At 71.7% G+C, this 50,367-nt stretch carries 51 protein-coding genes and 1 pseudogene; 28 read left to right on the forward strand and 24 right to left on the reverse strand.

Annotated elements, in window-relative coordinates; genetic code table 11:
* Positions 1-59: 59 nt before the first annotated feature.
* A pseudogene (locus tag KHA85_RS08115) lies at positions 60-644 on the reverse strand (RtcB family protein); the annotation flags it as partial.
* Positions 645-714: 70 nt separating this feature from the next.
* Between KHA85_RS08115 and KHA85_RS08120 the strand changes: the two are divergent.
* A complete protein-coding gene (locus tag KHA85_RS08120) occupies positions 715-1,239 on the forward strand; it encodes a DUF309 domain-containing protein (RefSeq protein WP_213185432.1) in 525 nt (174 codons plus the stop codon).
* Positions 1,240-1,337: 98 nt separating this feature from the next.
* On the opposite strand, the gene KHA85_RS08125 is transcribed toward KHA85_RS08120, so the two are convergent.
* The 6 genes from KHA85_RS08125 to KHA85_RS08145 form a co-directional block, all read right to left on the reverse strand.
* Positions 1,338-1,829 (reverse strand): pyridoxamine 5'-phosphate oxidase family protein, encoded by a 492-nt coding sequence (locus KHA85_RS08125; RefSeq protein WP_213185414.1) that lies wholly within the window; start codon positions 1,827-1,829, stop codon positions 1,338-1,340.
* 360 nt (positions 1,830-2,189) lie between these two features.
* Positions 2,190-2,756, reverse strand: a complete 567-nt coding sequence (locus KHA85_RS08130) for a hypothetical protein (RefSeq protein WP_213185415.1) — start codon at positions 2,754-2,756, stop codon at positions 2,190-2,192.
* 16 nt (positions 2,757-2,772) lie between these two features.
* Positions 2,773-3,822, reverse strand: coding sequence for a zinc-binding dehydrogenase (locus tag KHA85_RS08135; RefSeq protein WP_438802049.1), 1,050 nt, complete (start codon positions 3,820-3,822; stop codon positions 2,773-2,775).
* Positions 3,819-4,562 carry an MBL fold metallo-hydrolase gene (locus tag KHA85_RS08140; protein ID WP_213185416.1) on the reverse strand — a complete coding sequence of 248 codons (744 nt, stop codon included), beginning with the start codon at positions 4,560-4,562 and terminating at the stop codon, positions 3,819-3,821. Before KHA85_RS08140 ends, KHA85_RS08135 begins: the two co-directional genes overlap by 4 nt.
* Complete coding sequence (locus KHA85_RS17960; protein WP_236885369.1) at positions 4,563-4,733, reverse strand: hypothetical protein; 171 nt, start codon at positions 4,731-4,733, stop codon at positions 4,563-4,565.
* Between the two features lie 2 nt (positions 4,734-4,735).
* Complete coding sequence (locus KHA85_RS08145) at positions 4,736-5,302, reverse strand: hemerythrin domain-containing protein (protein ID WP_236885370.1); 567 nt, start codon at positions 5,300-5,302, stop codon at positions 4,736-4,738.
* Between the two features lie 106 nt (positions 5,303-5,408).
* Between KHA85_RS08145 and KHA85_RS08150 the strand changes: the two genes are divergently transcribed.
* Genes KHA85_RS08150 through KHA85_RS18395 form a run of 3 tightly spaced genes read left to right on the forward strand, consistent with a single transcriptional unit; the run spans position 5,409 to position 8,116 of the window.
* Positions 5,409-6,893, forward strand: a complete 1,485-nt coding sequence (locus KHA85_RS08150; RefSeq protein ID WP_213185417.1) for an L-lactate permease — start codon at positions 5,409-5,411, stop codon at positions 6,891-6,893.
* 54 nt (positions 6,894-6,947) lie between these two features.
* A complete protein-coding gene (locus tag KHA85_RS08155) occupies positions 6,948-7,301 on the forward strand; it encodes a cupin domain-containing protein (RefSeq protein ID WP_213185418.1) in 354 nt (117 codons plus the stop codon).
* Positions 7,302-7,360: 59 nt separating this feature from the next.
* Positions 7,361-8,116 (forward strand): GNAT family N-acetyltransferase, encoded by a 756-nt coding sequence (locus KHA85_RS18395; RefSeq protein WP_306666427.1) that lies wholly within the window; start codon positions 7,361-7,363, stop codon positions 8,114-8,116.
* A gap of 33 nt (positions 8,117-8,149) precedes the next feature.
* Here the strand turns inward: KHA85_RS18395 and KHA85_RS08165 are convergent, their stop codons facing one another.
* Complete coding sequence (locus KHA85_RS08165) at positions 8,150-8,917, reverse strand: thioesterase family protein (RefSeq protein WP_213185419.1); 768 nt, start codon at positions 8,915-8,917, stop codon at positions 8,150-8,152.
* Between the two features lie 64 nt (positions 8,918-8,981).
* Between KHA85_RS08165 and KHA85_RS08170 the strand changes: the two genes are divergently transcribed.
* Positions 8,982-9,464 (forward strand): MaoC family dehydratase, encoded by a 483-nt coding sequence (locus KHA85_RS08170; RefSeq protein ID WP_070723000.1) that lies wholly within the window; start codon positions 8,982-8,984, stop codon positions 9,462-9,464.
* A gap of 72 nt (positions 9,465-9,536) precedes the next feature.
* Here KHA85_RS08170 and KHA85_RS08175 read toward each other — a convergent pair whose 3' ends face one another.
* Positions 9,537-10,016 (reverse strand): nitroreductase family deazaflavin-dependent oxidoreductase, encoded by a 480-nt coding sequence (locus KHA85_RS08175; RefSeq protein ID WP_213185420.1) that lies wholly within the window; start codon positions 10,014-10,016, stop codon positions 9,537-9,539.
* A gap of 45 nt (positions 10,017-10,061) precedes the next feature.
* Entirely contained in the window at positions 10,062-11,366 is a 1,305-nt protein-coding gene (locus KHA85_RS17970) for a class I SAM-dependent methyltransferase (protein WP_213185421.1), read from the reverse strand.
* Positions 11,367-11,619: 253 nt separating this feature from the next.
* On the opposite strand from KHA85_RS17970, the gene KHA85_RS08185 reads away from it, so the two are divergent.
* Positions 11,620-13,044: an NAD(P)/FAD-dependent oxidoreductase gene (locus KHA85_RS08185; protein ID WP_213185422.1), complete on the forward strand. Its 1,425-nt coding sequence runs from the start codon at positions 11,620-11,622 to the stop codon at positions 13,042-13,044.
* A gap of 128 nt (positions 13,045-13,172) precedes the next feature.
* Here KHA85_RS08185 and KHA85_RS08190 read toward each other — a convergent pair whose 3' ends face one another.
* Positions 13,173-13,589 (reverse strand): PaaI family thioesterase, encoded by a 417-nt coding sequence (locus KHA85_RS08190; protein WP_061229537.1) that lies wholly within the window; start codon positions 13,587-13,589, stop codon positions 13,173-13,175.
* 92 nt (positions 13,590-13,681) lie between these two features.
* Positions 13,682-14,446, reverse strand: a complete 765-nt coding sequence (locus KHA85_RS08195) for a hypothetical protein (RefSeq protein ID WP_213185423.1) — start codon at positions 14,444-14,446, stop codon at positions 13,682-13,684.
* 300 nt (positions 14,447-14,746) lie between these two features.
* On the opposite strand from KHA85_RS08195, the gene gnd reads away from it, so the two are divergent.
* The 3 genes from gnd to KHA85_RS08210 all read left to right on the forward strand — a co-directional run bounded on the left by gnd (position 14,747) and on the right by KHA85_RS08210 (position 18,509).
* The gene (gene gnd, locus KHA85_RS08200; RefSeq protein WP_061229539.1) at positions 14,747-16,219 is read left to right on the forward strand and encodes an NADP-dependent phosphogluconate dehydrogenase; all 1,473 of its coding nucleotides are present in this window, start codon (positions 14,747-14,749) and stop codon (positions 16,217-16,219) included.
* 71 nt (positions 16,220-16,290) lie between these two features.
* Entirely contained in the window at positions 16,291-17,580 is a 1,290-nt protein-coding gene (locus KHA85_RS08205; RefSeq protein ID WP_308936894.1) for a DEAD/DEAH box helicase, read from the forward strand.
* Positions 17,577-18,509: a hypothetical protein gene (locus tag KHA85_RS08210; RefSeq protein WP_308936895.1), complete on the forward strand. Its 933-nt coding sequence runs from the start codon at positions 17,577-17,579 to the stop codon at positions 18,507-18,509. The genes KHA85_RS08205 and KHA85_RS08210 overlap by 4 nt, the downstream gene beginning before the upstream one ends.
* A gap of 7 nt (positions 18,510-18,516) precedes the next feature.
* Here KHA85_RS08210 and KHA85_RS08215 read toward each other — a convergent pair whose 3' ends face one another.
* The gene (locus KHA85_RS08215) at positions 18,517-19,452 is read right to left on the reverse strand and encodes a hydrogen peroxide-inducible genes activator (protein WP_063973060.1); all 936 of its coding nucleotides are present in this window, start codon (positions 19,450-19,452) and stop codon (positions 18,517-18,519) included.
* Between the two features lie 153 nt (positions 19,453-19,605).
* On the opposite strand from KHA85_RS08215, the gene KHA85_RS08220 reads away from it, so the two are divergent.
* From KHA85_RS08220 to KHA85_RS08230, 3 genes are all read left to right on the forward strand, one after another.
* Positions 19,606-20,202, forward strand: a complete 597-nt coding sequence (locus KHA85_RS08220) for a peroxiredoxin (protein ID WP_063973061.1) — start codon at positions 19,606-19,608, stop codon at positions 20,200-20,202.
* On the forward strand, positions 20,199-20,723 hold the full coding sequence (gene ahpD, locus KHA85_RS08225) for an alkylhydroperoxidase, AhpD family (RefSeq protein ID WP_007628757.1): 525 nt from the start codon (positions 20,199-20,201) through the stop codon (positions 20,721-20,723). The genes KHA85_RS08220 and ahpD overlap by 4 nt, the downstream gene beginning before the upstream one ends.
* Before the next feature lie 501 nt (positions 20,724-21,224).
* Positions 21,225-21,851, forward strand: coding sequence for a DUF2189 domain-containing protein (locus KHA85_RS08230; RefSeq protein WP_236885381.1), 627 nt, complete (start codon positions 21,225-21,227; stop codon positions 21,849-21,851).
* 135 nt (positions 21,852-21,986) lie between these two features.
* On the opposite strand, the gene KHA85_RS08235 is transcribed toward KHA85_RS08230, so the two are convergent.
* The 4 genes from KHA85_RS08235 to dut form a co-directional block, all read right to left on the reverse strand.
* Positions 21,987-22,724, reverse strand: a complete 738-nt coding sequence (locus KHA85_RS08235) for a DUF3159 domain-containing protein (RefSeq protein ID WP_082904445.1) — start codon at positions 22,722-22,724, stop codon at positions 21,987-21,989.
* Positions 22,711-23,118 carry an OB-fold nucleic acid binding domain-containing protein gene (locus KHA85_RS08240; RefSeq protein ID WP_131886318.1) on the reverse strand — a complete coding sequence of 136 codons (408 nt, stop codon included), beginning with the start codon at positions 23,116-23,118 and terminating at the stop codon, positions 22,711-22,713. Before KHA85_RS08240 ends, KHA85_RS08235 begins: the two co-directional genes overlap by 14 nt.
* A 31-nt stretch (positions 23,119-23,149) precedes the next feature.
* Positions 23,150-24,073, reverse strand: coding sequence for a DUF3710 domain-containing protein (locus KHA85_RS08245; RefSeq protein ID WP_131886317.1), 924 nt, complete (start codon positions 24,071-24,073; stop codon positions 23,150-23,152).
* 160 nt (positions 24,074-24,233) lie between these two features.
* Positions 24,234-24,716, reverse strand: coding sequence for a dUTP diphosphatase (gene dut, locus KHA85_RS08250; RefSeq protein WP_061229548.1), 483 nt, complete (start codon positions 24,714-24,716; stop codon positions 24,234-24,236).
* A 51-nt stretch (positions 24,717-24,767) separates the two neighbouring features.
* Between dut and KHA85_RS08255 the strand changes: the two genes are divergently transcribed.
* The gene (locus KHA85_RS08255; RefSeq protein WP_061229549.1) at positions 24,768-25,274 is read left to right on the forward strand and encodes a DUF3093 domain-containing protein; all 507 of its coding nucleotides are present in this window, start codon (positions 24,768-24,770) and stop codon (positions 25,272-25,274) included.
* Positions 25,275-25,299: 25 nt separating this feature from the next.
* On the opposite strand, the gene KHA85_RS08260 is transcribed toward KHA85_RS08255, so the two are convergent.
* Positions 25,300-25,602, reverse strand: a complete 303-nt coding sequence (locus KHA85_RS08260) for a DUF4193 domain-containing protein (RefSeq protein WP_007628750.1) — start codon at positions 25,600-25,602, stop codon at positions 25,300-25,302.
* Between the two features lie 201 nt (positions 25,603-25,803).
* Here KHA85_RS08260 and cei point away from each other — a divergent pair, with 201 nt between their 5' ends.
* Positions 25,804-26,442 carry an envelope integrity protein Cei gene (gene cei / locus KHA85_RS08265; protein ID WP_007628749.1) on the forward strand — a complete coding sequence of 213 codons (639 nt, stop codon included), beginning with the start codon at positions 25,804-25,806 and terminating at the stop codon, positions 26,440-26,442.
* Here cei and KHA85_RS08270 read toward each other — a convergent pair.
* Entirely contained in the window at positions 26,432-27,367 is a 936-nt protein-coding gene (locus KHA85_RS08270) for an inositol monophosphatase family protein (protein WP_007628748.1), read from the reverse strand. The two genes, cei and KHA85_RS08270, sit on opposite strands and share 11 nt — an antisense overlap.
* Positions 27,368-27,562: 195 nt before the next feature.
* Here KHA85_RS08270 and ppgK point away from each other — a divergent pair, with 195 nt between their 5' ends.
* Together ppgK and KHA85_RS08280 are read left to right on the forward strand one after the other, a co-directional pair.
* On the forward strand, positions 27,563-28,408 hold the full coding sequence (gene ppgK, locus KHA85_RS08275; RefSeq protein ID WP_213185425.1) for a polyphosphate--glucose phosphotransferase: 846 nt from the start codon (positions 27,563-27,565) through the stop codon (positions 28,406-28,408).
* Between the two features lie 180 nt (positions 28,409-28,588).
* A complete protein-coding gene (locus KHA85_RS08280) occupies positions 28,589-29,941 on the forward strand; it encodes an RNA polymerase sigma factor (protein ID WP_308936896.1) in 1,353 nt (450 codons plus the stop codon).
* 146 nt (positions 29,942-30,087) lie between these two features.
* On the opposite strand, the gene KHA85_RS08285 is transcribed toward KHA85_RS08280, so the two are convergent.
* Positions 30,088-31,926, reverse strand: coding sequence for a DEAD/DEAH box helicase (locus KHA85_RS08285; RefSeq protein WP_109148734.1), 1,839 nt, complete (start codon positions 31,924-31,926; stop codon positions 30,088-30,090).
* Positions 31,919-32,164 (reverse strand): DUF3039 domain-containing protein, encoded by a 246-nt coding sequence (locus tag KHA85_RS08290; RefSeq protein WP_007628744.1) that lies wholly within the window; start codon positions 32,162-32,164, stop codon positions 31,919-31,921. Before KHA85_RS08290 ends, KHA85_RS08285 begins: the two co-directional genes overlap by 8 nt.
* Positions 32,165-32,222: 58 nt before the next feature.
* On the opposite strand from KHA85_RS08290, the gene KHA85_RS17975 reads away from it, so the two are divergent.
* The 4 genes from KHA85_RS17975 to KHA85_RS08310 all read left to right on the forward strand — a co-directional run bounded on the left by KHA85_RS17975 (position 32,223) and on the right by KHA85_RS08310 (position 35,985).
* Positions 32,223-32,807, forward strand: coding sequence for a DUF3099 domain-containing protein (locus KHA85_RS17975; protein ID WP_236885371.1), 585 nt, complete (start codon positions 32,223-32,225; stop codon positions 32,805-32,807).
* Positions 32,804-34,399, forward strand: coding sequence for a DUF7782 domain-containing protein (locus KHA85_RS08300; protein ID WP_213185427.1), 1,596 nt, complete (start codon positions 32,804-32,806; stop codon positions 34,397-34,399). The genes KHA85_RS17975 and KHA85_RS08300 overlap by 4 nt, the downstream gene beginning before the upstream one ends.
* On the forward strand, positions 34,396-34,833 hold the full coding sequence (gene dtd, locus KHA85_RS08305) for a D-aminoacyl-tRNA deacylase (protein WP_061228813.1): 438 nt from the start codon (positions 34,396-34,398) through the stop codon (positions 34,831-34,833). Before KHA85_RS08300 ends, dtd begins: the two co-directional genes overlap by 4 nt.
* Before the next feature lie 183 nt (positions 34,834-35,016).
* Positions 35,017-35,985 (forward strand): sigma-70 family RNA polymerase sigma factor, encoded by a 969-nt coding sequence (locus tag KHA85_RS08310; protein WP_061228814.1) that lies wholly within the window; start codon positions 35,017-35,019, stop codon positions 35,983-35,985.
* A gap of 124 nt (positions 35,986-36,109) precedes the next feature.
* Here KHA85_RS08310 and KHA85_RS08315 read toward each other — a convergent pair whose 3' ends face one another.
* Both KHA85_RS08315 and KHA85_RS08320 read right to left on the reverse strand, forming a co-directional pair.
* Complete coding sequence (locus KHA85_RS08315) at positions 36,110-38,878, reverse strand: bifunctional acetate--CoA ligase family protein/GNAT family N-acetyltransferase (protein ID WP_213185428.1); 2,769 nt, start codon at positions 38,876-38,878, stop codon at positions 36,110-36,112.
* A 46-nt stretch (positions 38,879-38,924) separates the two neighbouring features.
* Positions 38,925-40,157, reverse strand: coding sequence for an acetoin utilization protein AcuC (locus KHA85_RS08320; protein WP_043566431.1), 1,233 nt, complete (start codon positions 40,155-40,157; stop codon positions 38,925-38,927).
* A 223-nt stretch (positions 40,158-40,380) separates the two neighbouring features.
* Between KHA85_RS08320 and KHA85_RS08325 the strand changes: the two genes are divergently transcribed.
* The gene (locus tag KHA85_RS08325) at positions 40,381-41,070 is read left to right on the forward strand and encodes an iron-dependent transcriptional repressor DtxR (protein WP_007627547.1); all 690 of its coding nucleotides are present in this window, start codon (positions 40,381-40,383) and stop codon (positions 41,068-41,070) included.
* Positions 41,067-42,047, forward strand: a complete 981-nt coding sequence (gene galE, locus KHA85_RS08330) for a UDP-glucose 4-epimerase GalE (protein WP_007627545.1) — start codon at positions 41,067-41,069, stop codon at positions 42,045-42,047. Before KHA85_RS08325 ends, galE begins: the two co-directional genes overlap by 4 nt.
* A gap of 10 nt (positions 42,048-42,057) precedes the next feature.
* On the opposite strand, the gene KHA85_RS08335 is transcribed toward galE, so the two are convergent.
* Positions 42,058-43,383 (reverse strand): DUF4192 domain-containing protein, encoded by a 1,326-nt coding sequence (locus KHA85_RS08335; RefSeq protein ID WP_308936897.1) that lies wholly within the window; start codon positions 43,381-43,383, stop codon positions 42,058-42,060.
* A gap of 210 nt (positions 43,384-43,593) precedes the next feature.
* Between KHA85_RS08335 and KHA85_RS08340 the strand changes: the two genes are divergently transcribed.
* The 6 genes from KHA85_RS08340 to KHA85_RS08365 all read left to right on the forward strand — a co-directional run bounded on the left by KHA85_RS08340 (position 43,594) and on the right by KHA85_RS08365 (position 50,278).
* Positions 43,594-44,544 carry a proteasome assembly chaperone family protein gene (locus tag KHA85_RS08340; protein ID WP_213185429.1) on the forward strand — a complete coding sequence of 317 codons (951 nt, stop codon included), beginning with the start codon at positions 43,594-43,596 and terminating at the stop codon, positions 44,542-44,544.
* A 27-nt stretch (positions 44,545-44,571) separates the two neighbouring features.
* Positions 44,572-47,118 (forward strand): DEAD/DEAH box helicase, encoded by a 2,547-nt coding sequence (locus KHA85_RS08345; protein ID WP_213185430.1) that lies wholly within the window; start codon positions 44,572-44,574, stop codon positions 47,116-47,118.
* A gap of 84 nt (positions 47,119-47,202) precedes the next feature.
* A complete protein-coding gene (locus KHA85_RS08350; protein WP_109148739.1) occupies positions 47,203-47,661 on the forward strand; it encodes a DUF3817 domain-containing protein in 459 nt (152 codons plus the stop codon).
* On the forward strand, positions 47,658-48,314 hold the full coding sequence (locus KHA85_RS08355) for a TetR/AcrR family transcriptional regulator (protein ID WP_213185431.1): 657 nt from the start codon (positions 47,658-47,660) through the stop codon (positions 48,312-48,314). Before KHA85_RS08350 ends, KHA85_RS08355 begins: the two co-directional genes overlap by 4 nt.
* A 59-nt stretch (positions 48,315-48,373) precedes the next feature.
* Complete coding sequence (locus KHA85_RS08360) at positions 48,374-49,189, forward strand: NUDIX hydrolase (RefSeq protein WP_007629024.1); 816 nt, start codon at positions 48,374-48,376, stop codon at positions 49,187-49,189.
* Between the two features lie 87 nt (positions 49,190-49,276).
* Positions 49,277-50,278: a TY-Chap domain-containing protein gene (locus KHA85_RS08365; RefSeq protein ID WP_070722051.1), complete on the forward strand. Its 1,002-nt coding sequence runs from the start codon at positions 49,277-49,279 to the stop codon at positions 50,276-50,278.
* Positions 50,279-50,367: the final 89 nt, after the last annotated feature.

A 50,367-nucleotide genomic window follows, 5' to 3' on the forward strand; every position in this document is an offset into this window, starting at 1 on the left:
GAAATCGAAGTACCGGATCGCCGGACTAGGCGTACCCACTGGCCCTATCCGCCACCCCGCTCCGCGCACTGCTCTTGAGCGATCCTGATGTGCTTCTGGGCGATCTTGTTGCCCACCCCTCGGCTCCCGGAGTGCAGGAAGCACCACACCGCTCCGGACTCGTCCAGACACAGCTCGATGAAGTGGTTCCCGCCGCCCAGGCTCCCCAGTTGCTCGCGCCACTTCGGCGAATGGGACAGGTCGACGCCGCCGGAGTCGGCGAGCATCTCGAGTTCGCGGACCCGCTCCCGCGTGTGGTCGTTACGGACGGCCTTGTTGTAGTTGCCCGGCGACAGCGGTATCGCGCGCTCGAGCCGATCGCGCAACGTGCTCAGGTCGATGCGGTCGAGGGCGGACTCCGTGTACCGGGTACGCGCGGCCACCATTCCACAACCGATGTCGACCCCGACCGCGGCCGGGATGACCGCATCGACGGTCGGGATGACGGTGCCGACGGCGGACCCCTTGCCGGCGTGTGCGTCCGGCATCAGCGCGAGGTGTGGGTGGATGATCGGCAGCCGCGCGAGGGCCACCGCCTGGCCGATTGTCTTCTCGTCGATCGCCGACGCCCACGACAGCACATTCGGGGCGAGAGTGACTGGCATGGCTCCATTGTCCCGGTTCCCGACCGCCACGTGGTGGCACTCGGGCGACACCCGGTGGGACCATGGCGCCATGTCCACCTCTCCCCGTTCGGATCGTGACCGCGATGAGGAAGGTCGCGCGCGTAACGCCCGCCCTCGCGACGAGCTCGGTCGCCCGCTACCGCCGGGCAGCGTGGGGGTCGAGCGCATTCCCGAGGATCTCGACCTGCCGCCCGCCGAGTCCCTGGCGTGGGCACAGGACCTGCTGGACCGGGGTCGCGCGTTCCACGCCCACGAGGTCCTGGAGGGAGCGTGGAAGAGCGGTCCCGCCGACGAGCGACTCCTGTGGCAAGGTCTCGCCCAGTTGGCGGTCGGCATCACGCACATCCAGCGCGCCAACGCCAAGGGAGCCATGGCGCTGCTCGAGCGCGCGGCCGAGCGCCTCGCGCATGGCGACGGCCCGGCACCGCACGGGGTCGACGCGACGGGGCTCGTCGCCTACGCGCACGACCTCATGGCCGAGCTCCGACGGGGAGGCTCCCCCGCTCCCGATCGGTTGAGGCCGCGACTCGTCAGACGTCGCGTCCCCGACGACGGGGCGTCGGCGCAGGACTGAGCGTCACCGAGCAGTGAAGCCGAGGGCCCGGCCGGCCCTGCCGCCCCGGGAGCCCCCTGCGGCGCCGTCAGATCTCCCGCTCGACGGCGCCGCCGGACCTACAGTTCGACCGTGCCGCTGTCGCCCATGTCGGGAGCCCGATCGTCGCGGGACACCGCCGCGCGGACGAACGAGGCGATGTGGGCGATGCTCGAGCCGCTCGAATCCCAGTACTCGGCCGAGTCGGCGTGCACGAGGATCGAGGTGGCCTGCTCCGAACCGTCGGGGAACCAGGCGTCGTCGACCGCAGGGCTCCAGTTCTCGGCCACCGCGTTCCGGTCGTCGTCGACGGCCGCTCGCCCCGCCACCGAGACGAACCCGTCCGAAGACTGTACCGAGACGTTGACCTGCCTGTTGGTCGCGATCTCCGACACGAGGTCACCGTCTCTGGGGGCGAGCAGCCTCAGCGTGCCGTCGAAGTCGGAGTTCTGGCGGGTCATCGGGCGGCTCAGCAGACGACCGTCGGGGCCGATGGTGGTGATCATGCAGATCGGTGACTTCGCGATCAGGTCCGCGACGATCTGCTCGGGCGATCTGGTGTCGTCTGACATGGGACATGCCTTTCCACGATGGAATGTCGGTCCCCGTCCCACGTATGTGCCGGCGATCCCTGCGGGTCGTCACACAGCGCTGTCTTCCGGTGCCCACCTGGGGAAGTCACCAACCGTCCGACCGAACTCGGCTGACCGGACGCGGCGGTCCGAGCGAGGCGTGGACCACCGGAGCGGCAGGGCCCACGGCGGGCCGCCTGGCCGCGGCGCGAGCTGGCGGGGGACGTCCTGCACAAGGCGGTGTTCTCCGCCGCCACCGGGCTCATCGCCGAGCGGGCGCTGCGCCCGACCCTGGTGTCGCAGCGCGGCCGCCACGGTCACTGACAGCCAGCGGGCGCCACCTGCGCACGCTGCGGGTTCTCAGGCTTTGAGCGCCCGCAGCCCCGCGACCCCGCCCACCGCGGCACCCACCGCCAGCACCCACGGACCGCCGATCAGGATCGGATCCATCCACTGGTGGCGGACGTCGTAGCGTCCCCTGCCCAGACGTGACGAGAGCCCGCCGGCCGTGAACTCGGTGACGACGCCGGTCTCGGTGACAGGGTTGTCCGGCCTCAACGTGAGCAGCGATCGGACGTGGCTGCCCACCGCCTCCACCCGATCGGCACCCATCAGCATCAACCAGCGGGACGTCTTGTCCTCCCCCAGCTGGTAGGCCTTGCGACGGATCATCCCGGACACCCCGTGCAGCGGCTGGGCGGTCCCGAACACCGGGGTCAGGAAACGGTGCTCGATCGAACGCTCCCGGGGAGTCCGCTCGGGCTGGCGCTCGGGGAAGTCCCAGTGCGCGCCGGTCTCCAGGTCGCGCCGTAGCTTGGGGTACGAGGGGCGGACGGCGGGGTCGAGGTCCGCTCCCCACCCGGGGATCTGAGCGCGCAGTTCCTCGCTTGACCTGCGCGGGGGTCGATCATCAGCGGTGTACGGCATGTCGGCCTCCTGTGGTCTATCCGGCGTTCGGCAGCACGATCGGCTTGATGCAGTCGTCGAGCTTGCCGGAGAAGATGTGGTAGCCCTCCGCGATGTGCTCCAGGGGGATGCGGTGGGTGATGATCTCGTTGGGTGTGAGGTGCCCGTTCCGGACGTGCTCGAAGAGCCCGGGCCACTGCCGCTTCACCAGGCACTGGTTGCCCCTGATGGTCAGGCCCTTGTTCAACGCGTCGCCGAACTTGATCGCGCTCTGGACGGGACCGTAGGCACCCATCACCGAGATGGTCGCGCCCTTGCGCACCGAGTCGATCGCCCAGTTCAGCGCGATCGGCGAGCCGCCCTGGAGCTTGAACTTCGCCGAGGTCACGTGCTGGATGAAATGGCCGTCGGCCTCGGCGCCCACCGCGTCGATCGCCACGTCCGCGCCGAGGTGGTCGGTGGTGCGTTTCATCTCCACCACGATGTCGCGGTACTCGGTGAAGTTGTAGGTCTCCGCGTGGGCGGAGGTCCGCGCCTTCTCCAGTCGGTGGTCGAGGTGGTCGATCACTATCACGCGGCCCGCGCCCATCAGCCAGGCGGACTTGGCGGCGAAGAGCCCCACCGGGCCAGCACCGAACACGATCACCGTGTCACCCTCCACGATGCTGCCGAGTTGGGCGCCGAAGTACCCGGTGGCCACGGCGTCGGTGAGCAGGAGCGCGTCCTCCTCGTCCATCCACTCGGGGATGATCGTGGGCCCGACGTCGGCGAACGGCACGCGGACGAACTCGGCCTGCCCCCCGTCGTAACCGCCGCAGGTGTGGGAGTACCCGTAGATCGCCCCGGCCGCGGTCGCGCCGGCGTTGACGTTGTGGCAGTTGGAGTACAGCCCGCGGGCGCAGAAGTAGCAGGTGCCGCAGAAGATGTTGAACGGCACCATCACCCGGTCCCCGGGCTGGAGGTTCCGCACTGACGGTCCGACCTCGTGGACGGTGCCCACGAACTCGTGGCCGAAGGTGTGGCCGATCGGGTGCTCGATCGCGGGGATGTCCTTTGGGCGTCCTCTCGCTCTGCGTTCGGTGGTCAGTGTTCGCCGACGTCGCGGGCGTGGGAGACCGCCGAGGCGACGCCATCGGTCCACGGCTCGCCGTGTCCGGGCAGGACGGTCGCGGCGCCGGTGGCCTCGACCGGGCGCAGCGACTCCATGGCGCGGGCGGTGTCGGCGGTGGCCGCGGACGCCACGATCTGCGGGCCGGTGGCCCCCGTGTACGGGTCGAGCGTGACCAGCGCGTCGCCGCTGATCACCGTGTCCCGCTCGGGCAGGTGCAGGATGCAGTGACCACCGGTGTGCCCGGGGGCGAACATCGCCGTGGGCCGTCCCGGAACCTCGAGCGCGCTGTCGACCGCCAGTTCCTCGGTGTCCTCGATCCCCCGCACATTGAGCGCCCCGGCCATCGCCATCCGCCCGAGCACGGGCAGCGACCGGGGGTGCAGGAGCGGGTACAGCAGTCGGTTGCGTTGGGGCTTGTAGCTGTACGGGTGCGCGGCCAGGTGGTCGTCCTCCGGGTGCACCAGGACCGGGACGTTCAGCTCGACGCGGGCGCGGCGGGCGAAGCCGACGTGGTCGAAGTGACCGTGGGTGAGCACGAGCGCCCGCACGTCGCCGGGGCCGCGCCCCAGGCGGCGGAGGGTGTCGGTCAGCAGCCCCCACATGCTGGGCAGGCCGGCGTCGACGAGGGTCACTCCGTCGTCGTCGTCGATGACATAGCAGTTGACGTGGGCGTGGGCCAGGCGGTGGACGCGGTCGGCGACCTCGGTGGCGTGCATTCATTCTCCTCTCGACGTGCTGGGATCCTCGCCGCGCCGCATGATCGGCAGGTGTTCGATCGCGCCGGCGGCGCGCGCCAGCACCCCGCTGGCCGCGGTCAGCGCGGGGCCGACGGCGTCCGGCCCGCGGAGGGCCGCCGACTCGAGTACGTCACGCAGGCGGTCGGTCACGGTCAGCGGGAGCGCCGCCGCGACGTTGCCCGGGGGCCGGCGTGCGACCACCGGGTGGGGACGGGTGGGCGCGGTGCGCCGGACCGCCTCCCACGCCACGCCGAGGGCCCGGAGCCGGGCCACGCCACGCCGAGGGCCCGGAGCCGGGCTGGGCTCAGCTTCTCCTGCAGCCGCGGCAGCAGCTCGTCCTCCTCGTCCCGGACGTCGTCGCGCAGCACGGTGATGAGGCGACGCAGCACCTCGTCGCGCTCCGGGTGGGCGTCACCGAGGTTCTCCAGCAGGGTGACGAGCTCGTTGACCTCCTGGTGTTCCTGCTCCACGCGCAGCGTCAGCTCGTGCCCGTCGGGCAGCTCCGCCCGCATCACGGGCCACAGCACGGATTCCTCGGCGAAGGCGTGGGGGAACACGAGCCGATAGGTCTTGATCAGGGCCAGCTTCTGCTCCGCGCCGTCCGTCCGTTCCACCTCCCCGAGGAGCCGGTCGAGCTCCATGTGGTCGAGCTTCTGCCAGGCGAGGACGCTCCACCGGCCGCCCAGGTCATCGAGGTTCTGCTCTGACAGAGATCGCATGCGGTGTCCTCCCTACCGCGTAGGGTGCGCGCGGGCGGATCGGCCCGCAACCGGTCCACCGCGGGGCCCGGTGACCTCGGCCACCCGCGCGGGTAGGTTGAGAGCGATGAGCGAGCTCGTGTCGACCGGCGTCGCCGTCGCCCCGGTCGTCGTGGTCCTGGCACTGTTGGCTCTCCGGGTCCCCTCGCTGGTGGCGGGAACCGCGGGCCTCGTCGCCGCCCTGGCGGGGGCGGTCACCGTCTTCCGGCCCGACGACGACGAGGTCGCCACCGCGGCCGCCCAGCTGGGGCCGACGGTGCTCGAGGTCGCACTAATCCTCCTCGGCGGCGTCCTGTTGGCCACGGCCCTGTCGGCCACCGGGAGCAGGGACCACATCGCCGGGTGGCTGGAGCGGATCGGTTCGGGCGGTGACCGGGTGCCCGCGATCCTGCTGCTGGTGTTCGGTCTCACGCCGTTCATGGAGTCGGTCACCGGCTTCGGGCTGGGCGTGGTCATCACCGCGCCGCTGCTCGTGCGGATGGGTCTACCACCTGTGAAGGCGGTCGTCGTGGGCCTGCTCGGGCTGGTCCTGGTCCCGTGGGGCTCACTGGGCCCGGGCACCCTCGTCGCCGCCGAGCTCGGAGGCCTGGGCGTCGACGCCCTGGGATACTGGTCCGCCCTGCTCAGCCTCCCGGTCTTCGTAGTGAGCATGATGACCGTCCTCGTCGTCGTCACCGGCCGGACCCCTGCGACCACCGGGTCGCCGGACGCCCCACGGTGGCCAGCCCTCACCCGACCGCCCGCGCGCCACGTCGCGCTGGGCGCGGCCGTCGTGGTCACCCAGTGGGCCGTCCTCGTCGCGTCCAACGCGGTCGTCGGCGTGGCACCGTCGGGCATCATCGCCTCGGCGGCCGTCATCGCCGTGCTGCTGGCGGTGGCGCGGTTGCGTCACGGCGCGCTGCCGGCCGTGACCGGCGGACTCGTGCGCGCTCTCGTCCCGTTCGCCGTCCTGCTCGCGGGGATCCTCGGCACCACCGCCGCGCTGGCGGTCGCGGGCGCCCCGGCCGGCGCGGGGTGGCTCACCTCCCCCGCCCTGTGGGTCCTCGTCGCCGCCCTCGTCGCGCTGCGCGTGTACACCACACCCGGCTCGGGCATCGCGCGCCTGCTCCGGACGGCGCTGGCGACGTGGGTCCCGGTGGCCGGAAACGCCATCGTGTTCATGGCCATCGGCATCGTCCTGGCCACCGCCGGCGCGGCCGCCCACCTCGCCGGGCTCGCCACCGGACTCGGATCCGCGGCCGTGGCGTTGACCCCCGCGGTGGGTGCGCTCGGCGGCTACCTCACCGGCACCAACACCGGTGCCGCAGCCATGTTCTCCGCGGCCACCACCGCGACCGCCACCGGACTCGGCGCCGACGGGCTCGTCGCGCTCGCCGGCCAGAACGTCGGGGGCTCCTTCGCGATCATCGTCTCTCCCCCGCGCGTGGCCCTCGCCGTCGGCGTCGTGCTGGCCGGCCGCACCCGGCTCCCCGCCCGTGCCACCCGCACGCTGGCCACTGCGGTGGTCACGGCGACCGTCGTGCTCTGCGCGGTGGTCGCCGTCCTGACGTAGTGTTCGTGGAAAGAGACCCCGATGGCCGCGACACGAGAGGCAGTGAGTTCCACCATGAACCATGTGACCGAGACCGCCGACCGCATCCTCGATAAGGCCAAGGAGTCCAAGCACGGTCGCCACGCCGAGCTCCTCGTCCACGAGGGTCCGCTGCGTCAGGCGCTCCTCGCCCTCACCGAGGGCACCGAGCTGGATGAGCACAACTCTCCCCCGGCCGCGAGCCTCTACCTGCTCCAGGGCGCCGTCCGCGTGACCGGCGACGGCACCACCGACATCGCCGCCGGCGAGCTGCACACGCTCACCCACCGTCGGCACTCCGTCACCGCGCTCGCCGACTCCGTGTTCCTGCTGACGACGGTCACCAGCATCCCGGGTCAGGGAAGTTACGACACCGAACCCGTCGACTGACGGGCGCGCGCGGCGGTCGTGACCCTGACCGCGGCGACACGCTCGTCGTGGATTCCCCGATGGGACGCGTGAGCGTGCGCTTCCTACCCCGCAACGAGCTGGGCGTACTGGACCACGAGGTCACGCTCCCCGACGGGACCGTCACCTACAACCCGCTGCGGGTCGTGCCGCACCCCGAGGGTGCGGAGGTGGTCTTCACGCTGCGCGGGGTCGACGACGACGAGTTCGAGCGGGACGCCGCGATGGTGGCCGAGGACCTGGCGCGCCTCCGGGCCGCCTTCGAGGGCCCGCTCCCCGCCGGGGCGCCGCCGCGGACCGCCTCGGCCGTCGCCGACCCGGGTATACGCCTGGCCTCGCCGGCGGACGCGGGGTCGCTCGGTCGGATGCTGTACGAGTTCAACACCGAGTTCGAGTCCGCGACGCCCACCGCCGACGACGCCGCCCGGCGATTCGGAGACCTCCTCGTGCGCGACGACGTCCTCGCCGTCGTCGCCTCCCCCGGGAGCCCCGGCGACCCGGGCGTTCCCACCGACGTCGGCTTCGCCCTGGTCACCCTGCGCCCCACCCCCTACTCCGACCACCCTCTCGCGCAGCTCGAGGAGCTCTACGTCCGACCGGAGCTCCGGGGGCGCGGTGTCGGGACGGCGATCATCAGCCGCGTGCTGTCCGAGGTGGTCGCCAGGCGGTGCGAGGAGATGTTGATCAACGTCGACGCCGATGACCTGGGCGCGCGGCGCTTCTACGAACGCCACGAGTTCACCGACCGCGATCCGGACAGCGGATCGGGGATGCGCTGCTACCTGCGATTGTTGTAGAGCCGCGCCCGGGGTTCGTCGCGCGCCGGTCCTCTACGGCCGTACGGTCAGCGACTGGGACACGGTGCCGACAGGGCCGTCCTCGTCGTGGATCACGCTCGCGGTCAGCCCCAGGCCGCCGGGTCCGAAGGTGACGCGGGTGTCGAAACCCAGCCACTGCCCCGCGGGTGAGCGCACGAGGTGGGCGGTGAGGTCGATGTTGGGGAAGGTGACGACGGCCGGGTCCGCACGGATCGCCATCCCGTTGGCGATGTCGACGAGCGCCGTCATCCGCGCGAGCGGGCTGACCTCTTCCGCCGCGAGCAGAGGGACGTCGGTGCGCACCCAGTACCGGGCCCGGCCCGGCCCCCTCGAGTCCCGCCGCACCCGGGCGGAGGCGAGGTACCCGCCGCCCCACACGGAGGTGGGATCCCACGGCTCCATCTCCTGCGGCGGCGGCAGCGGGTCGAAGGCGTCGCCGGCGATCGCCGCGGTGTCGCGCGGCTGCTGCAACCACGCGCGGAGCCGGATGCCCGCCCGGTCGCCGTGGGAATAGGTCGCCTCCACCAGTTCGATCGTGCGCCCGGGTCGGATCACCTCCACCTCGACGTCCACCGCGTCCATGGGCACCACGCCCAGCAGCTCGTACGTCAGGCGCGAGAGGACCATCGGATCGTCGCGCCGTCCGGCCAGGTCGAGCTCCACGGCATGGACGAGCAGTCCCAGCGCGGGACCGATGTGCTGCGTGGACTCGTCCCAGGCGCCGCTCACATGATCGGTGGGCCGGAAGCTCCCCGGTCCGAGCCTCTCGAAGTACGCCATCCCCGTCCTCCAGTCGGTGAGTGGTGATTAACTGGGGAGCGTACACACAGCAGTGGGAGGCAGCATGACGGACGAGAAGTTCGACCAGTTCACCACCCCGATCGACGACCGGTACCTCGAGGACTACACCGAGGGTCACCGGTACCGCTTCGGCGAGGAGTCGGTCGACGCCGGGGAGATCATGGAGTTCGCCCGGCGCTACGACCCGCAGAGCATCCACACCGACCCGGACGCCGCGGCCGCCGGCCCGTTCGGCGGCCTCATCGCGAGCGGCTGGCAGACCGCCGCGCTCATGATGCGCCTTTTCGCGGACAACTACCTCACCAGCGTGGCGAGCCTCGCCTCGCCCGGGATCGACGAGCTGCGGTGGGTGCGGCCCCTGCGCCCCGGCGACCGGCTGACCCTGCTGTGCGAGACCACGGGTGTCCGCCCGTCGCGCACCAAGCCGGACCGCGGGGTGCTGACGACCGACGTGACCCTGATCAATCAGGACGGCGACCCGGTCCTCACCGCGACCGCGATGAACATGGTAGCCCGCCGGCCCTGACCCGCCCGGCCCGCCGCCGGCCATGACCCCGGGGCGCCGCCGTGCCGACCCGGTCGACGCCAGCGGGAACCGCTAGAGCCTCGGGGTCAGGTGGAAGACCGGCAGCGTCCGTGTGGTGCGGCGGGCGTAGATCTCGTAGTTCGGCCACACGCGTACCGCCGCGGCCCACGCCGACGCCCGCTCGTCGTCGGCCAGCTCGCGCACGTCCACGACGAGCCGCGCGCCGTAGACCGAGATCTCGACCTCCCCCTCGCCGGCCGCGCGCAGATTGTGGACCCAGGCCGGAGTCGTCTGACCGCCCCAGTTGGAGCCGACCACCACGAGGCCGTTGTTCCAGGAGGCGCACAGCAGGGGCGTGCTGCGAGGCTCCCCGCTCCTACGCCCGGGCACGTGGAGGGTGAGGGTGGGCAGCCCGGCCAGCCGGAGCAACGGGACGCGGCCGCGCGAGACCCGGCTCAGCCACCGGTCCAGCGTGACGACGAGGTGGGAGTTCTCGCGCGTCGCGTCCTGCCGACCGAACCAGATCGCGAGCGGGGTGAGGAGGTTTCCCATGGGACGACCTTAGGTCGTGACCCGTCCGTCGCGGTGCGACACCGCTCACTCCGCGGTCGCCAGCACCTGCACCGACTCGGTCCATCCCGCCCGCAGTCCAGCCTCCAGCACCGCGAGGTGGAACGCCCACATCCGTCGGTAGACGGCGTCGAAGCCCAGGGCGGCGGCGTCGCGACCACGCTGGGCGAAGGTCTCGGACCAGAGGCGGACCGTCTCCGCGTGGTGGGCGGTCGTCTCGACCCGCCCTCGCAGTGTCAGCCTCGGCGCCCGCTCGATCGCGTCGACGAGCTCCGACCACGCGACCGGGGGCCCCGCCTCCGAGACATACCTCGACTCCCACGCCGCGAGCTCCACCACCGCGGGGGTGGGGCGGCCCGGCGCGACGGTCGTGTGGACCACGAGCCGCCCGCCCGGACCGAGGAGCCGGTCGGCCACGCCGATCACCTCGTCGTGCCCGGCGCGGCCGGCGATCGTGCCCGGCTCGGCGGCGACGACGGCGTCGACCATCCCGGCGGCATCGGAGGGGGCCCCGAGGAACAGGGAGATCTCCTCGTCCAGCCCTGCCGCCGCGAACCTCGACCCCAGCGCCGACAATCTCTCGGTGGACGCCGTCATGGTGCGCACGTGGGCACCGCGCTCCGCGGCACGCATGGGCAGCTCGCCCCACCCGGGCGTCGCCACGAGCACGTGGGAGCCGTCCTGCACCCCCGCCAGCGTCAGCATCGTGTCGGCCGACCGACGCTGGGCGTCCCCCAGATCGCCCCGCCGGGGGGCCGGCGACGGCGCCTCCAGGTGGACCACGTCGGTCCCGTCCTCCAGGCGGGTCCGGGTCCGGGCACCGGACGCGAAGACGGCGCCCGAGGTCGACATCGTCTCGTCCGTGTACAACGAGGTCAGCGCGCCGGGAACGGAGTCCTCAAGCTCCACCGTGACGGGGCCGCCCCGCCGCCGCCCACCGCCGACGGGGCCGCGGCCGTCACGCCCGTATGCCCGCTCCCCCGGGTGGGCGCAGTCGGCGTTCGCGGCGACCCACGGGGCCAGCGTCGCGATGGCGGTGCACAGGTCGGGCGTGGTCCAGTCCCCGGCCATGAACGACTCGCCGAGCCCGACCACACCGCCCTCCGCCAGCCGCGCCCAGAAGTGCTCCGGCTCGCGCAGCACCACCCGGACCGGGGCGTCGTACTCCCCCGCCGCCGACGCGTCGGGGTAGTCGATCCGCAGGCCGAGCTCGCGCGCCGACCGGCGCAGCGCCTGGGCGATGAGGACCGGCGGTTGGCCCGACACCCCGGACGGCGGGGCGAGCGCGGGCCAGCGCTCGAGGTCGACGGCCTGGGGTTCGACTCTGACCACCGGTGTCCCTCCTTGTGGGGCTCGCGTCACAGGGACGCTACCGCCGCCCGGCCGTCCCCCGGCTGAGGCGCGGCGGCGACCGTGCCGCTCGGTCCGACGGGGGCCCGCGCACCCGCACGCCGCGCCTCTCCGTGTGCACGGTGTCGGACGGCGCACTATCCTGGGGACTCGTGCCCGGCGGTAGTTGCGCGGGCCCCGAGACCGACGAGGCCAACGAGCCCCTCACCACAGACCAGCCTCATCAGGAGCCGCCATGACCGAGCCCGCAACCGACCAGGTCACCGCCACCGCACCGGCCGGCCGCCGGCACCGCGTCGTCATCATCGGCTCCGGCTTCGGCGGCCTGTTCGCCGCCCAGCAGCTCGAGAAGGCCGACGTCGACGTCACGTTGGTCGCGAGGACGGGCCACCACCTGTTCCAGCCGCTGCTCTACCAGGTGGCCACCGGCATCCTCTCGGTCGGCGAGATCGCCCCGCCGACCCGCCTCATCCTGCGGGACCAGAAGAACGCCACGGTCGTCCTGGGCGACGTGGACACGATCGACGTGGCGGCCAAGAAGATCCACGCCTCGGCCGGCCACATCGACTTCGATCTCGAGTACGACAGCCTCATCGTCGCCGCGGGCGCCAACCAGTCCTACTTCGGTAACGACCACTTCGAGCGGTGGGCGCCCGGCATGAAGACGGTCGACGACGCGCTCGAGTTGCGTAGCCGCATCCTCGGCTGCTTCGAGCAGGCCGAGGTGATCGACGACGAGGAGGAGCGCCGTCGCCTGCTGACCTTCGTCATCGTCGGCGCCGGCCCCACCGGTGTCGAGATGGCCGGTCAGGTCGCCGAGCTCGCCCAGCACACGCTCCGGGACAGCTTCCGCCGTATCGACCCGGCCTCCGCCCGCGTCATCCTCCTCGACGCCGCGCCCGCGGTGCTGCCGCCGTTCGGCAACAACCTCGGCAACGCCGCGCGCGCCCGGCTGGAGAAGATGGGCGTGGAGATCCAGCTCAACGCGATGGTCACCAACGTCGACTACCAGGGCATCGAGGTCAAGGATCCGGACGGCTCCGTCCGTCGCATCGACGCCTCGTGCAAGATCTGGTCCGCCGGCGTCAAGGCCAGCCCCCTGGGCAAGCAGCTCGCCGACCAGACGGACGCGGAGATCGACCGCGCCGGACGCGTGCTGGTCAACAAGGACCTCTCACTGCCGGGCCACCCGGAGATCTTCGTGGTGGGCGACATGATGAGCCTCGACAACCTGTCCGGTGTCGCGCAGGTCGCCATCCAGGGTGGCAAGTACGCGGCCAAGCAGATCATCGCCGAGGTCGAGAAGGGCCGGACCCCGGCCGAGCGGAAGCCGTTCAAGTACTTCGACAAGGGCTCCATGGCCACGGTGTCGCGCTACAGCGCGGTGGTGAAGATGGGCCCGATCGAGATCTCGGGTTTCATCGCCTGGGTCATGTGGCTCGTCGTGCACCTCGCCTACCTGATCGGTTTCAAGAACCGCATCACGACGATGTTCTCGTGGGGGATGCACATGGGCGGCGATCACCGCTCGCAGCTGACCTCGACGAAGCAGTGGGTCTACGCGCGCCAGGCCCTCGAGCAGGTGGCCGCCGACGACGCCGCCCAGCGGTCCGCTGATCGGTCGCGGGAGGAACAGTCCGCCTCCGCGTCGGTCGACTGAGGGCCCGTAGATCTAGGCAGATCGACCGAGGCCCCATCGGTCCGGGGGTCGACGACGAGGAACGCGCCCGGCGGGCAGGTTGCCGTCGGGCGCGTCGCCGTCTCGCAGCCGGTCCCCGGCGCGGCCGGTTACTGTAGGTTCGCCAGCCGCACCTGACCCACCGCCGCGGTACGTCCGTGGTCATCGGCGATCTCGACCCGCCAGAGCTGTTGGGACCGGCCGCGGTGCACGGGGGTACCGGTCGCCGTGAGGGTGCCCTCGGTGACGGCGCGGAGGAAGTCGGTCGAGTTGTTCACCCCGACGACCTTGCCCTCGCCCCCGAGCCACACCGCGCCGGCCACGCTGGCGACCTCTTCGACGATCGCGCAGTAGACCCCGCCGTGGACGATTCCGTACGGCTGGTGGAGGTGCGGTTTCACGTCCACCGTCACGACCACCCTGTCGGGAGTGACCTCGGTGTACTCGATCCCGATGTTGCCGCCGAAGCCGATGCCGGAATGGGCACGGATACGCTCGATCACATCACTGTCAACCGTGTCGGACATCTGACCTCATCTCCCCGGCCCGGCCGGTCCGGACCACCGGGATCGAACGTTACCCGGGCCGTACTCGTGCGGGGTCACTCACGCCTCCCGGGTCAGCGGACGGAGCGCCACCCCCGGTCGCGCACGGGGATGGGCCCCGAGCCCGGGGTGCGCGGGAGCCGGCTACGCCGGCGGACGGCCAATCCGGAATCGTGAAGGGCCTGGAGCACCATCTGTCCGCGCCGGTATCCGGTCTCCGGGCTGGTGTCGGCGAACGTCGGCACGATCGTCGCGGCCCCCAGGACACATTCACCGGCCATCGACCAGAGCGTGTCGACACTGCAGTTGCTCACCTCGGCGAGGCCCTCGAACACCGCCGTCAGGGTCGAGCGGGACCGGCAGGCGAGCCACTGCGCGAGCGCCTGCTCGCACGGCAGGACGACGGTGCCGCGCGATCCCGCGGCGGGGTCGTCGGGCAGCACCCGAAGGGTGGTGTCCCGGACGCCGGCCCAGTCGAGGCCACCCTCGATGTCTGTGCGCACGGCCATGTTCTCGGCGCCGGTGTCCCAGACACGGCCGATGGTGACGAAGCTGGCGACCGCGCGACCGAGGACACCGTGGGTGAAGGCCTCCGCGACCAGGTACGTCGAGAAGCGGATGTCTCCGGATTCGGTGAAGTGGTCGCGGAACATCTGCTCCACACGGCCACTGTCCACGGCCCGCTCGAGCGGCACCCACCGGCGCCGCGACTGCGTCCCCAGGTCCGCGATCGAGTAGAACTTCGGATAGCCGGCCCGGAGGCCACCGAGCACCTCGACCGTGTCGTCGAACAGCGTGCGTGTCCCCGCCAACTGAGTGGGCAGCAATGAGCCGGTCATGTCTGGTCTTTCCCCTCGTAGAGTCCCCGAACCGGGTCCGGCGCGCCTCCGCGGAGACGTCCGGACCACGGCGATCCGTCCCCCGAATCGTTGTGGTCCAGGTCATCTGGCCCGACCATAAGTGTTACAACACATCGCCGGTTGTTACCAAGAGTTTTTCGGCCGATCGACGAATCCTTGCACTCAGTGCACGTCTGACCTATCAACCACTTCGCTGCCGCCACCCCGCCTCCGGCCCGGCCGATAGCTCGCATCGATGCAGGTCCGCTCGCTTCGCGGGCGTCGACTACGCTGAGGCCCATGAGTACTGAACGCGAGGACGCGCAGCCCGCCGCCGGCACTGTCGGCACCGCCGACATCGGAGTGACCGGCCTCGCCGTGATGGGCTCGAACATCGCCCGCAACTTCGCCCGGCACGGGTATACGGTGGCGGTCCACAACCGCTCTGCGGGAAAGACCGACGCCCTGCTCTCGGAGCACGGCGAGGACGGTGACTTCGTCCGCACCGAGACGATCGCCGAGTTCGCGGCCGCGCTGCGCTCGCCGCGGCGCGCACTCGTGATGGTGCAGGCGGGCGCGCCCACCGACGCGGTGATCGACGCGCTCGCCGACGCGTTCGACGAGGGCGACATCATCATCGACGGCGGCAACTCCCTCTACACGGACACCATCCGTCGCGAGAAGGCCATGGCCGAGCGTGGCATCCGGTTCATCGGTGCGGGCATCTCGGGCGGCGAGGAAGGCGCCCTGGAGGGGCCGTCCATCATGCCGGGCGGGCCCGCGTCCAGCTACGAGGTCGTCGGACCCATGCTCGAGGACATCTCGGCGAAGGTCGACGGCACGCCGTGCTGCACCCATGTCGGCGAGGACGGCTCGGGCCACTTCGTCAAGATGGTGCACAACGGCATCGAGTACTCGGACATGCAGCTGATCGGCGAGGCCTATCACCTCCTGCGCGGCGTGGCGGGCATCGAGCCGGCGGCCATGGCCGACGTCTTCCGTGAGTGGAACACCGGCGAGCTCGACTCGTACCTCATCGAGATCACGGCGGAGGTGCTCGCGCAGGTCGACGCCGAGACCGGCGCACCGCTGGTCGACGTGATCGTCGACCGCGCCGGCCAGAAGGGTACCGGTCGGTGGACCGTCAAGTCCGCCCTCGATCTGGGCGTCCCCGTCACGGGCATCGCCGAGGCCGTCTTCGCCCGCGCGCTGTCGAGCTCCGTCCCCCAGCGGGAGGCCGGGCGCACCCTGCCCGCCGGCTCGGTGTCGACCCCCGCGCAGACCGGTCCCGAGTTCGTCGAGGACGTCCGCCGGGCGCTCTACGCGTCCAAGGTCATCGCCTACGCGCAGGGGTTCGACCAGATCACGGCGGCGAGCGCGGAGTACGGATGGGACGTCGCCCGTGGCGATCTCGCCACCATCTGGCGCGGCGGCTGCATCATCCGCGCCACGTTCCTCGACCGGATCCGTGAGGCGTACGCCGCCGACCCGTCGCTGCCCTCCCTGCTCGCGGCGCCGTACTTCGCCGAGGCACTGGCGGACTGCGTGGACAGCTGGCGCCGCGTCGTCGCGACCGCGGTCACCGCTGGCATCCCCGCGCCGGGCTTCTCGGCCGCACTCGCGTACTACGACGGCCTGCGCACCGAACGTCTGCCCGCCGCGTTGATCCAGGGTCAGCGCGACTTCTTCGGCGCGCATACCTATCAGCGCACCGACCGTGAGGGTAGCTTCCACACTCTGTGGAGCGGCGATCGTTCGGAGGTCCGGGTCTGAGCGGTTCGCAGCCCGGTGGTCTGGGCCGGCTCCTCGAAGACCTCGGGGTGTCGGTCCCGATCAGGCATGCCGTGTCCGCGCTCGTCTCGGGCGAGCCGACACCGGTGCAAGCGGCCGCGCTCGCCGACGCCGTCGGCGGCGAGAGCCTGCTCGCGGTGGCACCGACCGGCTCCGGCAAGACGCTGGTGTTCGCGATCGGGGTGGTCCACCGCCTCGCGGGGTCACCGAGCCTGCCGGGTCGGCCCCGGGCGGTCGTGGTGGCACCCACCCGCGAACTCGCGGAGCAGAGCGCCGAGGTCCTCGCGGAGGTGGGGGCGGGCGCCGGGTTGCGGGTGGCCTCGTTCGTCGGCGGCCAGCCGATCAAGCGGGATCGTCGCGCCCTCGTCGCCCCGGTCGACGTGGCCGTGGGCACGCCGGGTCGCCTGGCCGACCTGGTCCGGTCCCGGGCCGTGTCGCTCACCGACGCGCGGGTGATGGTCCTCGACGAGGCCGACCAGCTCCTGGGGCCCTCGTTCGTCGAACAGACCGAGTCGCTTCTCGCCGCCTGCGCCGGTGCGGGACTCGTGGCGACCACGGCCACCGCCGACTCCGGCGTCGAGGCACGCCTGCGCGAGGCGCGCCCCGGCCTCCGGGTCCACCGCGTCGAGCGCGCGCCCGCGTCGGTACAGCAGGAACCCGGGCCCGGGGGGTCGCCGGCGGCCGAGACCGCGGCGGGGACGACGACGACAACGGGCGCGCCACGTCAGCTGGTCATCCTCTCCACCCCGGATCCTGACGGCGTGGCGGTCGCGCTGGCGGCCCGCTGCACGCGGGGGCTCTTCTTCGTCCCGCGCCGGGATGCCGTCGACGCGCTGCGTGCCGCCATCGCGGACACCGGCGTGCGCGTGGCCGGCGTGAAGGGGTCGGACTCCCCCACCCGGCGCTCGTCCGCGTTCTCCGAGCTGGCCTCGGGTGCCGTCCGCGTCCTGGTGACCACGGATCTCGCGGGCCGGGGGCTCGACATCGTCGACGTCGGCCACGTGGTCCACGTGGGGCCGCCGCACTCGATGGACGACCTCGTCCACCGTTCGGGTCGGACCGGTCGCGGCGATGCGCGGGCCGGCGTCGTCGCCGCCGTCCTCAGACCCTCCCAGGTCGACCGCGTCGCCGATCAGGCGCGGGAGTCGGGGATGTCGGTCGAGACCGTCGACGTCTCCCGGCCGGGCGCCGACGACGCGATCACGCGGGTGTTCGGCCCCGAGCTGATGACGCCGGCGGCCCGGAGAGCCCCCGCCCCACCGGCACGGTCGCGGCGGCCGTCCGAGCCCCCGCGACCCGCGACGTCGCGGGTCCACCGCCCCAAGCGGAAGAAGCGGTCGTGACGTCCGACGTACGCCCACCCGACCCGGTGGTGCTCCCGGAGGAGCTCTGGCGGCGCCGCGAGGAACGCCACCACGCTTGGGTCGACCATCTGACGGCCGAGCACCTGGAACGCCGTCGCCGCGGGGAGCCGCACCCCGTCGTCGACTTCCTTTTCACCTACTACCGCACGAGCGTCGCCACGGTGCGTCGCTGGCATCCTGGGCCCGGCGTGTTGTTGGAGAACGCGCACCGGTCGGAACGCCGCGAGTGGCGGCACTACCGCCGCGACACGATCGCCGGCCGGGACGGACTCGTCGTGGACGCCGACTCGGTCTGGCGTCGCTGCGGCGACCGGGTCTCCCGCGCCCGTGCGGTGGTCTCGGCCACGGCGGGACGCCGCGGGGCCACGGGGTGCTTCGGCCTGCACGAGTGGGCGATGCTCTATCGTTCCGGCCGCGACGGCGTGCGCCACGGGCAGGTACCCCTGCGACTGACCCACGAGCGGATCGACGAGATCGTCCGCGGCTCGCGTCTGCAGTGCACGCACTTCGACGCGTTCCGCTTCTTCACCGACGACGCCGTGCCCCTCAACCGGGAGCCCCTCACGCGGGACGGGCAGGTCCACGACGAGCAGCCGGCGTGCCTCCATGCCGGGATGGATGTCTACGCCCATACGGCTGCCCTCGAGGCCGGCGCACCGGGCGAGCTCCTCGTCGACGCCCTGCGAGCCGCGTTCGACGCCCGCGAGGTGGACATGCGCTCCTCGCCCTACGACCTCTCGGCCTGGGGCCTGACGCCGATACCGGTGGAGACCGCCGAGGGGCGCGCCGAGTTCGTCGCCTTCCAGAAGCAGTGGATCGCGCGCACCCAGGTGCTCCGTTCGCGGTTCCTGGCCGCGGTCGACCACGTCGAGCGACTCGCGGGACGGGTCCCCGTCGGCGCACGGTGACCGGCCGTCACACGGGTGTCGCGCCGAACTCCTGCGCGGCCACGTCGGCGACGACACGGCCGAACTCGGCGTAGGCGTCCGCCCCGGCGGTCGCGGTGCGCAGCACGAGACCGATCGTGCGACCGGGCACCGGGTCCGCGAACCGCGCCACGGCGATCCCGGGGTCGCGTGTCTCCGGACCCACCGCGGATTCGGGCACGATCGTCACTCCCAGTCCTCCGGCGACGCACCGCACCGCGGTGGTCAGGGACGCGGCGCGGGACTCGCCCCGCCCGAGCACGGGCGCGGAGACCCGGCGGCACAGCTCGACCGTCTGCTCGCGGAGGCAGTGGCCCTCGTCGAGCATCAGCAACGGCTGGTCGACGAGGATCTCCAGGGGCAGGCCCTCGCGCCCGGCGAGCTCGTGGGACGCCGGCACGAGCAGGGCGAACGGCTCGGAGTAGAGCGGCGTGGCGGCGACGCCCATCGCGTCGGTCGGGACCGCCATGATCGCGAGGTCGATGACGCCGCTGCGCAGCCCGTCCACCAGTCGGGACGTCTGGTCCTCCACCACCCGCGGCGTCAGGTCCGGGAACCGCTCCCCCAGCGCCGGGAGCAGGCCGGGCAGCAGGTACGGGGCGACGGTGGGGATCACGCCGATGCGCAACGACCCGAACAGCGGCCCGTCACTGCCCGCGGCGGCGTCGGCCACCGCGTCCATCGCGGTCACCGCCGCGCGGGCGTACGGCAGCAGGCGGTGCCCCGCGGGCGTGACGAGGACGGACCGCGTACTGCGCTCGACCAGGTGCAGACCCAGTCCGTCCTCGAGCGTCGCCAGCGCCTGGGACAGGGAGGGTTGACTCATGCCGAGCTCCTCGGCGGCACTGCGGAAATGCAGGCGCTCCGCCACGGCGAGGAAGACCCGGAGCTGCATGAGGCTCGGGACGAACCGCTGATCAGCCATGCCGATCAGTGTACGGCCGTCGATAACCAGAAGTCGATGATTATTCGCGCATGCCTATGAGTGATCTATGTCTCATCGACTTTACCTCTCACAGGGAGTGGGGCATAGTCGGGCCTGGCCGTCCGACTAACGCCAAACCCTCAGGAGGATCACATGGCTCTTCTCACCATCGGCGATCAGTTCCCCGACTTCGAACTCACCGCGCTGAAGGGTGGTGACCTCAAGGAGGTCAACGCGCAGCAGCCCGAGGATTACTTCGAGACGATCACCAACCAGTCCTACGAGGGCAAGTGGCGCGTGATCTTCTTCTACCCGAAGGACTTCACCTTCGTCTGCCCCACCGAGATCGCCGCCTTCGGCAAGCTCGACGAGGACTTCCAGGACCGCGACACCCAGATCCTGGGCGGCTCGATCGACAACGAGTTCGCGCACTTCAACTGGCGCGCGACCAATGACGAGCTGAAGACCGTGCCGTTCCCGCTCCTGTCGGACATCAAGCACGAGCTGATCCGCGCCCTCGGTGTCGAGAACGCCGACGGTGTCGCCGATCGCGCGACCTTCATCGTCGACCCGGACAACGTCATCCAGTTCGTCTCGGTCACCCCGGACGCCGTCGGCCGCAACGTCGACGAGGTCCTGCGTGTCCTCGACGCCCTGCAGTCGTCCGAGGTCTGTGCCTGCAACTGGCAGAAGAACGATCCCACCAAGAACATCAACAAGATGGACATGCTGCAGGAGGGCATCAAGTGAGCATCGAGAACCTGAAGTCCGGACTCCCCGAGTTCGCCAAGGATCTCAAGCTGAACCTGGGCTCGCTGGCGCGGTCCACCGAGCTCAACGAGCAGCAGCTCTGGGGCACGTTCCTCGCGACCGCCGCCGCGACCCGCTCGGCGACCGTCCTGTCGGAGATCGCCGACGAGGCCCGCCAGCACCTGTCGGACGAGGCGTTCAACGCCGCGCTCGGCGCCGCCTCGATCATGGCCATGAACAACGTGGCCTACCGCGCCAAGGAGTTCCTCGGCGACGACTACACCCAGGTCCGCATGGGCCTGCGGATGAACATCATCGCCAACCCCGGCGTGGAGAAGGCCGACTTCGAGCTGTGGTCGATGGCCGTGTCCACCATCAACGGCTGTGAGAACTGCACCGCCGCCCACGATGACGTCATCCGCAAGGAGGGCGTCACCAAGGAGCAGGCCTGGGAGGCCGTGAAGATCGCGGGCACCATCGCCGGTGTCGCGCAGGCCGTCGAGATCGACGCCAACATCTGACGCTCACCTCTCCGGTGACCGTAGGGCCCCGCTGACGAGAGTCAGCGGGGCCCGGTGTGTTTCCGCCGAATGCCTCATGGTCCGCGAGTTGGACCTCGTGCTCACGCCGCTGCGCAACTAGGTTCGGCAGGAGAGCCGTGGAAGAGTCCCGCGGCACCGAGCGATGGAGACGGCGATGACCACCGGAGGCACCCCACCCGGGGACGGGTACCCGAACGACCCCTACGGTTCCGGACCGGACCGGAACAGGGCCCCTACGGCGACGCGGGCTACGGCCAGCAGGCTTACCCGGGCCAGGGTGGCTACGAGCCGTACCCCGGGCAGGGCGGTGGCTACGATCCCTACCCCGGGCAGGGATACGGACAGCCGGGTCATGAGCAGCCGGGTTACGGCCAGCAGGGATACGGCCAACCGGCCTACGGACAGCAGCCCTACGGCGATCCGGCGTACGGCGGCTACGGCCAGCCGGGGCCGGGCGGGGCCCCGGCCATGGTCGGCCGGGTGTCCCCGACCGGCGCGGTCAGCGCCGGCTGGCAGATGTTCAAGAACAACCCGGTCCCCTGGCTGCTCATCACCCTGGCCAGCGGTGTGGTCAGCGGGATCATCAGTGCGTTCTCCACGGACGAGTCCGGGGCCGTGATGTTCATCGCCCAGGTCCTCTCGTTCGTGGTGAGCCTGCTGCTCCAGGCGTTCATCGTCCGCGGCGCCCTCCTCGAGGTCGACGGCCACAGGCCGTCGTTCGGCGACTTCTTCAAGCTGCACAACTTCGGATGGTTCGTGGTCGCCGCGATCCTCGTGGGCATCGCCACCTTCGTGGGTGTCTTCCTCCTCATCGTCGGCGCCTTCGTCGCCGCGTTCTTCCTCTACTGGACGCAGTACTTCGTCGTCGACCGCAACATGACGGCCACCGACGCCATCGTCTCGAGCTTCCGCGCGATCAAGTCGGACGCGGGCAACCTGCTCGCGCTGGCGCTGCTCAACGTCCTCATCATCATCGCGGGCACCCTGGCACTGCTGGTGGGTCTGTTCGTGGCCATCCCGGTCACCACGCTCGCGTCGGTGTACGCCTACCGGGTGATCACCGGCCCGAGCGAATTCTCCCGCGCCGCGACCGCCGCCGCCGCCTGATCCACCGCCGCCCGATACGCCACCGCCTGATCCGCGGTAACGGCGGCGACGTGCCCCTGAGATGACGACGCCCCGACGGCCGAGTGGCCGTCGGGGCGTCGTCATTCCCGGCGCGGTGTCATTCCCGGCGCGGTGTCATTCCCCGCGCTCGGCATCTCCCGGCGACTGCCCGGCGACGGGGTTCTCCGCGTCCTTCTCGTGGGCCATCGCGCGACGGACCGCCCACACGGTCCCGACGAACGCGACCAGCGCCAGTGGCCAGCCCATACCGATACGCGCGGCGCCCAACCAGTTGACCTCGTCGTTGAGGTACAGGACGTATTGCAGGACAGCCCGGATCGCGAACAACGCGGCCCAGAAGCCCGTCGCTACGGTGTACCACCGGCGGGCGGGCGGGATCCGACGCCAGGCCATCCCCTTGCCGTCGAGGAAACCCCAGATCACCCCGACGAGAGGCCACCCGGCTATCGCCGACAGCGCGAACGCCGACCCGTACACGGCCTGGGTGATGATGCCGTAGAGGAAGTACCCCTTGGCGTCTCCCGTCCGCCAGGCGATGAAGACACAGATCGCCACGCCGATGAACCCGGAGATCGCCGGCTGTGGGTTGTCCCGGCGTCCCAGGGACCAGGCGAGCATGGCGACCGCGACGCCGAGGGCGCCCCAGATGGCGGCGGTCAGGCCCCAGAACGCGTTGACGGGGACGAACGTGAGGACGGGGATCGACGAGAAGACGAGCCCCCGGACACCGCCCATCTGCTCGAGCACGGACGCGTCGGGATCCCCGAACGCGGTCTTCCGGCTCGCCACCGACTGCCGCCCGGTGCCAGCGCCGGTATCCGACTCCCCCGCTGCCTGCTCAGGCTCTGTCACGCGATTCCTCCCCGGTCCTGCACGGCTGCCCGTCGAGCAGCTCGTAGCGCGGGTTGTACATGATCCTGCGGCCGTCGCGGATGCCGACCCGGCCCGTCACACGGATGAAACGACCGGTGTCGATCCCGGGGATCGTGCGCCGTCCGAGCCAACACACCTCGATCGCGCCGGTCCCGTCGAACACCTCCGCGGTCATCCCCAGGAAATCCGATCCCCCGCAGGAGAGCACGGTCCGGATGCGCCCGGTCAACGTCACGCGGTCCCCTCGCGCGACATCCGCGACGTGGGTGCACCCCGTGCGCTGGACGCGCACGGCGAGATCCGCCGCGTCGAGGGCCTCGACGGGGTCGGTGAGTCGGGCGGTCAGGTCCCGCAGGACCCTGGGGAAAGGCATGGTCAGATCTCCCTCGGCCGACCGGTTCCGGTCACAGGTCGTCGTCCGCGCCGCGGAGCCGGTCCATCGCGCTCCCGTCCCTGCGGGGCGTCGCGGTGCCACCGGTCGACGACGCGGCCGTTGCGCCCGACGACGGGGTGGCCTGACCGCCGCTCTGCGGAGCCGCGGCGGCGCCGGCGGACGGCGCAGCCGCCTGTGGGTTCGCGGACGCCGCCTGCGGGTTCGCGGGCGCCGCCTGCGCCCCCGCCTGCGCCGCCTGGCCGGCCCGACCCTGCTGGCCGGCCGCCATCTGCTGCTGGTACGCCTGCGCCTGCTGCTGCGCCGCCTGCTGGGACCGCGCCTGGGTGAGCGCCTGCTGGATCTCGTCCGGGATGGTCAGTGGGAGCTGCTCCCGCACGGGCATCGGTCCGTCACCGCGGTTGATGAGGAGGTGCCGGAACACCTCCCGCCCCTCCTCCGCCGCCTGGTCCGCGAGCTCAGGCGTGGCCATGACCCGGACCTCGGCGGTCCACCGGTTGCCGTCGACCCCGATGGCGCGGAAGACCGCCCCGGGCAGCACGGCGACGAGTTCGCGCCCCCAGGGACCGTCGACCACCGAGACGTCGGCGCCCTGCTGTTCGAGCTGCTCACGCATCCCGGCCACCATCGTGCGCCACTGTCCTGCCGACTTCGGGGCGGCGAACGCCCGCGGGATGACACGTGAGACCTGGGTGACGACGTGGAACTCGGGCTGGCCGGCCGGGTCGAGGGCCACGTTCAGATCGCGGCCCTGCGGCACTCCGATGACGAGCGACCCCAGGTCGATATGGCCGTAGCCGAGGGCCGTGTAGTACGCGCGCACGTCTGGAACGGACGAGCGGTCGTGCGGCCCCGTCGACGAGGGTGCCTGCGACTCCGCCTCGGTGGACGCGGCGGCGTCGCGGGCCCCGGTCACCGGCTTCTTTCGTCCGAACATGGTGGAAATCCTCTCGGAGTGCGACCCGGCCCCGGACGGGACCGTCGCGGACGACGCTACCCAACGGCGTCGCCGCCGGTCAGGTCAGGCGCGATGGTGGTCTGTCTCCCTGGGTGTGAGGGCGGTGGTGGTCTGTCTCCCCGGGCGTGAGGGCGGCCGGTCAGCTCAGGCGGTGGTGGCCCCCGGTCGAGCCGTGGCCGCCGTCCCCGCGGTCGGTCTCGTCGAGATCATCGACCTCCACGACGTCCCACAACTCGACCCGCTGGACGAGGAGCTGTGCGATCCGGTCACCGCGCGCGATACGGACGGGTTCGGCCGGATCGAGGTTGATGAGGTTCACCTTGATCTCCCCCCGGTATCCCGCGTCGACGGTCCCGGGTGCGTTGACGATGGACAGTCCCGCCCGTGCCGCCAGGCCGGACCGTGGGTGCACGAGGCCCACGTACCCGACGGGCAACGCGATGGCGACTCCCGTCGGCATGAGGACACGGTGTCCGGGTGTCAGGTCGCAGTCCTCCGCGGCGTGGAGATCGATCCCGGCGTCCGCCGCGTGCGCCCGGACAGGCAGCGGGAGTCCACTGTCCAGCCGTCGTATCCGGAGCACCTCGCCGGTACCGCTCACCCCGGCCGATCCGCTCACCATGCCGCCGCCCTCCTGCCGGGCGTCGCCCGGTTGCTCGATAGTCTTGATGTCGTGTCCGACGAAGATCTCCGCCCCCCACCCGATCGCGCGCCGCGCCCCGTCCACTCCGAGACGCTGCGGGTCCCGGTGTGGTGGTGGCTCCTGCTCGCCGCGGTCACCGTCGTGGCGGTCGTCCTGGCCTTCACGGCCGGCGCACGCTGGTGGATGTGGCTACTCGTCATCGTGGTCCCCGCCCTGCTCGCCTGGCTGTTCGTCTCGCTCGGCCGCGAGAGGATCGAGGTCGAATCCGACGGTCAGGGCGGAGGGACACTGTACGCGGGCCGCGCGCGCCTGCCGTTCGACGCGATCGCCCGCAGCGCGGTCGTTCCCGCGACGGCGAAGCAGGCGGCGATGGGACGGCAGCTGGACCCGGAGGCGTTCGTCGTCCACCGCGGGTACATCCCGACCATGGTGATCGTGGTCCTCGACGACCCTCTGGACCCCACGCCGTACTGGCTCATCAGCACGCGCGACCCCGAGGGGCTCGCGGCGGCGCTGCCGGACAACCACTACAGCTGACCGGCGGCGCCGCCGCGCGCGGTGCTCAGCCCGCGCAGTCCACGCAGATGGCCATGCCGTCGCGCTCCTCGGCGAAGCGGCTGCGGTGGTGCACCAGGAAGCACTCGCCGCACGTGAACTCGTTGTCCTGCTCCGGCACAACCCGCACCGTGAGCTCCTCGCCGGACAGGTCGGCACCCGGCAGTTCGTAGGACTCGGCGGTGTCCGTCTCGTCGACGTCGACCTCGCCGGTGGCTCCCTCCGCGCGCCGTGCCTTGAGCTCCTCCAGCGAATCGCCGGTGAGCTCGTCTGCCTCGGTGCGGCGGGGAGCGTCGTAGTCGGTTGCCATGAGTCTCTTTTCTGGGTCTGTGTGGGGGGTGCCCGATTCGGCGGTGGACCGACCGGCGCACGCATAGTAACGGAATCTCCCGCCTTTTTCATCCAGCGGTCACGTCCGTGTTCCGGGCGGGATCGCCTGCGCCCGACGTTTACAGTGGAGGGCCGGGTCCCATCGGGGCCCGCAGCCCGTTCACCTGCAGGAAAGGCCCTCATGGTCGTCCATCTCAGCACCCAGGCGACACCGAGCCCGACCCCCGCGCGGGGGTTGACCCGCCTGCGCTCGCCCTACGTCCTGTTCGTGGTCGTGGTGCTCGTCCTCGGTGCGCTCGTCTGGGCCGCGGCACTGCGCGGAGACGACGCCGCCACCCAGGCCGTCGCCTGCCCGCTCCCGCCGGCGGCCGAGGAGGCGGGCCTCGAGGAGGAGTCCGTGGACGCCCTCGATCAGGTCGCGCCGGCGCTGCTCGCCGACACCCGCATCCGGGTGCTCAACGCGAACGGCCAGAGCGGGCAGGCCGGTGCGGTCGCCGCCGAGCTGGCCGAGCGCGGATTCCAACCGGCGGGCTCGGACGCGATCGGCAACGACCCGGTCTACGGGCAGGCCCTCGAGTGCCACGGTCAGATCCGCTACGGCGAGGCGGGCCGGGCCGCCGCCCGCTCGCTCTCCCTCGCCGCGCCGTGCATGCAGCTGGTGACCGACGGCCGCACCGACGGCACCGTCGACCTGGCGCTCGGCACGACGTTCTCCCGCCTGTCCGATTCCACCGCCGCCGTCGGCGCGCTCGACGAGCTCAAAGTGGGTCGCCAGCCCATCTCCTCCGAGCTCGACGCCGCGCGCGCCGTCAGCTGCTGAGCCGTCCGGTCGCGCCCGCGAGCGCGGAGAGGAACTCCGGCGCCACGCCGGGCGTGGCGCCGGTGGTGGGCACGGCGTCGTCCTCCGACACCGCCACCACTGCCCCGGCCTCGGCCGCGATCAGCGCGCCCGCCGCGTGGTCCCAGTATTTGAGCCCGCGCTCGTAGTAGGCGTCCAGCCGGCCGGTGGCCAACATGCACAGATCCAACGCCGCGGACCCGCACCGGCGGATGTCACGGACCCGCGGGAGCAACTCGGCCACCACGCGGCCCTGCTCCGCCCGGATCCCCGCGTCGTAGGCGAACCCGGTTCCGACCAGGGCGAGCGACAGGTCCGCGCAGTCCGACACGCGCAGCGCCGTCGTGGTGCCGTCCGCCTCCCTCAGGGCCGCGCCCCGGCCCGAGCCCCCGCTCCAGGTCTCCCGCGTGACGATATTGTGGACCGCCCCCGCGACCACGACGCCGTCCACCTCGGCGGCCACCGACACCGCCGTGAACGGGATCCCGTACAGCAGGTTGACCGTCCCGTCGACGGGGTCGACGACCCACCGGACCCGCGGCTCGCGCGCACCGGCGATGTCCCCGTCCGTCGGCACGCCCCCCGGATCGCCCGGGGTCTCGTGCGTGTCGTGCGCGACCTCCCCGCCCTCCTCGCCGAGGACCGTGCCGCCCGGGCGGGCGGCCGCGATCTCCCGCCGCAGGTGCTCCTCCACCGAGGTGTCGATGACGGTCACCGGATCGGTCTCCGACGACTTGGACCGCGAGCCCAGCCCCTGCGAACCCGGCCCCCGCGAGTCGAACTCGGCCAGCATCCGCCGGGCCACGTCACCGCCCGACACCGCCACCCTCTCGGCCAGCTCCCGTAACCCGTCGACGAACTCCGGGCCGGTCCGGCCGGCCTCCTCTGCTGCTCCGCTGGACGTCATGTGCCCCTCCTCGTCGTCGTACCCCTCCGGGGCCCGTACTCGGACCCGCCGGACGGGCGCGGCGGTGAACCCGCCCCGGGGCCCGCCGGACCGATACGCTGGCCCGCGGGCGCCCGACGCCCATCGTGCCCCGACGGCCCGGGCACCTGACAACCGACGCCGTGCCCCGCACGGTCCACCCCACGGGAGCCCCACATGTCCAGCCCCTCGCCCCTCTCCGCCGTCCCGCCGACGGAGACGCCGACCGGACTCGGCGTGGACGTCGGCGGCACCGGCGTCAAGGTGGGGCTCGTCGACCTCGCGCGCGGGGAACTCATCGGCGACCGGCTCGGCCGCCCCACGCCCCAGCCCGCCACCCCCGACGCCGTCGCCGCGCTCATCCGCGAGATGGTCGCCGAATTCGACTGGCGCGGCCCGGTGGGCGTCGCCCTCCCGAGCGTCATCCACGAGGACGTGGCGCGCATCGCGCACAACATCGACCACTCCTGGATCGGCTGCGACGTCGTCGACCTCTTCGACCGGCACCTACCGGGCCGCACCGTCCTCATGCTCAACGACGCCGACGCCGCCGGCCTCACCGAGGTCCACTACGGCGCCGGTGAGGGCGTCGACGGGCTGGTCATCCTGCTGACGTTCGGCACCGGCATCGGCTCAGCCCTCCTGCTGGACGGCAGGTTGCTACCCAACACCGAGTTCGGCCACCTGATGGTCGAGGACATCGCCGGGCGCGGTTTCGACGAGGCCGAGCACCTGGCCTCCGCCTCCGTCCGCGCCCGCGACGGACTGAGCTTCGAGGAATGGGCCCCGCACGTGTCCAACGTGCTGCGCGCCATCGAGGACCTCCTCTGGCCCCGCGCCTTCGTCCTCGGGGGAGGTGTCAGCGAGGCCGCCGGCCAGTGGTTCCCCCTGCTCGAGAACCGCACCCCCGTCCGCGCGGCCGTCAGGCTCAACGACGCCGGGATCATCGGCGCGGCGCTCTACGCCGCAGGTCACTCGGGGGTGCTCGACCTCGGCCGGGTCCTGCCCGACGTGGGCGTCTGACCCGGGCTAACCCCGCCGGATGCAACCCCCCGGACAGAATCTCGTTACAATGGCGCAGGCCGGGAACACGTACCGGCCGGGGACGGGCCCGGTACCGCAAGGCGGACGGCTCGCATGTCTGCAGACCAGGCGGCATCGATCCCCGATTCCCATCGAGTAACCGGTTGTGAAGGGGCGTTTGTGGCAGCCACGAAGACCACCAGTTCGGATTCCGCGGCGAGCGGCGATCCGTCGGGCACCGAGGTCACTGGCGAGGCCCCCGCCAAGAAGACCGCCGCGCGCAAGGCGCCCGCGAAGAAGACGGCGGCCAAGAAGACCGCCGCCAAGAAGGCCCCGGCGAAGAAGACCGCCGCCAAGAAGACCGCCTCCCCCGCGGGCGCCGACGTGGTCGAGGACGACCAGTTGGAGGACGCCGGGGATTCTATCGAGGTCGAGCCCGACACGTCCGAGCTCGAAGACGTCGAGGTGGATGTCGAGAGCGTCGAAGACGAGCAGGCCGACGAGGAGACCAAGGCGGAGCCCAGCGCCAAGGACAAGGCGTCGGGCGACTTCGTCTGGGACGAGGACGAGTCCGAGGCCCTCCGCCAGGCCCGCAAGGACGCCGAGCTCACCGCCTCCGCCGACTCCGTCCGCGCCTATCTCAAGCAGATCGGCAAGGTCGCCCTCCTCAACGCCGAGGAGGAGGTCGAGCTCGCCAAGCGCATCGAGGCCGGCCTATACGCCACCTGGTACATGGCACAGGTCATCGAGCGCGGCGAGAAGCTCACCACCGCGCAGCGCCGCGACTTCAAGTGGATCGAGCGGGACGGCGTGCGCGCCAAGAACCACCTCCTCGAGGCCAACCTCCGACTCGTCGTGTCGCTGGCCAAGCGCTACACAGGCCGCGGCATGGCGTTCCTGGACCTCATCCAGGAGGGCAACCTCGGCCTCATCCGCGCCGTCGAGAAGTTCGACTACACCAAGGGCTACAAGTTCTCCACGTACGCCACGTGGTGGATCCGTCAGGCCATCACCCGCGCGATGGCCGACCAGGCCCGCACCATCCGCATCCCGGTGCACATGGTCGAGGTCATCAACAAGCTCGGTCGCATCCAGCGCGAGCTGCTCCAGGACCTGGGCCGCGAGCCCACCCCGGAGGAGTTGGCCAAGGAGATGGACATCACCCCGGAGAAGGTGCTGGAGATCCAGCAGTACGCCCGGGAGCCCATCTCGCTGGACCAGACCATCGGCGACGAGGGCGACTCGCAGCTCGGCGACTTCATCGAGGACTCCGAGGCCGTGGTGGCCGTGGACGCCGTGAGCTTCACCCTGCTGCAGGACCAGCTCCGTTCCGTGCTCGACACCCTCTCCGAGCGTGAGGCGGGCGTGGTGCGACTGCGCTTCGGCCTTACCGACGGCCTGCCGCGCACCCTCGACGAGATCGGCCAGGTCTATGGGGTCACCCGTGAGCGCATCCGGCAGATCGAGTCCAAGACCATGTCCAAGCTGCGGCACCCGTCACGCTCGCAGGTTCTGCGGGACTACCTGGACTGACAAGACCGCTGCAGCGGGCCTTCGCCGGACGACCGGCGGGGGCCCGTTCTCGTCTGTGCGGACCGGCTCAGGTGTGCCTTCCGTGTACACCGCCCTCTGCCATCGCGCGTCCTCCGGCGCGGCACCCGACCCCGGAGTAGGGGCGTTCACCAGCTGCGGAGCAGGCTGATCCGTTCCCGGATCTGCTCGGCGGAGGCCATCGGCACGGGCGGGCCACCACACGCGTTGCGCAGCTGGGTGTGGATCGCGCCGTGCGACTTGCCCAGCCGGCCTGAGTACACCGACACGAGGGTGTTGAGCTGGCGTCGCAGGTCCTTGAGTTCGGCGGCGGAGGCCACCCGGTCCGCGGCGGCCCCGGCATGGGCACCGGGCCCGGCCGCGTTCCCGGGAAGCGTCGTGCCTGCCACCGACGGGTCGGAGCCCACGACGGCGACCGCGCCGGGTCCGGAGGAAGACTCCGCGGACGCCCGCTTGATCTGCTCCTTCTCCCGCTGCCGCAGGAGCGCCTTGACGTCGTCGGCTCCCAGCAGTCCGGGCAGGCCGATATAGTCGGCCTCCTCCTCGCTGCCGGCGAAGGTCGCGGTCCCGTAGGAGGACCCTTCGTACACGATCTGGTCGAGTTCCGCGTCGGCGCCGAGGGAGATGTAACCTCGGTCCTCCTCGTCCTCGGTGTTCTCGTCCTGCTGCTGGTTCGCCTGGGCGAGGAGCTGGTCCTCCAGCCCCTCCTCCCGGTGTGGCTTGCCCAGGACGTGGTCGCGCTGGGCCTCCATCTGCGAGGCCAGCTGCAGGAGTACAGGCACGGACGGCAGGAACACCGAGGCGGTCTCCCCCGGCCGGCGGGAGCGCACGAAACGGCCGATGGCCTGGGCGAAGTACAGGGGCGTGGAGGCGCTGGTGGCGTAGACGCCCACGCACAGCCGGGGGACGTCGACGCCCTCGGACACCATCCGCACGGCGACCATCCACTCGTCGGTCGAGTCGGAGAAGGTGCCGATCCGGCTGGAGGCCGTGGGGTCGTCGGACAGGACGAGCGTCGGCGGCGTGCCCGTGATCTCGGTGAGCAGCGCCGCGTAGTCGCGCGCGCGTTCCTGGTCGGTCGCGATCACCAGGCCGCCGGCGTCGGGCACCCCGCCCGCACGGATCTGCCGCAGGCGCGTGTGGGCGGCCTGCAGGACGGCCGGCATCCAGTCGCCGTGGGGGTCCAGCGCGACGCGCCAGGCGCGGGACATCTGGTCGGCGCTCAGGGGCTCGCCGAGGCGGGCCGAGAACTCCTCGCCGGCGTTGCTCCGCCAGCGGGCCTCGCCCGAGTAGGCGAGGAAGACGACCGGCCGGACGACGCCGTCGGCCAGGGCGTCGGCGTAGCCGTACGAGTGGTCGGCCTTGGAGCGCTGGTGCCCCTGCCCGTCGGGTTCGTAGGTGACGAACGGGATCGGGCTGTCGTCGGAACGGAAGGGGGTACCCGTCAGCGACAGGCGCCGCTCGGCGTCCTCGAACGCCTCGCGGATCGCGTCACCCCAGCTCTTCGCGTCGCCGCCGTGGTGGATCTCGTCGAGGATCACCAGTGTCCGCCTCGAGGCGGTGCGTTCGCGGTGTTTGAATGGGTGCGCGGCCACCTGGGCGTACGTCACCACCACCCCGTGGTACTCGGGAGCCAGGGCGCCCGAGGAGTTGGAGTACTCGGGGTCGAGCGCGATGCCGGATCGCGCGGCTGACGCAGCCCACTGGTACTTGAGGTGCTCGGTGGGGGCGACGACGGTGATGGCGTCGACTGTGCGGTCGGCGAGGAGCTCGGAGGCGACCCGCAGACCGAAGGTCGTCTTACCGGCGCCCGGCGTTGCCACGGCCAGGAAGTCCTTCGGCCGCGCCATGAGGTACTTGCGCAGAGCGGTCCGCTGCCAGGCGCGCAGCGAACCACCCCCGGCGGGGCGGGGGGCGGATTCTGCGGTCGTCTCGTCTGGGCCCGGGACCGCGCCGGGGTCACTCACCAGGCTTCAGAGTCTCGTAGACGCGCTTGCACTCCGGGCACACCGGCGAGCCGGGCTTGGCGGAGCGGGTGACCGGGAAGACCTCACCACACAGGGCGATCACGTAGGTGCCCATGACCGCGCTCTCCGCGATCTTGCTCTTGTCCACGTAGTGGAAGAACTTGGGCGCGTCGTCCTGCGTCTCCTCGGTCGTGGTGACCTCGGGGCGCTCGAGTGTCTTGGTCCGGGTGGTGCTCACCCCCTCATGATGCCGCACCCGGGCGTCGCCGCGCCAACGCCGGAGTACCTTGGGCCCCATGGCACCCGACTTCCGCCGTCAGCGATCCGGCGAACGGGACGACACCTCGAGACCCGTGCTCATCACGGGCGCGCGGGAGTCCTACCGGGACGAGCTCGCGGCCCGGAAGAAGCGCTACTTCGTGCTGATGAGCGTGCGGATCCCCGCGCTGCTCCTGGCCGCGGGGTCGCTCGCCCTCTGGAACAATCCGTGGATCGCGTTGGCGATCGTGGCGGGGTCCATCCCGATCCCGTGGATCGCGGTCATCGGGGCCAACGACCGGCCGCCCCTGCCCAAGGGGCAGGCCCGGACGTACACGGCCGGGAGCCTGCCCTCGAACGCCCCGTACGCGTTACCGTCCAGTCTCACCGGCGCCGCGAACGGCTCCCGTCCGGACGCCGACACCGGGGGCGGCCGGGCGATCGGGCCGCCGCCGGGTGCGGCCGGCCGCGGCGGCGACACCCGCGACCGGACCGACGGCGGGACCGACTCGCCCCGGGCCGACAGCGCCCCCCACGACCGGGCCGACAATGGGACGGACTCCCCCGGCTCCGGGTCTCCTTGCAGCCACCCCACCACCCACGAGAGCGACACCGACCAGTGACGAGCCCGACCCCGACCCTCGCCGATCTCGCGCCCGCGCTCGCGGACGCCTTCCGCCGACACGACTACACGGTCGAGGGCCTCGAGCGCAGGCTCCGGCCGGAGGCGGTCGCGGCGCTGGGCAGGTCGGACGCCGCGACGGTGCGCCGATACGCGTGCTCGGCAGGTCCGGCCGGGCTGCTGGTGCGCCTGTTCGCGCTGGGTGATCCGCTGCCGACGTCCGCGGTGACGGACGCGCTCCCCGGCGTCGAGCCGCGCGCAGGCGTGGACGCCGGCCTGTGGGAGCCGGCCGACGGCGGTGCGGCACTGCGCGCGGTGGTCGACCTGCGCCCGGTGGACACCGGCCACGGGACGCGGTGGGTGTTCGCGGATCCCGACGGGTCGATGGTGCGGACCGTCACCCGGCCGGACCACGTGCTGGGGGTCGGCCAGGCGACGCTCTCGCTGCTGCGGGTCACGCCCACCTCGCCGACCGGGTCGGTTCTGGACGTGGGCACCGGGTGCGGCATCCAGATGGTCCACGCGTTGGACACCGCCGGATCCGCCACCGGGACCGACATCACCCCGCGGTGCCTCGAACTGGCCGCCGCGACGCTGGCGATCAACGACCTGCGGGCCGAGCTACTGCGGGGCTCGTGGTTCGAGCCGGTGGCGGGCCGTCGATTCGACCGGATCGTCGCCAATCCCCCGTTCGTGGTGGGGCCGCCGGAGACCGGGCATTCGTACCGCGAGTCAGGCCTGGCGCTCGATGGTGCGAGTCGGACGGTGGTGTCCGGCGCCGCCGACCATCTGGCGGACGGCGGGACGGCCGTCATGTTGGCGTCCTGGGTGGAGCGCGAGGACACCGATTGGCGGAGCCGGGTGGCCTCGTGGGTGCCGTCCGAGGGCGTGGACGCCTGGATCCTCCGCCGGGACGTCTCCGAGCCGGGACTGTATGTGTGGACGTGGCTCACGGACGAGGGCATGGATCCGCGGGACGAGTCCACGTGGCGGGCGACGGACCGCTGGCTGGACCACTTCGAGGCCGAGGACGTCGCCGGGGTCGGGTTCGGCTACGTGTATCTCCGCCGCGTCGAGGGACCGTCGTCGGTGTTGTGCGAGGACCTCACCCATCCGTTCGGCGAAGGCCTCGGGGACGAGGCGGAGGCGTATTTCGCGCGCACCGCGTGGCTGCGCGCGGCCGCCGGGCGCCACGGCGGGCAGGACCGCGCTCTGGACGCGACCGTGTTCACGGTCTCGCCCGACGTCCACCTGCACGTCTCGGAATCCCTCGCACCGACCGACCCGGAGGGGGCGGGCGCGCCGGGCGCGTCGACCGTGGTGGTGGAGCGCGTGACCGGCGCCCGCTGGCGCCACGAGATCGACCCTCTCACCGCGGCGGTGCTGAAGGGCGCCCGGACGGGCGCGCTTCCGTTGGAGGACCTGGTGGTGCTCGCCGCGGCCGGCGCCGGTGAGGATCCGGACGAACTGGCCGCACCCGTCCGACGGGTGATCGCGGACCTGTTCGTGCACGGGTTCGTGGTGCCGGTCGGTGTGCCGGGCCTCCTGCCGCCGGGGGCCGTCGCCGCCGCGCCCGGGGGGCCGCGCGGGTGAGGGCGGTCATCTCGCGCGTCACCGAGGCGTCGGTGACCGTCGACGGAGAGCTCGTCGGGTCATTGTCGGCGCCCGGCCTCCTGGTATTGCTGGGGGTCTCGAACGACGACGACGAGGCGGACGTCGCGACGATGGTCCGCAAGATCTCGGAACTCCGGATCCTGCGGGAGGAGCGCAGCGTCGCGGAGGTGGGCGCCCCGGTGTTGGTCGTCAGTCAGTTCACGCTGATGGGCTCGACCGCCAAGGGCAGGCGACCGTCGTGGGCGAGGGCGGCTCCCGGGGACAGGGCCGAGCCCGTGGTCCGGGCGGTGGTGGCCGGTCTGCGTGAGCGGGGACTCGAGGTGTCCACGGGCGTGTTCGGCGCGATGATGCAGGTCCACTCCGTCAACGACGGCCCGTTCACGGTGTTGGTGGAGACGCCGGGCTCGGCCTGAGCCGCCGACGCGGCAGGGTGACGGCCTTTACGGCACGGTCCGTGACCGAAATCATCGGTCGGGGAACATTGCCGTCACCCCCGTCGTTGTAGGTGTACGTGACCGTGACCCGGGCACGCGCCTGATCCGTCCACCAGCAACCGAACGCCGGCCTCGTCACAAGGCCAGGCAGGAGGAGGAGACATGACGTCAGCCATCACCCGATCGGACCGTCGGACGGAGGCGGATCCGGAAGGCCAGAGCCCGAGCGCTGACCTGGTCCGTGTCTACCTCAACGGGATCGGCAAGACGGCTCTGCTGAACGCCGAGGACGAGGTGGAGCTGTCCAAGCGGATCGAGGCCGGTCTCTATGCCAAGCACCTGTTGGAGACCAAGAAGCGTCTCGGCCCGGTGAAGAAGGCGGATCTCAAGACGATCGTCGCCGAGGGCGAGGCCGCCCGCGCCCACCTCCTCGAGGCCAACCTGCGTCTGGTGGTCTCGCTGGCCAAGCGCTACACGGGCCGGGGGATGCCGCTGCTGGATCTCATCCAGGAGGGCAACCTGGGCCTGATCCGTGCGATGGAGAAGTTCGACTACGCCAAGGGCTTCAAGTTCTCGACCTACGCCACGTGGTGGATCCGCCAGGCCATCACGCGCGGCATGGCCGACCAGTCGCGCACGATCCGTCTCCCGGTCCACCTGGTCGAGCAGGTCAACAAGCTCGCGCGCATCAAGCGTGAGCTGCACCAGCAGCTGGGCCGCGAGGCCACACTCGAGGAACTGGCCGAGGAGTCGGGGATCCCCGCTCACAAGATCGAGGAGCTCCTCGACCACTCGCGCGACCCGGTGAGCCTGGACATGCCGGTCGGCGCGGACGAGGAGGCCCCGCTCGGCGATTTCATCGAGGACGCCGAGGCCACCAGCGCCGAGAACACGGTGGTGTCCAACGTCATGCACTCGGACGTGCGCGCCGTGCTGGCCACTCTCGAGGAGCGTGAGCAGCAGGTCATCACCCTGCGGTTCGGGCTCGACGACGGGCAGCCCCGCACCCTCGACCAGATCGGCAAGCGCTTCGGCCTGTCCCGTGAGCGCGTCCGCCAGATCGAGCGTGAGGTCATGGCCAAGCTCCGTGAGGGCCGTCGCGCCGACAAGCTGCGGTCCTACGCGGTCTGATCCTCCCCGACCCCGGTCACACTCCGGCGGCCCCGCCCACGAAGGGCGGGGCCGCCGCTCGTCTGTGCCGGTGCCCGCGTGGTCGTCGCCGCGGCCACCGGGCACCGGGCACCGGGCACCGGCGTCAGCGGAGCCTGCGGGGCCCCTCGTTCCCGCTGAAGCGGGGCGGCGGACCGAGCCGCACAGTGGCGTAGAGCACGGAGAGCCCGTCGGGTGCGGCCAGTCCGGGGTCGATCGCCAGGCGGCGCAGTTCGGGGACGTCCTCCACCAGACATGACACCCGCCCCATGAGTTCCACAAGTGCGTCGCGGTCGACCGGCGCGTCCCCCGCGTAGCCGTCGAGGATCGGCGCCGCCCGCGGTCTGCCGAGGAGCGCCGACGCCTCGGAGGGGGAGATGGGCAGTGTGCTGAACGCCCGGTCGGCGAGCAGGTCGGAGAGCATCCCGGACAGTCCGAACGAGATCAACGAGCCGAAGATCGGGTGGTCCGCGACGCGGATGGTCACCGCGACGCCCTTCGTGGCCATCTTCTGCACGTGCAGCGACCGCGACCCGGTCGTGGACTGGAGCAGCGCGAAGGCGTGCCGCACCGCCGCGGAGTCGGCGAGGTCGAGGCGGACCCCCGACTGGTCGCTGCGGGTGCGCCACCGGTCACTCATCGCCTTGACCGCTACCGGGTAGCCCAGCTCGTCGGCCGCCATCACGGCCTGATCGACGTCGGTAACGACGCGGTAGTCGACGATGTCGATCCCGTAGCACTCGAGCAGGGCCCGGACCTGGCCCTGCGTGAGCTCGAACGACTCGGTCCCGGCGTGGAGCTGGGACAGCGAGTCCACGAGCTCGCGGGCCCGAGCGCGGTCGATATCGGAGTATTCGGCGGGCTCCTCGGCCGGCCGGTCGAGCCACTCGGCGTACCGCCGGGCCCGCACGAGCGCCGACACCGCGCGTTCCGGGTAGGGGTAGGACGGGATCGAACCGCGGGCCGCCACGCCCGACTCGTCCGTCACGGTCAACCCCTCGGGCAGGCCCTCGCCGGCGAGGAACGTACTCACCACCGGCTTGGCGCTCTCCGCCGCCGCCGCGCGGATCGCCTCGGCATAGGAGTCCGGATCCGTGGCGACCGGCGGGACGAACACCGTGAGAACCGAGTCGACCTCGTCACGCGCGAGCGCGTCCGCGATGGCCTCACGGAACTGCTCCGGCGACGCCCCGGCACCCAGGTCCACGGCGTGGGAGACGGTGAACCCCTGCTGACGGGCGGAGTCCCCGCCGAGCCTGCCGACGGCCGACGAGTTGCCCACGATCCCCAGGCGGCCGCCGGTGGGCAGCGGCTGGTAGGCGAGCAGGGTTGCGGTGTCGAACATGTCGGTGATGGAGTCCACCTGGATGAGGCCGGAGTCGCGGAACAGTCCCCCGATCGCGTTGGCGGTGAGGCCCTCCACGCCGGACTCGAGGTCGTCGACGGCCCGACGCACGACCACGACAGGCTTGTTGCGGGCCACGCGCCGCGCGATCCGCGAGAACTTGCGGGCGTTACCGAAGCTCTCCAGGTAGAGCAGGACCACCTCGGTCGAGGTGTCCGTGTCCCAGTACTGCAGCAGGTCGTTACCGGACACGTCCGCGCGGTTACCGGCGGAGACGAACGTCGACAGCCCGAGCCCGCGCCGCGCCGCGGCGGCGAGGATCGCGATGCCGAGCGCACCGGACTGGCAGAAGAATCCGGCCCGGCCCGGGCCGGGGACGACCTCGGCCAGCGTGGCGTTGAGCTTGACGTCGGCGGAGGTGTTGATCACACCGAGCGCGTTGGGGCCGACGACGCGCATCCCGTGCGCCCTGGCCTCGCTGACCAGTCGTCGCTCCGAGACGACTCCCGCGCTCCCCACGTCGGAGAACCCGGCGGAGATGACGACGAGCGTCGACACCCCCTTGGACAGGCAGTCGTCGAGGACCTCCGACATCGAGGCGGCGGGCACGGCGACGACGGCGAGGTCGACGGGATCCGGGATGTGCCGGACGCTCGCGTACGCGCGGACCGACTGCACCGAGGTGGCGTCCGAGTTGACGGGGTAGACGGGGCCGGCGAACCCGTTGCCGATGAGGTTGCGCATGACGGTGTGGCCGATCTTGCCCACCTGGTCGGACGCGCCGATCACGGCGACCGATCCCGGGTTCAGCACCCGCGCCAGGCTCCGGGCCTCCGCCGCGGCCTCCCGCGAGTTCCGGACGTTCGTCAGCGCCTCGGTGGGATCGATGGCGAACTCGAGGTGCAGCGTGGAGCCGTCGAAGGACCGTGAGATCTCGTACCCGGCTCGGCGGAACACCTGGATCATCGACCGGTTCTCGGAGAGGACCTCAGCCTCGAAGTGGTCGATCCCGCACTCGGCCGCCGCGCCGGCCAGGTGCTCGAGGAAGATCGAGCCCAGCCCCCGGCCCTGGTGCTGATCGGAGATCGTGAAGGCGACCTCCGCGAACGTGGAGTCCGGCAGCCGTTCGTAGATCGCCATCCCGATGATCTCCGCGCCCAACTCGGCGACGAACGCCATCCGGTCGCGGTAGTCGACGTGGGTCATCCGCCGTAGTTCCCGATCGCTCAGGACGTCCCGGGATCCGAAGTAGCGCAGGTAACGGGTGCGTTCGGACAGGCTGGTGTGGAAGCGGGCGATCTTCTCGGCGTCGTTGGGCAGGATCGGGCGGATCCGCACCGCCCGGCCGTCCGAGCCGAGGACGTCCGCGGCCCACTCGTGCGGGTAGCCCTCGGGGTACTCGTCGACCGAGGTGTCGGTCGAGGCGTGCTCGGGCGGATCGACCGCGGGGGGCGGATCGCCCGGACGCCCGCCGGGTTCCGGGGTCTCGGTCGCGGTGGGGCCGGTCGCGGGGTCGCCGGGGTGCGCCATGGGGTCCTCCAATGCGAGGTCGTGCCGGACGGGGCTCGAGAAGCGGTCAGTCCCGGGGGTCGTCGGGATCGAGCCCCAGCAGGGGGTAGACCGTGCGACGGGTGTCGAGGATCGACTGGTCCAGCCGGGCCAGCGAGCGGTCCATCTCGACCCCGCGGTCGGCGCCCGCCGGCTCCCACGGTGCGAACGTCGGCATCTCGCCGTCGCCCATCACCTTCGGGACCCGATCGGGAACGGTGAGCCGACCGGCGGCGGACCGCCACCCCTCCGGGATCGCCGTGCCCGGGTCGACCGGCGCCCCGAGAACCGCCGCGATGAGGTGGGTCCACGAGCGCGGGACCACCCGCACCAGCTCGTAGCCACCGCCGCCGACCGCGATGAGGCGCCCCTCGCAGAGCTCGTCGGCCAGGGCGATGACGTCAAGGTATGAACGCCGGTGTCCGTCGACGGTCAACGACAGATCGGCGAGGGGGTCCTCGCGGTGCGAGTCGCACCCCGCCTGCAGGACGATGATCTGCGGTTCGAACGCGCGCAGGACGCCCGGGACCACGGCGTGGAAACCGCGGAGCCAGAGGTCGTCGGTGACCGCGGGCAGGAACGCGAGGTTGACGGCCGTGCCCTCCGCGCGGCCCACGCCGGCCTCGGACGCCCAGCCCGTCGACGGCCAGAGGGTCGCGGGGTGCTGGTGCAGTGAGACCGTGAGGACGCGGGGATCCTCGTAGAACGCGGTCTGGACGCCGTCGCCGTGGTGGACGTCGATGTCGACGTAGGCGATGCGGTCGAAACCGTTGTCCAGCAGCCAGCTGATCGCCACGGCCGCGTCGTTGTACACGCAGAATCCGGCGGCGGCCGCGGGCATCGCGTGATGCATCCCGCCGGCGACGGAGACCGCGCGCGTCGCGGCCCCGCTGGCCACCGCGCGGGCGGCCGTCAGCGTGCCGCCGGCGACCGCCGCGCTGGCCTCGTGCATCGCCGGGAACGTCGGGTTGTCGGCCGTGCCCAGACCGTGGCTCATCCCGACGTGCTCCCCCGGCGACAGGTCGCCGGCCGCCTTCACGGCGTCGATGTAGCGCGAGGTGTGCACCCGCAGCAGCTCGTCGTCACCGGCCGTGCCGGGATCGAGCAACTCCACCCCCTGCAGCACGCCGAGTTCGGTGGCCAGCGACATGGTCAGGTCGAGGCGCCTCGGACTCATGGGGTGATCGGCGGAGTGTCGGTACTCGAGCAGCGACGGGCTCCACACCACCTTCGCCTCGACGCCGTCCGCGATCCCGGCCATGGCCACCGCCCTCTCGTCGGACCGGGTCTCTCCCGGCCCGCGCACCCCGCCAGATCCGTGGGGTACATCACCTCAACAATCTACGCGGCGACGACGGGGGCGGCCGATGAACGTCGGCTCCCCACCCCGGTCGGTGGCCCGACGGTAGTCTCGGTGTGAGAACCCGGTCGGTGTCGTCACCCACCGGGATGTCGATTCGAATCCAGACGTGGAGGACTGCAGCGTGAAGGACCTGGTGGACACCACCGAGATGTACCTCCGCACCATCTACGAACTCGAGGAGGAGGGCGTGATCCCGCTGCGGGCGCGGATCGCGGAGCGCCTCGAGCAGAGCGGCCCGACCGTGAGCCAGACGGTGGCCCGGATGGAGCGCGACGGGCTGGTGCTCGTCGCACCCGACCGGCACCTCCAGCTCACCGCCACCGGGCGCGAGCTCGCGGTGGACGTGATGCGCAAGCACCGCCTGGCCGAGCGGCTCCTGGTGGACGTGATCGGGCTCGAGCTCGAGAAGGTCCACGCCGAGGCGTGCCGGTGGGAGCACGTGATGAGCGACGACGTCGAACGGCGTCTCATCGAGGTGCTCGACGACCCCCGGACGTCGCCCTACGGCAATCCGATCCCCGGTCTGGACCGCATCGGCTACGCCGAGTCGACGCTCGACCATGGCGACCACGTCCGGCTCTCCGCGCTGCCCACCGACACACCGCACACCGTGCGCATCCGGGCGATCGGCGAGAACGTGCAGATCGACACGGACCTGATCTCCGAGTTCCGCGCCGCCGGCGTGGAGCCGCTCAAGACCGTCACCGCGACCCGCCGCGGGCACCTCGTCGAACTCGACTCGGGGGACGGCCGCACCGTCGAACTCGACGGCGACCACGCCCACGCCATCCAGGTCGAGATCCTGTCGTGAAACTCCTCGTCACCGGCGGGGCCGGGTACGTCGGCGGAGTGTGCGCCACCGTCCTCATCGAGCGCGGGCACGAGGTGGTGATCCTCGACGACCTCTCCACCGGTAACCGGGACGGCGTCCCCGAGGGGGCGACCTTCCTCGAGGGTGACGTCGCCGCCCGCGCGGGCGAGGTCCTCGACCCGTCCTTCGACGGCGTGCTGCACTTCGCCGCGCGCTCGCTCGTCGGCGAGTCCGTCGAGAAGCCCGAGGAGTACTGGCAGGGCAACGTGGTCACGTCGCTGGCCCTGTTGGACGCCATGCGGGCGGCCGGTGTCGGGAACCTCGTGTTCTCCTCCACCGCGGCCACCTACGGCGAGCCCGAGCAGGTGCCCATCACCGAGGACATGCCCACCCGGCCGACCAACACCTACGGGGCGACCAAGCTGGCGATCGACCACGCCATCACCTCGTACGCGGTCGCGCACGGACTCGCCGCGACCAGCCTGCGCTACTTCAACGTCGCCGGCGCCTACCACGGCGCGGGTGAGAACCGGGTCGTGGAGACCCACCTCATCCCGCTGGTGCTCCAGGTCGCCCTGGGTCACCGGGACCACATCAAGGTCTTCGGCGACGACTGGCCCACCCCCGACGGCACCTGCATCCGCGACTACATCCACGTCGCGGACCTCGCGGACGCCCACCTGCTGGCCCTGGAGTCCAACGCCCCGGGGGTCCACCGTGTGCTCAATCTCGGCAGCGGCGAGGGATTCTCCGTCCGCGAGGTGATCGACGTGTGCCGCGAGGTCACCGGGCACCCGATCCCGGACGTCGTCGCCCCCCGGCGCGCCGGCGACCCCGCGGTCCTCGTGGCCTCGAGCGCCCGGGCGATCGCCGAGCTCGGTTGGAACCCCACCCGGACGGACCTGCGCACGGTGGTCGAGGACGCCTGGGCGTTCACCGGGGCGCTCGGCGACCGCGCCCACTCGGCCCCCCGCTGACGGGCACGGTTCAGGCGGTCGCCGCCACCCTCCTGAGCCGCTCGGGCGCCATCCCGTGGTGCAGCCCCTGCAGCAGCAACCGGGCCAGATTGTTGCCCGGGTCGGCGTCGACGGCGGCCGACAACGCCGACCACGCGTGCACCCCGCTGCCCGCGAAGTACGACGCCGCACCCAACAGCAACAGCGCCACCGAGCGTTCGCGCGCGGGCCGACGACGCGCGACCGCCCACCACACGAGCCGCCGACCGTCGCGATCGCCCAGCCCCCGCTGCGCGAGACGTCGGTAGATCTCGTCACGAACGGCGATCACCAGCAGGTCCCGCCCGATGGCGGCGAGCTCGTCGTCGTCGACCTCCTCCCCCACTCCCAGCCGACGCGCGGCGTCGTCATGGCGCTCCACCGCCGCCGCGACCGCGCGCGCCCGCTCCGCGCGCCGGTCGCGTCCTCCTGCGGACCCGCCAGCCGGGCCGGCCGCATCCACCTCTCCCGCACCGCCCACGACGGCGTCATCCGGGCGGTCCTCGTCGCACGCGTCGGGGTCGCGGACGAGGTACAGCCGGTCGATCTCGTCCCTCGAGCCGGCCCGGACGCGGCCGTCGTACGCGTGTACCGCGGCGATCTGCGTCGTGTCCGGGTCGATCTGCACACCCCGGGTCATCCCGAACAGATCCACCCACGGCTCCCCCTCGGCGAACTCACCGACCCCGTAGGCCGCCTCCACCCCGGTGCCCGCCTCGCCCAGCCAGTATTCGAACGCCGACGCGGCGTCCTCCGCACGCAGCCCCGCCAGATACCCGTCCGCACAGTTCTCGTGGACCACCACCAGGTGCACCGAGTCGATGCCCTCCCGCGCGCAGAACCGCGCGAGTCCCCGCGCCGGGCCGGGGTCGATCGCCGGACGGACACGACCGATCGCGGCGTCGCCGGGGTCGCCCGCGTCACCGGGGAGGCCGTCCAGCGGGTCGTCGTCGAACCGGTCGGCGAGGTCGGCGAGGTCGTCGGGGTCGTCGGGGTCGTCGAGGAGGTCGTCGAGGAGGTCGTCGTCCCCGGGGAATCCACGGCCGTCGTCCAGCAGCCCGTCGACGTCCATCCGCACCACCGGCCCCTGTCCACCGTCCGCGGTGCGACCGCACAGGATCACCACCGACCCCGGCCCCGGCGGGAAGCCGAGCATCGCCGGTATCGAGGCGATCAGCTCCTCCGGCGAGGTGATCACCACCGTCGCCCGCCCGTCCGTGCCGCCCTCGTCCTTCAACTCGCCCGTCGTCATCGCTCGCCGCCCGTTCGTCTCGCGCGTCCACGCCCCGTCGTGGCGCGGTCCGCGGGTGTCGTGCACCGGACCCACCATCGGCCACCCCGGCGGCCGCTCCCCGCCCCGGGACGCCGGACCGACGGCCGCCTGTGGAGGGAGACGGGGCCTGTGGGGATCGCGCGGGAATCATCTCGCGGGTGGTGACGTTGTGACAGTGGTGAACCCCCGTCCCGGATGGACGACCGGGCGAACCCCGCCACCGACGGACGGGGTGTGGTGACGAGAGGAGTCGACATGGCCAGGCACAGCGATCTGTACCGACTGATCGAACCCGTTCCCGACCTGCGTTCCGAGGACGGCCGCGGGCCGGTCCTCGTGCACGGACTGGAGGGCTTCTCCGATGCCGGACTGGCGATCCAGGGCGTGTCCGAGCATCTCCGCGAGAGCCTGGACTCCCAGCTCATCGTCGAGTTCGACGTCGACGAGCTCGTGGACTACCGCTCGCGCCGCCCGCATCTCAAGTACTCGTTCGACCGCTTCGCGGACTACAACGAGCCGACCATCCAGATGCACGCGGTCAAGGCCTCCGACGGAACGTCCTTCCTGCTCCTGTCCGGGCTCGAGCCGGATCTCAAGTGGGACGGCTTCACCGAGTCCGTGATCGACCTCGCCGGGTCCTTCGGGGTCCGGATGTCGATCGGGCTGGGAGCGATGCCCCTCGGCGTCCCCCACACCCGGCCCACCAACTCGAGCGCCCACGCCAGCGATGTGGACCTCATCAAGGGGTTCTCCGCCTGGCCCGGCGAGTTCTCGGTGCCCGGCAACGTGACCTCCCTGCTCGAGCTGCGGATGGCCGAACACGGGATTCCCTCCGCGGGCTTCACCGTGCACGTGCCGCAGTACCTGTCGCAGACGGCCTACCCGGCAGCCGTGCTGCACCTGGTCGGCAGCATCGCCAAGATCGCCGACCTCGAGCTGCCCACCGCCGAGCTGGAGAAGGCCGCCGAGGAGTTCACCGCCCAGGTCAACGCGCAGATCGCGCAGAGCCCCGAGATCCTCACCGCCGTGGAGCTCATGGAGAAGCAGTACGACGAGTTCATGGAGACGCGCCTCGGTTCCGACTCCCTCAACCCGGGCGGCAAGCCACTGCCGTCGGGCGAAGAGATCGGAGCGGAGTTCGAGCGGTTCCTCGCCCAGCAGACGGGCGACGGCGGGCAGGGCGACGACCCGCAACGCGACGGGTGACGCCCGCCGGCGACTAGGCTCGGCCGGGTGCAGCTGCCCCAACTCCTCACCGATCTCGACGACGTCCCCGCCGACCTCCACGAGGAGGCGGTGTTCGACGCGTTCGTGGCCTGGGCCGCGGACCGGGGTCTGACGCTGTACCCGGCCCAGGAGGAGGCCGTACTCGAGATGGCCGCCGGGAGCCACGTCGTGCTCGCCACCCCCACCGGGTCAGGCAAGTCCCTGGTCGCCCTCGGCGCCCACTTCGTCGCGATGGCCCGCGGTCAGCGCAGTTACTACACCGCGCCTATCAAGGCGCTCGTGAGCGAGAAGTTCTTCGCGCTGTGCGAGGTGTTCGGGGCCGAGAACGTCGGCATGCTCACCGGCGACGCCGCCGTCAACGCCGACGCCCCCATCGTCTGCGCGACGGCCGAGATCGTCGCCAACATCGCGCTGCGCGAAGGGGCGGGCGCCGAGATCGGGCAGGTGGTGATGGACGAGTTCCACTACTACTCGGAGCCCGACCGGGGCTGGGCGTGGCAGGTCCCGCTCATCGAGCTGCCCGACACCCAGTTCCTGCTCATGTCCGCCACGCTCGGCGACGTGGACTGGCTGCAGGAGGACCTGCACCGGCGCACCGGTCGGCAGTGCGTCTACATCGGCGGCACCGAGCGCCCGGTGCCGCTCTCGTTCGAGTACGCGCTGTCCGGCGTCCACGAGTCGGTCGAGCTGCTGCTGCGCGACGGCAAAGCCCCCGTCTACATCGTCCACTTCACCCAGGCCGCCGCGCTCGAACAGGCCCAGGCGCTGACCTCGCTCGCGGTGGCCGCCAAGGAGCGCAAGGCCGCCATCTCCGACGAGATCGGCGGCTTCCGGTTCACCACCGCCTTCGGCCGCACCCTGCGCAAGCTGCTGCTGCACGGCATCGGCGTCCACCACGCCGGGATGCTCCCCAAGTACCGGCGGCTGGTCGAGAGGCTGGCGCAGGACGGCCTGCTCACCGTCATCTGCGGGACCGACACCCTCGGCGTGGGCATCAACGTCCCCATCCGCACCGTCCTGTTCACCGGCCTGACCAAGTTCGACGGCCGCCGACAGCGCGTGCTCAAGGCGCGCGAGTTCCACCAGATCGCCGGGCGCGCCGGACGCGCCGGCTTCGACACCGAGGGATTCGTCGTGGTGCTCGCCCCCGAGCACGAGATCGAGAACGCCAAGGTTGCCGCGAAAGCCGCCGCGAACCCCAAGAAGAAGGCCAAGGCCGCCAAGAAGAAGCCCCCGGAGGGTTTCGTCAACTGGTCACGGTCCACGTTCGACAAACTCGTCGGCGCCCGGCCCGAGCAGCTGACCAGCCGCTTCGAGGTGAGCAACTCGATGCTGCTCAACATCATCTCCCGGCCGGGCAGCTGCTACGACCACATGCGGCACCTGTTGCTGTCCTCCCACGAGACCCGCGCGCGGGTGCGCCACCACGTCCTGCGCGCCATCGAGCTGTTCCGAGGGCTGGAGGCCGCCGGGATCGTCGAGCGCCTGGTCGAACCGGACGACGACGGGCGGCACGTGAGGCTGACGGTCGATCTCCAACGGGACTTCGCGCTCAACCAACCCCTGGCGCCGTTCGCGATCGCGGCGATGGAGGTCCTCGACCCCGACTCCCCGACGCCCGAGCTGGACCTGGTCTCCGTCATCGAGGCCGTTCTCGATGACCCGCGCCCGATCCTCTACGCCCAGCAGCGGGAGGCACGCGGCGAGGCGATCGCCGCGCTCAAGGCCGACGGTGTCGAGTATTCCGAGCGCATGGAACTGGTCGAGGACATCTCCTGGCCCAAGCCTCTGGCCGACCTCCTCGCCGACGCCTACGACGCGTACCGGACCGGGCACCCGTGGGTGGCCGGGATCGAACCGTCCCCCAAGTCGGTCATCCGGGAGATGGTCGAGCGCGGGATGACCTTCTCGGACCTGGTCTCGGCGTACGGGCTCGGCCGGTCCGAGGGCGCCGTCCTGCGCTACCTCACCGACGCCTACCGCGCGCTGCGCCAGACCGTCCCCGCCGACCGCCGGTCCGAGGAGTTCGACGACGTCGTGGAGTGGCTGGGCGAGCTGGTCCGGCAGGTCGACTCCAGCCTGCTCGACGAGTGGGAGCTGCTCACCGATCCCGACGTGTCCTCCGAGCGGGTCGCCGAGCTGGCCTTCGGCGAGACCGCGGGCGCAACCCGCCCGGTGACGGCGAACTCGCGGGCGTTCCGGGTGATGGTGCGTAACGCGATGTTCCGCCGCGTCGAACTGCTCGCCCGCGACGACATCGAACGACTCGCCGAACTGGACACCGACGTGCCCGAGCACCCCGACTGGGACTCGGAGATCGATGCGTACTGGGACGAGTACGACGAGATCGGGACCGGGCCCGCCGCGCGGGGCCCGGCGCTGTTCACCGTGAGCGAGTCGGGCCCCACGGTGGCGCCGGGGACGTGGCGGGTCCGCCAGGTGCTCGACGACCCCGAGGGCGACCACGGCTGGGCGATCGAGGGTGTGGTGGATCTCGCCGCCAGTGACGAGGCCGGCGAGGTCCGCTTCGCCTCACTCGCACTTCACGGGTGAGTCGCCACCGACCGGGGGGCCGCCCACCGGACCGGGGACCGTACGATGTCCGACGAACCCCCACCCGATGACTGGAGGCCTGCTGTGACCCCCCGCGTTCTCTACAAGCGACTCGCTCTGGCGGAGGTGGTCACCTGGACTCTCCTGATACTGGGGATGATCGGCAAATACGGCTTCGGGCAGGACTGGGCCACCTCGGTGGGCGGCGGCGTCCACGGATTCGTGTTCCTGTGCTACGTCGTGGCGACCCTGGCGGTGTGGACGGACAAGCGCTGGTCCGCCGGCACCGGGATCCTCGGTCTGGCCTCGGCGGTGATCCCGTACGCCACGGTCCCGTTCGAGCGGTCCGTCGAGCGCCGTGGCCTGCTCGAGGGCCCGTGGCGGCTCGGCCCGGGCGGCGACCGGCCCGACGGCCCGGCGGACCGGGTACTCGCCTTCGCGCTACGCTCGCCCGTCGTGGCGCTGCTGGTCACCCTGATCGTGGTGGCGATCGTGTTCTCGCTGCTGGTCACCGCCGGCCCGCCCACCGAGTGGTTCTCGTGAGCCAGACCCGCGAACCCGGCCGCCGCGAGCTCAACAAGGCCGACAAGCAGCGGCGCATCCACGCCGCCGCCCTCGAACTGTTCTCCCGGCACGGCTACTCGACCGTCACGACCCAGCAGGTGGCCGACCGCGCCGAGGTCGGGACGGGGACGCTCTTCCGCTACGCCCAGTCCAAGGGCGAACTCCTGTGCATGGTCGCCAACGAGGAGTTCCGCGCGATGGTCGAGTCCGTTCCCGAGACCGGGGACGCGGTCGAGGACCTGGTCGTCCTGTGCGAGCCCCTGCTGGTGGCGCTCGACAGGCAGCCGGAGAACATCGCCGCCTATCACCGCGAGACGTTGTTCGGGGAGGCCGGCCCCCACCGGGCCGAAGCGCAACGCATCCTCGGCGAGCTGCGGGAGCTCATCGCCGCCGTACTCGCGGGGTACGCGGGCGGCGCGGTGACACCCGCGGACATGGCCGGCGCCGCCCAGACCGTGTTCGACGTCCTCTACATGACCCTCGTGCGGTGCGGCGTCGAGCGCTCTTCCGCCAGCGAGGGACGCAGGGAACTCGAGGTGCACGTCCGGCGGGTCCTCTACGGCGTACTGACCGACCGCCCCGAGGGCGGCCCCACGTCGGACCCCGGCGACGGCGTCGACTCGACGGTCTGACGGGGCCGTGAGCGGACCCCGGTGGCGCGTGTCACTATGCGGCGGGCGAGACTGACCTCATGACCGAGGTTGACCAGACCACCGCCCGCCCCGTCAAGGACGCCTCCACCGTGATGGTGATCCGCGACTCCGATGCCGGCCCGGAGGTGTTCGTCGCGCGCCGCGTGAAGGGCATGGCCTTCGCCGGCGGGATGACCGTGTTCCCCGGGGGTGGCGTCGACGCCGCCGACGACGACCCCGACCTCGCCTGGACCGGCCCCGCCCCCGCGTGGTGGGCCGAGCGCCTCGGCTGCGACGAACCGCGCGCACGGCGGCTGGTCTGCGCCGCCGCCCGCGAGACCTTCGAGGAGTGCGGCGTCCTCCTCGCCGACCACCGGGACGGCGCGCCCGTCTCCGACGCGGGGCGGTACCACGCGGCGCGCACCGAGCTCGAGGCCCACGAGCTGTCGTTCAGTGCCTTTCTGGCCCGCGAGGAGCTGTCCCTCGCCGCGGATCGCCTGCGCCCGTTCGACCACTGGATCACCCCGTCGGTCGAGCCCCGCCGGTACGACACCCGGTTCTTCCTCGCCGCGCTACCCGTGGGTCAGGAACCCGACGACCAGACCACCGAGGTCGACCTCACCATGTGGGCGCGCCCGGTCGACCTGCTCGCCGACTTCCGCGCGGGTCACTCCATGCTCCTCCCTCCCACCTGGACCCAGCTCCGTCACCTGTCTGAGTTCCCGGACGTCGCCGCCGCCCTGGCGGCGGAACGCACGATCTCACCGATCGAGCCGGAGATCATCGAGCACCGCGGCGGCATCCGGGTGGGCTTCGACGGTTCCGACGAGTACTGGGCGGACCACCAGGCGGGGCACGCGCGCGAGAACGCCTGACCAGGCGCCGACGATCCCCGGCCCCTGCGGGTCGGACACCGCCCGAACCGCTGACGGGCGCGGTGACTCGATGGTTGACTGCCAAGCATGCCGGCATTCGAGTTCGACGTGGACGCGTCGATCGCCGCCGGGTGGGACCGGTTCGCCTCCCGCCTGGCGGATCTCCTGCGTGACCTGATCCCCGGTGCCACCTTCGACCTGGCGGTGCCCGTCCTCGGCGCGCCGTCGCCCCTCACGCCGTTCATCCGCTTCACCGCGGTGGGACAGCGGCGACTCGAAGCCGAGGTCTCCGGGGGTGGATCGGACGACGCCCCCGCCCCGCTGCGACCCGCGCAACTCGCGCAACTGGCCGCGCTCGGCTGGCGGGCCGCGGACGCCGAGGCGACGGCGATGCCGACACCCGGGCCCCAGGTCGCCCTGCCCACGGACCGGGCCACCGAACTCGCCCACCTCGTCGCCGGCACGCTCGAGCAGGTCTTCGGAATCCGACACCCGGTCTTCCTCCACGACGTGGCCGACGTCGACGACCCAGACGCCCGGGCTGCGGCGTCCGGCCCGGATCCCGCGGACGCGAGCGCGGCACGCCCCGGCGGCCCCACGGAACCACACGGGAGCGGCGACGAGGACGACTTCCGCCCGCAACCCATCACCGACCCCGACCAGGCGACCAGAGCGGTGGGCGCGGCGCTCGCCGAGGTCTACCGCAGACGCATGCACCCCGACGAGCACGACGTGTTCACCGTTCCCGCGGGCTGTGTCCTGCTCTTCGTGCGCGCACACCGCTCCCTCCCCCTCATCGTGTTCCGCAGCCCGCTGGTGACCGGGGTGCAGGACGCGGCGGCGGCCGAGACCGAGGTCGCGATCCTCAACCGCGACTCACTGTGGTGCCGGTACGTGTTCGACGGCTCGACCATCACGGCCGAGTCGGAGTTCGTCGACAGGGTGTTCGTCCCCGTCAACTTCAAGATCCACCTCGCCGAGATCACCGCCGAACTCGACGACGTCTACCCCGATCTCGCGCGACGAGTCGCCGGCGGGAACTCCCGCGACCTGCGCGCCTCCGACGATCCCGGCACCGGTGAGACGTAGGATCGGCACCGCCGGGAAGGGCCCGGCGCCCGATCCCGCCACAGGAGTGCCCATGCGTCGCGCCGCCCTCGTCGCCGTGGTCACCGCAG

Origin of the sequence: Dietzia massiliensis, from assembly GCF_018390595.1 — a bacterium.
GTDB classification, from domain to species: Bacteria; Actinomycetota; Actinomycetes; order Mycobacteriales; family Mycobacteriaceae; genus Dietzia; species Dietzia massiliensis.

Bases quoted from the DNA above. Each gene is read 5' to 3' on its own strand.
- KHA85_RS08120 (WP_213185432.1), top strand. From the start codon at position 715: ATGTCCACCTCTCCCCGTTCGGATCGTGACCGCGATGAGGAAGGTCGC.
- KHA85_RS08125 (WP_213185414.1), bottom strand. From the start codon at position 1,829: ATGTCAGACGACACCAGATCGCCCGAGCAGATCGTCGCGGACCTGATC.
- KHA85_RS08130 (WP_213185415.1), bottom strand. From the start codon at position 2,756: ATGCCGTACACCGCTGATGATCGACCCCCGCGCAGGTCAAGCGAGGAA.
- KHA85_RS08140 (WP_213185416.1), bottom strand. From the start codon at position 4,562: ATGCACGCCACCGAGGTCGCCGACCGCGTCCACCGCCTGGCCCACGCC.
- KHA85_RS08145 (WP_236885370.1), bottom strand. From the start codon at position 5,302: ATGCGATCTCTGTCAGAGCAGAACCTCGATGACCTGGGCGGCCGGTGG.
- KHA85_RS08150 (WP_213185417.1), top strand. From the start codon at position 5,409: ATGAGCGAGCTCGTGTCGACCGGCGTCGCCGTCGCCCCGGTCGTCGTG.
- KHA85_RS08155 (WP_213185418.1), top strand. From the start codon at position 6,948: ATGAACCATGTGACCGAGACCGCCGACCGCATCCTCGATAAGGCCAAG.
- KHA85_RS18395 (WP_306666427.1), top strand. From the start codon at position 7,361: ATGGGACGCGTGAGCGTGCGCTTCCTACCCCGCAACGAGCTGGGCGTA.
- KHA85_RS08165 (WP_213185419.1), bottom strand. From the start codon at position 8,917: ATGGCGTACTTCGAGAGGCTCGGACCGGGGAGCTTCCGGCCCACCGAT.
- KHA85_RS08170 (WP_070723000.1), top strand. From the start codon at position 8,982: ATGACGGACGAGAAGTTCGACCAGTTCACCACCCCGATCGACGACCGG.
- KHA85_RS08175 (WP_213185420.1), bottom strand. From the start codon at position 10,016: ATGGGAAACCTCCTCACCCCGCTCGCGATCTGGTTCGGTCGGCAGGAC.
- KHA85_RS08185 (WP_213185422.1), top strand. From the start codon at position 11,620: ATGACCGAGCCCGCAACCGACCAGGTCACCGCCACCGCACCGGCCGGC.
- KHA85_RS08190 (WP_061229537.1), bottom strand. From the start codon at position 13,589: ATGTCCGACACGGTTGACAGTGATGTGATCGAGCGTATCCGTGCCCAT.
- KHA85_RS08195 (WP_213185423.1), bottom strand. From the start codon at position 14,446: ATGACCGGCTCATTGCTGCCCACTCAGTTGGCGGGGACACGCACGCTG.
- gnd (WP_061229539.1), top strand. From the start codon at position 14,747: ATGAGTACTGAACGCGAGGACGCGCAGCCCGCCGCCGGCACTGTCGGC.
- KHA85_RS08215 (WP_063973060.1), bottom strand. From the start codon at position 19,452: ATGGCTGATCAGCGGTTCGTCCCGAGCCTCATGCAGCTCCGGGTCTTC.
- KHA85_RS08220 (WP_063973061.1), top strand. From the start codon at position 19,606: ATGGCTCTTCTCACCATCGGCGATCAGTTCCCCGACTTCGAACTCACC.
- KHA85_RS08240 (WP_131886318.1), bottom strand. From the start codon at position 23,118: ATGCCTTTCCCCAGGGTCCTGCGGGACCTGACCGCCCGACTCACCGAC.
- KHA85_RS08245 (WP_131886317.1), bottom strand. From the start codon at position 24,073: ATGTTCGGACGAAAGAAGCCGGTGACCGGGGCCCGCGACGCCGCCGCG.
- dut (WP_061229548.1), bottom strand. From the start codon at position 24,716: ATGGTGAGCGGATCGGCCGGGGTGAGCGGTACCGGCGAGGTGCTCCGG.
- KHA85_RS08260 (WP_007628750.1), bottom strand. From the start codon at position 25,602: ATGGCAACCGACTACGACGCTCCCCGCCGCACCGAGGCAGACGAGCTC.
- cei (WP_007628749.1), top strand. From the start codon at position 25,804: ATGGTCGTCCATCTCAGCACCCAGGCGACACCGAGCCCGACCCCCGCG.
- KHA85_RS08270 (WP_007628748.1), bottom strand. From the start codon at position 27,367: ATGACGTCCAGCGGAGCAGCAGAGGAGGCCGGCCGGACCGGCCCGGAG.
- ppgK (WP_213185425.1), top strand. From the start codon at position 27,563: ATGTCCAGCCCCTCGCCCCTCTCCGCCGTCCCGCCGACGGAGACGCCG.
- KHA85_RS17975 (WP_236885371.1), top strand. From the start codon at position 32,223: ATGGCACCCGACTTCCGCCGTCAGCGATCCGGCGAACGGGACGACACC.
- KHA85_RS08310 (WP_061228814.1), top strand. From the start codon at position 35,017: ATGACGTCAGCCATCACCCGATCGGACCGTCGGACGGAGGCGGATCCG.
- KHA85_RS08315 (WP_213185428.1), bottom strand. From the start codon at position 38,878: ATGGCGCACCCCGGCGACCCCGCGACCGGCCCCACCGCGACCGAGACC.
- KHA85_RS08320 (WP_043566431.1), bottom strand. From the start codon at position 40,157: ATGGCCGGGATCGCGGACGGCGTCGAGGCGAAGGTGGTGTGGAGCCCG.
- KHA85_RS08340 (WP_213185429.1), top strand. From the start codon at position 43,594: ATGGCCAGGCACAGCGATCTGTACCGACTGATCGAACCCGTTCCCGAC.
- KHA85_RS08360 (WP_007629024.1), top strand. From the start codon at position 48,374: ATGACCGAGGTTGACCAGACCACCGCCCGCCCCGTCAAGGACGCCTCC.
- KHA85_RS08365 (WP_070722051.1), top strand. From the start codon at position 49,277: ATGCCGGCATTCGAGTTCGACGTGGACGCGTCGATCGCCGCCGGGTGG.